The organism is Aeromonas sp. ASNIH2 (assembly GCF_002934795.1).
Classification (GTDB): domain Bacteria; phylum Pseudomonadota; class Gammaproteobacteria; order Enterobacterales; family Aeromonadaceae; genus Aeromonas; species Aeromonas caviae.
In genome coordinates, this window is sequence record NZ_CP026406.1 from 2,154,384 (window position 1) to 2,212,054 (window position 57,671).

Here is a 57,671-nt window from a genome sequence, read left to right on the forward strand (position 1 = left end):
AGGGTCAACAAGGTGTTCTACATCGGCGACCACGACAAGCTGCTGAAGATAGAGGCGCACCTCAACCAGCAATATGGTGATCGACTCAACGTCACCTTCTCCCTGCCTGACTGCCTCGAGGTGATGCACGCCGGCGTGCACAAGGGCAATGCCGTGCGCGCCGTGCTGGAGCAGCACGGCCTGGAGATGTCCCAGGCAGTGGCCTTTGGCGATGGCATGAACGACTTCGAGATGCTGAGCATGGTGGGCCGCGGCGTGGTCATGGGCAACGCCCACGATCGCCTCAAACAGGCCCTGCCAGAGCATGAACAGACCCTCACTTCCGATGAAGATGGCGTTGCCGTCTATCTGGAGAAACTGTTCGCCTCCCAGACCCGCTGATAAGGCATCCCCATCGCGGATAGAAAAAGGGTGGCCCATGTGGCCACCCTTTTTGTTTCTCGCCCTCTTGTCACCACGCCAGTGCCGGGTGCATCAGACGGTTCAACAGCGTGCCGGATGGCGTCCACTCAAAGCTCTGGTTGGCGCCGCCATAGCATTCGGCGAGGCGCAGGGGGACGGCCGGCTTATGACGGCGACCCGCCACATCCAGGCACAGCGACATCTGCCGATTGAACAGACGATCCCCCTGCCACAGCCATTGATGGCTCTCCTCCCGGCACACCTCCATCCCCAGACCATCTTCCCCTCTGGCGACCAGGCAATCCCCGGCCAGTTGCAGGGCGCCGACATCCCAGCTGAATGACTGGTTCGGTTGCTGATCGCAGGGCTGAGTCAGCAGACGGCCCTGCTCGCTCAGGGTCACGCAGAAGCCACCACTGGTCACCAAGGTGGCCTCGAGTTTGGCCTTTGGCTTGGGGGCGGCGCCCATCAGAAGATCATCCGGTTTCGGCTGCAGGGCGCAACCACCCAGCAGCAGTGCGGCCATGGCCAGCGCGGAGAGTTGAAGAGAAGTGATATGGTGATGCATAGGCCTCGTATCTGGTCCGTGCCCGAGCGTCCCCTGTCTCGCGGCTCCGGGCCCCAGCATAGCGAACTCGTGGCGAACGGGCGCCTGAAGAAGTGTAAAAAGACGTGACAGGAAAAAGCGGAACAGAAACGCCAAAAAGCAAAAACCCCGCCTGAGCGGGGTTTTCAAATGTGGTCGGTGATAAAGGATTCGAACCTTTGACCCTCTGGTCCCAAACCAGATGCGCTACCGGGCTGCGCTAATCACCGAGGGGGTATTCCAAAAACACAAAGATGACCATCTGGTCATCCTCGTCATACAGCAAGTATGGTGCGAAGAGAGGGACTCGAACCCTCACACCCGGGGGGCACTAACACCTGAAGCTAGCGCGTCTACCAATTCCGCCACCTTCGCGTACCTGACAAGCTGTAAAATGGGGTGGCTGATGGGGCTCGAACCCACGACAACCGGAATCACAATCCGGGACTCTACCAACTGAGCTACAGCCACCACAGCTGTTTTCGTTCTTCAACACGCCCGTTTAACCGGCGCACTTTTGATGGTGCGCCCGACAGGATTCGAACCTGTGACCTCTGCCTCCGGAGGGCAGCGCTCTATCCAGCTGAGCTACGGGCGCTACGCTGTCGAACGGGGCGCATTATTGATGATGATGCCGACCTTGTCTACTCTTTTTTTGACACAAAGAATCAAGTGCCTGTTTTTCAATCACTTCCGACCCTTTTCAACTATTTTTGTTTTGTTCAGGCTGGATCCAGCAATTCCCCACTACTTTTTGAATCCCTCACCCCATAGGGTCAGAGATGATGGGCAATGCTTGACTTGCCTTTGCGCCCACCTAGAATGAATGAACGTTCATTCAGTCGTTGACCTCTGATAACTATGGATAAGAAAGAACGCATTTTCGAAGCAGCTCACGAGATCCTCGGCGAGCAGGGCTTCTACGGCCTTTCCATTGCCGTGGTCGCCAAGAAAGCCAAGGTGGCGGCAGGCCTATCGCTATTTCAGCGACAAGGATGACCTGATCCACCAGCTCTATCAGCACACTATCCTCAAGTGTCATCCCCTGGTCATGGAAGGTGTGCAGATAGAAGAGGTGTCCTATAAGCAGTATCGACGCCTCTGGCTCAACATCGATGCCATCTTCACCAGCTACCCCAATGCACTCAAGTGCAAATTGCAGTACGAAAGTTCTCCATTGGGGGCTGAATTGGAGCGGGATCCGGTCATAATGGCGACGTGGGCGCCACTTGAGCGCTTCTTTGAGCAAGGACGCCAACAGGGACTCTTCATCGATCTCCCCATTCTGGTGTTGCAAGCATTGAGTCTGGATTGCGTGGCCAACCTGGCACAGCAGCGCCGGGTTCACGATTTCGAATTGACGCAGGAACAGCTGGAGACGGTCATCCGGGCCAGCTGGAATGCCATTTTAAACCCTAATGTTTCCATCACAGGAGCCTGTTCATGAAAAAGTGGATGGCCATCATGTTGCTGATAGCACTCGCCCTGTTTGGCAGTGTCATCGGCTTCAATATGTTCAAGCAGAAGAAGATTGCAGAGTTCATGGCCAATCGGCCCGAGCCCGAGTTCCCGGTCACCGCCATGGTCACCAAGGCGCAGGACTGGGTCCCCACCATTGAAGCCATCGGCTTCATCGAGCCGAACCAGGGGGTCACCCTCTCCAGCGAGCTGTCAGGCACCATCGACAGCATCCGGTTCGAATCCGGGGCACATGTCAAAGCGGATCAACTGCTGCTGAGCCTGGACTCCAGTGTGGAAAAAGCCAATCTGAACTCCTCCCAGGCCAGACTGCCGGCAGCCAGGGCCAAGTTCGAGCGCTACAAGAACCTCTATCAGAAGAACTCCATCTCCCGGGATCAGCTGGATGATGCCGAGGCAAGCTACCGCTCCCTGGAGGCGGACATCGACAGTCTGAAGGCCACCATCGCCCGTCGTGAGGTGCGAGCCCCCTTCAGCGGCGCCGTGGGCCTGCGCAACGTCTTCCTCGGCCAGTATCTGGAACCGGGTACCCAGATTGTGCGCCTCGAAGACACCAGCGTGATGCGCCTGCGCTTCACCGTGCCCCAGACCGACATCTCCAAAATCACCCTGGGACAGACCATCAAGATCAACGTGGATGCCTATCCCCAGACCCAGTTTGACGGCCAGATCACAGCCATCGAGCCCGCGGTCAACTATCAGAGCGGCCTGATCCAGGTGCAGGCAGACATTCCGAACAACGACGGCCAGCTCCGTTCCGGCATGTTCGCCCGCGCCAGCATCATACTGCCCACGGTGAAAGACCAGATCGTGATCCCGCAGTCTGCCATCTCCTTCACCCTCTATGGCGAGAACGTCTACGTCATTCACGAGGCTGACGGCGTGAAACGCGCCAAGCAGGTGGTGGTCAAGGCAGGTGAGCGTCGCGGCAACGATGTCCATGTGCTGTCCGGCATCAAGGCTGGCGATCAAATCGTGCTGTCGGGTCAGGTTCGCCTGAGCAACGATACCAAGGTGCACGTGGTCGAGAACGATGCCCTTGCCGTTCCGGCACAAACCCCGATGCTGTAAGCGCGGAGAGCTGCGATGCGATTTACTGACATATTCATAAAACGGCCTGTGCTGGCGATCTCGCTCAGCTTCCTGATAGCCCTGCTGGGCTTCCAGGCCATCTTCAAGATGCAGGTGCGTGAATACCCCGAGGTGATCAATACCGTCATCACGGTCAACACCAGCTACTATGGCGCCAGTGCGGATCTGATCCAGGGTTTCATCACCCAGCCCCTGGAGCAGGCGGTCGCCCAAGCCGACAACATCGACTTCATGACCTCCTCGAGCCAGCTGGGCAGTTCCACGGTGACGGCGTACATGAAGCTCAACACCGATCCGAACGCCGCGCTGTCCGACATCCTGGCCAAGGTCAACTCGGTGCGTTCCCAGTTGCCCAAAGAGGCGGAAGACCCTTCGGTCACCTCCTCCACCGGCTCCACCACGGCGGTGCTCTACATGGGCTTTACCAGCCCGGAGCTCAACTCCAGCCAGATCACCGACTACCTGGAGCGGGTCATCAAGCCCCAGCTGTTTACCGTGGGCGGGGTCTCCAAGGTGGATCTGTATGGCGGGGTCGAATTCGCCCTGCGGGTGTGGCTGGATCCGGCCAAGATGGCCGCCTTTGACCTGACCTCAAGCGACGTGATGACGGTGCTCAACAGCAACAACTATCAGTCCGCGACCGGCCAGGCCACCGGCTATTTCACCCTGTTCAACGGCAACGCCGAGACCCAGGTCGGCAACATCGAAGAGCTCAAGCGTCTGGTGGTCGCCACCCGCGACAGCAAGGTGATCCGTCTCTCCGACATCGCCAAGGTCTCCCTGGAGAAGAGCCACGACATCTATCGCGCCAGCGCCAACGGCCGCGAGGCCGTGGTACTGGCCATCAACGCGGCGCCGACCGCCAACCCCATCAACATCGCCCACGATGTGCTAGAGCTGCTGCCGAGCCTGAAGAGCAACATGCCGAGCACCATGCAGGTGAACGTCCTGTATGACTCCACCATCGCCATCAATGAGTCCATCCACGAGGTCATCAAGACCATACTGGAGGCGGCCGCCATCGTGCTGGTGGTGATCACCCTGTTCCTGGGTTCGTTCCGGGCGGTCATCATCCCCATCATCACCATACCGCTGAGCCTCATCGGGGTGGTGATGATGATGGACATGTTCGGCTTCTCGATAAACCTGATGACCCTGCTGGCCATGGTGCTGGCGATCGGCCTGGTGGTGGATGACGCCATCGTGGTGCTGGAGAACGTCGACCGTCACATCAAGGAAGGGGAAGAGCCGTTCCGTGCCGCCATCATAGGCACCCGGGAGATCGCCGTGCCCGTCATCGCCATGACGGTCACCCTGGCGGCGGTGTATGCGCCCATCGCCCTGATGGGGGGCATCACCGGCTCCCTGTTCAAGGAGTTCGCGCTGACCCTGGCGGGCGCCGTGTTCGTCTCGGGCATCATCGCCCTGACCCTGTCGCCCATGATGTGCGCCAAGATGCTCAGGGCCAACGAGGAGCCCGGCAAGTTCGAGCGTACCGTGCACGATCTGCTGGACCGGATGACGGCCCGCTACGACGCCATGCTCCATGCCGTGATGCAAAAGCGCATCGTGGTCATCCTGTTTGCCGTCATCGTGTTCGCCAGCCTGCCGCTGCTGTTCAAGTTCATTCCGAGCGAGCTGGCCCCGTCCGAGGACAAAGGCGTCATGGCGGTGCTGGGGACGGCGCCTTCCAACGCCAACCTGGACTACATCGAAAACACCATGGCGGACGTGAACAAAGTCCTGGACGACCAGCCGGAGATCGCTTACTCCCAGGTCTTCTCGGGGGTGTTCAACTCCAACCAGGCCTTCGGCATCGCCTCCATGGTGCCCTGGAGCCAGCGTGAGGCGAGCCAGAAAGAGGTGCTGGATCGGGTCGCCGGTCTGGTACAGGGCATCCCCGGGATGGCCATCACCACCTTCCAGTTCCCCGAGCTGCCGGGTGCGTCGAGCGGTCTGCCCATCCAGTTCGTCATCACCACCCCGAACAGCTTCGAGAGCCTGTTCCTGATCGCGGGTGAGATGCTGGCGGCCACCCAGGCCAACGGCCAGTTCGTCTATTCGGATCTCGATCTGAACTACGACTCGGCCACCATGAAGATCAGCATCGACAAGGACAAGGCGGGTGCCTACGGCATCACCATGCAGGACATCGGCATCACCATGGGCACCATGATGGCGGACGGTTACGTCAACCGCATCGATCTGGATGGCCGCTCCTACGAGGTGATCCCGCAGGTGGAACGCAAGTACCGCCTGAACCCCGAGTCCCTCAAGGGCTACTACGTGCGCGCCGCCGACGGCAAGTCGATCCCGCTGGGCAGCCTGATCAAGATTGAGGTGGTGGGCGAGCCCCGTGCCCTGCCCCACTTCAACCAGCTGAACTCCGCCACCATAGGCGCCGTTCCGGCACCGGGCGTGGCCATGGGGGATGCGATCAACTGGTTCAAGGCGACCGCGGAAGAGAAGCTGCCCCAAGGCTATCGTTATGACTTCATGGGGGAAGCCCGCCAGTTCGTGACCGAAGGCAATGCGCTCTACGCCACCTTCGCCCTGGCCCTGGCCATCATCTTCCTGGTGCTGGCGATCCAGTTCGAATCGGTGCGCGATCCCCTGGTGATCATGGTGTCGGTGCCGCTCGCCATCAGCGGCGCGCTGATCGCCCTGGCATGGGGCATGGCCACCATGAACATCTACTCCCAGGTCGGTCTCATCACCCTGGTCGGTCTGATTACCAAGCACGGTATTCTGATCTGCGAGGTGGCGAAGGAGGAGCAGCTGCTGCACGGCCTGAACCGGATGCAGGCCGTGATGCAGGCCGCCAAGGTGCGTCTGCGTCCCATCCTGATGACCACGGCAGCCATGATCGCCGGTCTGATCCCCCTGCTCTATGCCTCGGGGGCGGGCGCGGCCCAGCGCTTCAGCATCGGCATCGTCATCGTGGCGGGGCTGGCCATCGGCACCCTGTTCACCCTGTTCGTGCTGCCGGTGATCTACACCTTCCTGGCATCTGAGCACAAGCCGCTGCCGGAATTCGACGAGTCCATTCCGGCCAAGGCCAAGGGCGGTCACTGATCCCTGCCCACACAAATAAGGCTCCGAAAGGGGCCTTATTTTTATCCATTTGATCACACACGACACAAGTCCATGAAGCAGTTACACTAAACCGTTCTCAATCCAGACCGCAAGGACGCCATGTCAGGACTCTTCTCCAAGGCCGTCGGCCTTAACGGACTCTCATATCGTCTGCTTTCCTACATTCTGATCTGCAGCACGTTGCTGGCGCTGGCCATCACTGTGCTGCAGCTCGCCTGGGACTACAACAAGGACGTGACCGTCATCGAGGCCAACATCGACCAGATCGAGGCCTCCTTCCTGCAGCCCATCTCCGCCAGCCTGTGGAACCTGGATGAAGAGCAGGTCAAGGTGCAGATCGAGGGCATCATGAACCTGCCCAACATGCAGTTCGTCATGGTCAAGGAGATGCTGGGCAACTCCGAGGTGCCACTGCTGACCCAGGGAGTGGAGCAGGCCCAGTACGACATCTCCCGCGAATTCACCCTCAGCTACCAGGGGGAAGTGGTCGGCAAGCTGTTCGTCGCCGCCTCCCAGGATCAGGTCTATCAGCGCCTCATCGAGAAGTCCGTGCTGATCCTGGTCAGCCAGACCATCAAGACCCTGGTGGTCTCCTTCTGCATCCTGGTCATCATCTACTATCTGGTGATCCGTCATATCAACCGCATCGTCAGCTACGCCCAGAAACTGAGCCTGGATCGCCTGGCGGTCGAGCTGACCCTGGAGGGGCGCCCCCTGCCCCGCAAGCATCCGGACGAGTTCGATGCGCTGGCCGCCACCCTCAACCAGATGCGCACCCGGCTGAACGACGAATTCACGGCCCGCCACCAGGCCGCCGATCAGCTGCAACAGGAGCGGGACTTCTCCGCCACCCTGATCAACTCCGCCAACATGGTCATCTGCTGCATGGAGCCGGATCTCAACATCGCCAGCATCAACCCGGCGGCCATACTGCTGACCGGCTATCACCATGAGGAGCTGCTGCAGCACAACTGGCTGGATCTGTTCGTCAGCCAGGAGCAGCGCGACGAGCTGGCCGCCATCCTGACCGAACAGGGGGCGCTGGAGGACAGGGAGATCACCATGCACGACCAGCAGGGCAACGAGCTGGTCCTGCAGTGGACCTTCGCCCCCTTCTACGAGGGACCCAATCTCAAGTACCTGATCGGCTTTGGCTACGACATCACCCCCCTCAAGAAGGTGGAGCGGGAGATCACCCTGTTCAACGAGCAGCTGGAAGGCAAGGTGGCGGAGCGTACCCGCAGCCTGAGCGATGCCAACGAGCAGCTCGGCAAGGCCTACGACGATCTCAAGCAGGCCCAGCAGACCCTGGTGGAATCGGAGAAAATGGCCTCCCTCGGATCCCTTGTCGCCGGCGTGGCCCACGAGATCAACACCCCCATCGGCATCAGCGTGACCGCCTCCTCCTATCTGCAGGAGCGAGTCGCCGACTTCAAGCAGCACCTCGAGGCCAAGCAGCTCTCCCGCTCCTACCTCAACGAGTTCACCCAGAATCTCGACGAGTCGATGCAGCTGCTGCAAGGCAACCTGAGGCGGGCCTCCGAGCTTATCGCCAGCTTCAAGCAGGTGGCGGTCGATCAGTCGTCCGAGGCGCGCTACAACTTCAGCCTCGCCGACAACCTGCACCAGGTGGTGGTCTCCCTCGGCTACAAGCTGAAGAAGGCCCAGTGCGAGGTCGACATTCAATGCGATCCCAAGCTGACCCTCTACTCCTTCCCTGGCAGCTTCACCCAGATCTATTCCAACCTGATCCTCAACTCCATCCATCACGGTTTCGATGACTGGGACAGACCCAGAAAGATCACCATCAAGGTGGCGCAGCAGGGAGACGAGCTGGTCATCGACTACAGCGACAACGGTCGCGGCATCCCGCCGGAGATACTGCCGCGCATCTTCGATCCCTTCGTCACCTCCAAGCGGGGCCATGGCGGCAGCGGGCTCGGCACCCACATCATCTACAACCTGGTGGTGCAACTGCTGCGCGGCCGCATCCACTGCGCCAGCGAACCGGGGCAGGGTACCCAGTTCCACATTCGCCTGCCCATCCAGCAGAACTGAGCACCGGCTCTTGTGAGCCGGCCGCTTTGTCCCCATCATGCTGTGATTGCATCCTCAACGAGCGGAGAACCTCGCAATGGCACAGCATTTTGACTACATCGCCATCGGTGGCGGCAGCGGCGGCATCGCCTCGGCCAACCGGGCAGCCATGTACGGCAAGAAAGTCGCCCTGATCGAAGCCAAAGAGCTGGGTGGCACCTGCGTCAACGTCGGCTGCGTACCGAAGAAGGCCATGTGGTATGCAGGCCAGATCGCCGATGCCCTGAAATATGGCGCCGACTACGGCTTCGACACCACGCTCAACCACTTCAGCTGGGCCAAGCTGGTCGAATCCCGTCAGGCCTATATCGGGCGTATTCACCAGTCCTACCAGAACTTGCTGGGCAAGAACCAGATCACCGTCATCAAGGGCTTCGCCCGCTTCGTCGACAGCCATACCGTCGAGGTGAACGGCGAGCACTACAGCGCCGATCACATCCTGATCGCCACCGGCGGCCGCCCCGAGGTCCCGACCATTCCGGGCGCCGAACTGGGTATCGACTCCGACGGTTTCTTCGACCTGCAAAGCCAGCCCAAACGGGTTGCCGTGGTAGGTGCCGGCTATATCGCCGTGGAGATCGCTGGCGTGATGCAGGCACTTGGCTCCGAGACCCATCTGGTGGTGCGCAAACATGCGCCGCTGCGCAACTTCGACCCCATGATCCACGAGACCCTGGTGGAGATCATGGCGCAGGAAGGGCCCAAGCTGCACACCCACGCCATTCCCAAGGCCGTCATCAAGAACGCAGACGACAGCCTGACCCTGCAACTGGAAGATGGTCGCCACCTCACCGTGGACTGCCTCATCTGGGCCATCGGTCGCGTGCCCGCCACCGACAACCTCAATCTGGCTGCCACCGGCATCACCCTGGACGAGAAGGGCTTCATCCCCACCGACAAGTTCCAGAACACCGCCGTCGCCAACCTCTATGCCGTTGGTGACAACACCGGCCGCATCCAGCTCACCCCGGTGGCTGTCGCGGCAGGCCGCCGCCTCTCGGAGCGGCTGTTCAACAACAAGCCGGGCGAGCACCTCAACTACGATCTGGTGCCGACCGTGGTGTTCAGCCACCCGCCCATCGGCACCATCGGCCTGACCGAGCCGGAAGCCGTCGCCGAATACGGTGAAGATCAGGTGAAGGTCTACCGTAGCCAGTTCACCGCCATGTATTCGGCACTGACCCAGCATCGCCAGCCCACCCGGATGAAACTGGTCTGCGTCGGGCCGGAAGAGAAGGTAGTCGGCCTGCACGGCATCGGCTTCGCCATGGACGAGATCCTGCAAGGCTTCGGCGTCGCCATGAAGATGGGAGCCACCAAGGCGGACTTCGACAACTGCGTTGCCATCCATCCCACCAGTGCGGAAGAGTTTGTGACCATGCGATAAGCGGAGTTGAAGCTGGCCTGTCATTATCAGACCAGCTTCTACAACTGTGTTTCCACTCTCCATCCGACCAGCGCGGAAGAGTTTGTGACCATGCGATAAGCGGGGTTGAAGCTGACCTCATCACCATCGGGTCAGCTTCCACCACTTGCTACCAAAACCCGGCTCAGGCCGGGTTTTTTGTGCCTTGCCTGTCCACCAGCCAACAAAACCTGCCTTCTTTACGCCGATTTTACGCCAGCCAAATTGGGCTTTATGGCGCCTTTACGCCCGTTTTACATACCCTTTGAGCGTCAATGAGACCCATGGGATCGACACGGATATGCATCGATCCCTGACGCTAATTACCTCAACGGAGTCGTTATGAATTGGCTATATCTGCTGCTGGTCCTCGCCCTCGCGGGCTATCTGCTGCGCGCCCTCGCGCGCACTCATGAGTGAGGAACCGGATATGTGGCAAGAGATCATCTATCCCGTCGCGTTCGTGCTGCTGGTGCTGCTGCCGGCGCCTCTGCTTGGCAACTACCTCTATCGGGTATTTGAAGGCAAGAGTCGCTGGCTGGCCCCGCTTGAGCGCGCCACCCTGGCCTGCTGCGGCACGGACGGGCGCGAGCAGGACTGGAAGTCCTACACCCTCAGCCTGCTGGCTTTCAACGGCGCCGGTTTCGGCCTGCTGTTCCTGATCCTGATGGCGCAGGGGCTGCTGCCCCTCAACCCGCAGCAACTGCCAGGGCTGAACTGGCAACTCGCCTTCAACACCGCGGTCAGCTTCATGACCAACACCAACTGGCAGGCCTACTCCGGCGAAGCCAGCCTCTCCTACTTCAGCCAGATGGTGGGGCTCACCACCCAGAACTTCGTCTCCGCCGCCACCGGCGCCGCCGTCGCCATCGCCCTGTTTCGCGGCATCGCCCGCCAGCAGACCACCCACCTTGGCAACTTCTGGCAGGATCTGGTGCGTTTCTGTCTCTACGTGCTGCTGCCGATGGCGCTGATCCTGGCGCTGCTGCTGGTATGGCAGGGGGTGCCCCAAAGCCTGTCGGCCTACCTGCCGTTCCACGCTCTGGAAGGCCAGGAGCAGCTGCTGCCGCTCGGCCCGGCCGCCTCCCAGATCGCCATCAAGCAGCTCGGCTCCAACGGCGGCGGCTTCTTCGGCATCAACTCGGCCCATCCGTTCGAGAACCCCACAGCCCTCTCCAACTGGCTGGAGATGGTCGCCCTGCTGACGCTGGCCGCCGCCATGGTCTGCACCCTGGGGCGCTACGTGAAGGATCTGGCCCACAGCCGCGCCATCCTCATCGCCATGACCATCATGCTGCTGCTGGGGCTCTGCCTCGCCATCGGCCAGGAGCTGAAGCCGGATCCCGCCCTCGCCCACCTCACCAGCGAAGCCGACAACTGGGAAGGCAAGGAGAGCCGCTTCGGCCCCGTGCTCTCCAGCATCTGGGAAGTGGCCACCACCGCCGCCTCCAACGGCTCGGTCAACGCCATGCACGACAGCTTCACCCCCCTCGGCGGCATGGTCGGCATGATCAACATGCTGCTGGGTGAAGTGGTGTTCGGCGGCGTCGGTGCAGGCATCTACGGCATGATGCTGTTCGTGCTGCTGACCGTGTTCCTGTGCGGCCTGATGGTGGGGCGCACCCCCACCTATCTGGGCAAACGGCTCGGCATCACCGAGATGAAGTGGGTGGTCGCCAGCATGCTGGTGATGCCGGTCGGGGTATTGGTGATCGGCGGCATTACCCTGCTGATGCCGAACTCCGCCACCGTCATCGGTCACGATGGCCCCCATGGCCTGTCACGACTGATCTATGCCTACGCCTCGGCCGCCGGCAACAACGGCTCCGCCTTCGCCGGCTTTGCCGCCGCCGACAGCTGGCAGTGCATCGCCATCGGGCTGGCCATGCTGCTCGGCCGCTTCGGCTACATCATTCCGGTGCTGGCCATCGCCGGCCAGCTGGCCCGCGCCCCTCGTCAGGAGACGAGCGAAGGGGACTTCCCCGTCAGCGGCCCGCTCTTCATCACCCTGCTGATCGTCACCGTGCTGCTGATGGGGGGTCTCTCCTTCCTGCCGGTGCTGGCGCTGGGCCCGGTGGCGGAACACCTGAGCCTGCTGGGAGGAGCCTTCTGATGCTGCACCTCCGACTGATCTGCGTGACCAACTATTCGATGCAGGGAGCTTTCCAATGAGCAAGTCCGCTTCAATGAGCACCGACACCATTCAGGTGAAGGGCAAGAAACAGAAATCACAGATCCTGCAGGCCATGGTGGAAGCCCTCTATCGCTTCAATCCCAGGGCGCTGTTTGGCAGCCCCATCCTGTTCACCCTCTGGCTGGCGGCCGTGATGGCGACCCTGGAGTCGCTGCTGGGGCAGCCGCTCTCCGGCGTCGCCCCTTCGCTGGCCTGGCAGCTGACCTCCTGGCTCTGGCTCACCCTCTGGTTTGCCAACTTCGCCGAAACCCTGGCCGAGGGGCGCGGCAAGGCGCGGGCCGACAGCCTGAAGGCCGGCATGAGCCAGCTCAAGGCACGTCGAGTCACCAGCCCGCAGGATGACAAGGGCGAGTGGGTACCGGCCACCAGCCTGCTCAAGGGCGATCTGGTGCTGGTGCGCAGCGGCGAGATGATCCCGGCCGACGGCGAAGTGGTCGCCGGCATCGCCTCGGTCAACGAGGCGGCCATCACCGGCGAATCCGCCCCCGTCATCCGCGAGTCGGGCACCGATCGCAGCGGCGTGACCGGCAACACCACCGTCGTTTCCGACCAGATCTGGGTGCACATCAGCAACAACCCGGGCGAAAGCACGCTGGATCGCATGATTGCGCTGGTGGAAGGGGCCAAGCGGCAGAAGACCCCCAACGAGATGGCGCTGGACGCCCTGCTGGTGGGGCTGACCCTGATCTTCCTGCTGGTGGTGGCCACCCTGCCCTGGTTCCTCGACTACAACGGCACCCAGGTGCCCCGGCTCTATCTGCTGGCGCTGTTCATCACCCTGATCCCGACCACCATCGGCGGCCTGCTCTCCGCCATCGGCATCGCCGGTATGGACCGGCTGGTGAAGCTCAACGTGATCGCCAAGTCGGGCCGGGCGGTGGAAGCCGCCGGCGACGTGCGTACCCTGCTGCTGGACAAGACCGGCACCATCACCTTCGGCAACCGGATGGCGGACGAGCTGATCCCGGCCCCCGGCGTGGATCCCTCCCTGCTGGCTCAGGCCGCCATGCTGGCCTCGCTCGGTGACAACACGCCGGAAGGCAAATCCATCCTGACCCTGGCGGGCAAGAGCCACACCAGACCGAGCCAACTGGAGAGCGACATCATCATCCCCTTCAGCGCCGAGACCCGGCTGAGCGGGCTGGATCGCAACGGCCATCACTATCGCAAGGGGGCGGTGGACGCTGTGCTGCGCTACCTCTCCCTCGATCGCAAGGCGGTGCCCGAGCTCATTCTCAAATCGGTGGACAACATTGCCCGCCAGGGCGGTACCCCGCTGCTGGTCTGCACCCACGAGAAGCTGCTGGGGGTAGTGTTCCTCAAGGACATCATCAAGCCGGGCATCAAGGCCCGCTTCCAGATCCTGCGCCACATGGGGATCCGCACCGTGATGATCACCGGTGACAACCCGCTGACCGCCGCCGCCATCGCCGCCGAGGCCGGGGTGGATGACTTCATCGCCGAGGCGACGCCGGAGAAGAAGCTTGCCTACATCCGTCAGGAGCAGGCCGACGGCCGGCTGGTGGCCATGTGCGGGGACGGCGCCAACGACGCACCAGCCCTGGCCCAGGCCGACGTGGGCCTGGCCATGAACGAGGGGACCCAGGCCGCCAAGGAGGCGGGCAACCTGGTGGATCTCGACTCCAACCCCACCAAGCTGCTGGACGTGGTGCTGGTGGGCAAGCAGCTGCTGGTGACCCGCGGCGCCCTGACCACCTTCTCCATCGCCAACGACGTGGCCAAGTACTTCGCCATCCTGCCAGCCCTGTTCATCGCCGCCTATCCGCAGCTGGGGGCGCTGAACCTGATGCTGCTGGGCAGCCCGGAGAGCGCCATCCTGTCGGCCATCATCTTCAACGCCCTGATCATCGTCGCGCTGGTGCCGCTGGCCCTGCGCGGGGTCAGCCTGAAGGGAACGGCGGCCAGCCTGCTGCGCCGCAACCTGCTGATCTACGGCGTCGGCGGCCTGATAGTGCCTTTCATAGGTATCAAGCTGATCGACCTGGTCATCACCGGCCTGGGACTGGTGTGATGAAAACGCCGCGCGATGGTATCCACGGCCAGATCGTGCACCCATACATCAGCATCAAGCTGATCGACCTGGTCATCACCGGCCTGGGGCTGGTGTGATGAAAACGCCGCGCGATGGTATCCACGGCCAGATCGTGCACCCATACATCAGCATCAAGCTGATCGACCTGGTCATCACCGGCCTGGGCCTAGTGTGACTACATAGCGGGGTGCAGGCCTGGCTTGTACCCCATCAATCTTTGGAGCAAAAAATCATGATAGCAATCAGAACCCTGCTGACCCTGACCCTGCTGCTGGGGGTGGCATATCCGCTGGCCGTCACCGGGCTGGCCCAGCTGCTCTTCCCCTGGCAGGCCAACGGCAGCCTGCTCACCAACGCCAAGCAGCAGGTGGTCGGTAGCGCCCTGCTGGCCCAGAAATTCGAGCGGGCCGACTACTTTCACTCCCGCCCCTCCGCCAGCGATTTCGCCACCATAGGTGGCGGCGGAAGCAACCTGGGGATGAGCTCGCCGCTACGGGCCGAGTTTGCCGCAGCGGCGGCCAGGGCGCAGCCGGAAGCCAGGGTCCCCGCCCTGCTGACCCGCTCCGCCTCCGGCCTCGATCCCCATCTGCCCCTCGATGCAGCGCTGGCCCAGGTGGATAGGGTCGCCGGGCAACGGGGGCTGGATCCCGTTCAATTGACGGAGCAGGTCAAGTCGGCGGCACAAGCTGGTATCCTTGGCCCGCAGGTGGTCAACATTCTCCAGTTGAACCTGCAACTCGATCATCAAAAGGGCGCCTGAGGGCGCTCCTTGCCGTTCGGGAAGGCTCCCTTTCGACAACGGGGACAAGCATGAGCAATGAGGTCACGGCCGCAGTTCGGCCGATGCAACGGGAGCACGGGGATGCGTGATGAAGTGAGGGCCGACGCCCTGCTGGCGAGCCTGGAGCAGGAGCACAGGGGCAAGCTGAAGGTGTTTCTCGGCGCGGCCCCCGGCGTCGGCAAGACCTACGCCATGCTGCAGGCGGTGCGGGAGCAGGCCAGGGAGGGAGTCGACATCCTGATCGGGGTGGTGGAGACCCACGGCCGCCAGGAGACCCTGGCCCTGCTCGACAAGCTCGCCATCCTGCCGCGCACACTGCACCTGCATCGCCAACAGCGGCTGGAGGAGATGGACTTGGACGGCCTGCTGGCCCGCAGGCCCGCCATTGCCGTGGTGGACGAGCTGGCCCACAGCAACGCCCCCGGCAGTCGCCACGAGAAGCGCTGGCAGGATGTGGAGGAGCTGCTCGGTGCCGGCATCGACGTCTACACCACCCTCAACGTGCAGCACCTGGAGAGCCTCAACGATCTGGTGTGGCAACTGACCGGGGTCAGGGTCAAGGAGACCCTGCCGGACCAGGTGCTGCTGGAGGCCGACAGCCTGGTGCTGATCGACCTGCCCCCCAAGGAGCTGCTCGGCCGCCTCAAGGAGGGCAAGGTCTATGTGCCCCACCAGGCCAAGGCCGCCCTGCAATCCTTCTTCTCCCTCAACAACCTGACCGCCCTGCGGGAGCTGGCGATGCAGACCGCCGCCAGCCACGTGGAGGGGGATCTGCAGTTGCAGTGGCAGGCGGCTGGCAAGACCACCTTGCCGCTGCGGGGCAAGCTGATGGTCTGCATCGGGGATGAGCACGGTGCAGCCCTGGTGCGTTACGGCCACCGCTTCGCCCAGCGCAGGCAACTGCCCTGGCTGGTGGTGCACATCGACAGCAGGGGGCAGAGCTCCCCCGAGCTGGAGCAGGCGCTGGCCCTCGCCTCCCAGCTGGGGGCCAGGGTGCTGACCCTCTCCAGCCCGGCCGTGGCCGATGCCCTGCTGGAGACCGCCGAACAGCAGCAGGTCTCCCAATTGCTGCTCGGCAAATCCCGCAATCCGCCCTGGCGCCGATCCCTGGTACAGCACCTGCTCAAACAGGCGCAGGGATTCGAGATCACGCTGGTGGATACCGAGAAGCGCAAACCCGGCCTGACCCTGCCAACGGCAGGCCCGGGTGAGCTTCGCCAGAGCCTGCTGGCGGTGGCCATCATGGGGGGAACCTCGGCCGCGGTCTGGGCCCTCTCCCACTGGCTGCCCCCCGCCTCCCTGCCCATGCTGTTCGTGCTGGGGGTACTGGCCACCGCGCTCACCACCAGCCTGGTCCCCGCCATCCTGGCTGCGGTGCTGGGCTTCGTCGGCCACAACCTGCTGTTCACCGTCCCCTACTTCTCCCTGAGCGTGGCCAGCCACAGCGACCTGCTCACCCTGTTCGTGCTGCTCATCGTCGGCATCGCGGCCGGGCGCCTCGCCTCCCGCCAGCGTCAGCAACTGGTCAGCCTGCGCGAGACCCAGCAACTGGGCAACGCCCTGCTCTCCCTGAGCCAGGGGCTGGCCACCGCCAGCAGCCCGGTGGACGTGCTGAGACAGGGAACCCAGGCCATCGCCCTCGCCCTTGGGCAGCCCGTGTTCGCGCTCGATGGGGATTACCAGTACCGGGCCGGTGACACCCAGACCGGGCCGGGCCAGACCGACAAGGCCGCCATTGACTGGTGCCTGGCCCAGAAGCAGAGCGCCGGTGCCCATACCGCCACCCTCAACGCCGCCGAGGCCCAGTATCATCACCTCAGCGATGACCTGGTGCTGGGCATCCGGCTGGCCAGCCCGCTCACCTCCGCCGCCGAGCACCAGCTGCAGGCCCTGCTCACCGATATCCGCGCCGCCCTGGCTCGAATCGATCTCAATGAGCGGCTGGCGGACAGCCAGTTGCAGGCAGAGACCGACCGGATGCGCGCCGCCCTGCTCTCCTCGGTCTCCCACGACCTGAAGACGCCGCTCGCCACCATCATGGGGGCCGGCAGCACCCTGCTGGAATACGGGGACCGGATAAGTGCGGAGGACCGCATCGAACTGCTGCACTCGGTGCAGGACGAGGCGCGCCGCCTGCACGGCTATGTCCAGAACCTGCTGGACATGACTCGCATCGGCTCACCGGACTTCCAGTTGAAACGGGACTGGGTTGACCTGGCTGACCTGGTGGAGAGCGCCCGCCGCAGACTCGACTCCTCCTGGCGCCAGCACAAGCTGCTGGTGCACTTCGATCAGCAGATCCCCCGGCTCTATGTGCACGGTGCCCTGATCGAGCAGGTGCTGGTCAACATCCTCGACAACGCCTCCCGCTACTCGCCGGCCGGCACCCCCATCGAGTTCAAGGTGATGCTGGCGGACCCCGACCTCATCATCGACATCATCGATATCGGGGTCGGCATCGCCGAGTCGGATCGGGACAAGATCTTCAATCTGTTCTACACCCAGCCGGTCGGCGACTGCGGCAGCCGCGGCACCGGGCTTGGCCTCGCCATTTCCCGCGCTATGATAGAGGTCCACGGCGGCCGCATCTGGGCATTCGCCGGCCCCAACGGCAACGGCACCTGCATGCGCATCTCCCTGCCGCTGGCCCTCAACGCACCGGCGGCCTGATGGTCGCCGCCCTTTTCAATCAGCAAACGGGAGGCTGAATGGCTCACATACTGGTCATCGACGACGAGGCGGCCATCCGCCGTTTTTTGCGGATCAGCCTGATCGCCGAAGGACATCAGGTGAGTGAGGCGGTCGGTGTCACCGAGGGGATGGCGCAGTATCGCCACCTCAACCCCGACCTGGTGATCCTGGATCTGGGCCTGCCGGACGGTGATGGCATGCAGATCCTGCACGCCATCCGCGAACATCACGCCAATCCCGTGCTGGTGCTCTCGGCGCGGGACTCGGAGCAGGAGAAGGTGCGGTTGCTGGATGCGGGGGCCAACGACTACATGAGCAAGCCGTTCGGCGTCGGGGAGATGATGGCCCGTATCCGGGTGCTGCTGCGCCAGCGGGTCGGCGCCACCAGCGGCGAATGCCGCCACTTCCCCCACTGTGGCCTGACCCTGGACAGCAGCAGCCACAAAGTCACCCTGCAGGGCGAGGAGATCCCCCTCTCCCGCAAGGAGTTCGCCCTGTTGCAGGCGCTGGTGTGCCACCCCGGCAAGCTGGTGCAACAGACCCAGCTGCTCATCGACATCTGGGGGCCAAGCCACAAGGAAGATACCCACTACCTGCGCATCGTCATCGCCAGTCTGCGCAAGAAGCTGGGAGATAACCCCCAGCAACCCACGCTGATCGAGACCGAATCCGGCATCGGCTACCGCTTTATCGGCAGCTGATGTTTCACGTGGAACGACGCCAACCGCAGCACAAGGCCAGCAGACCGCAACCACCGAGCAGCAGACCGAGATCCTGCAAGCTGGCTGCAACCGCCAGCCCCAGGCTGAGCAACAGGTAGTAGCCAAGCCCGAACAGGGCACCGGCACTACCCGCCACCTCCCGATAGGCCAGCAGCGCCTGGCTCAGCACATTGGGGATCGCCAGTCCGAACGCCACCACCACCACCATCATGGGCAACAGGAACCAGAGCGATGCCTGACTGGCCCACACCAGCCAACTCGAACCCGACGCCAGCACGGCGGCGAGCCGTATTAACGAGGCAGGCGTCCAGCCACGGCCCAGCAGGCACTTGTTGAGCAGGCTGCCCACCAGGGTCGCCAGCGCCAGCACGATGCCGGAGTAACCAAACTCCCCCGCGCTCAGCCCCAGACCGGCAAACAGAAACGGCGCCAGGCTGTAGTAGCCGAACAGCATGGTGTTGAACAGCGCCACCAGGGCGGCGCTGCGCCACAAGCCGGTATCACGCACCATCCGGCAGGCCAGCGGCCAGAGTGCGACCCTTTGGGTGGTGGCCGGGCGGGTTTCCGGCAGTTGCCAGCAAGCCATCAGCAACAAGCCGATTGCCAGCGCAAGCAGGGCGCCGAATACCCCGAGATAACCCAAGCCATCAGCCAGCAGGCCACCGCTCACCAGCCCCAGCACAGGACTCAGGGAGAGCGCGATGCCCATCACCGAAAAGACCCGCGCCAGATCGCTGCCCTGATAGCTGTCGCGCAGCATGGTCTGGGTCACCACGGAACCCACGGCGGCGCCGAAGGCCGCGATGACCCGGGCCAGCAGCAGGGTTTCAAATTGAGTGGCCAGCAACGCCAGCAGGGTGCCGGCGCCATAGGTCAGCAGCCCCGCCAGCATGGCGGGACGCCGCCCGATGAGATCGCACAACCTGCCCCAGCAGACCACGCCCGCCGCAAACGCCAGAAAATAGACCGACAGGGTCTGGGACGCCTGCCCCTCGCTCACCCGAAACTCAGTGGCGATATGGGTCAGCACCGGGCTGTAGATGGTCTCCACTATCTGGGGAAACATCATCAATCCGACCACCAGCCAGCGCGGTGGCAACCTGTTGTTCATGACACACCTCCTTCACAAGAGGTCGCCATTCTAGAGAGGGATAACATGTCCGATTACAATAAGGCGGACTATAAACAGCAAGAATAGGACACATGGCCTTTATTCTTCCCGATCACCCCTTTGATCCGGACCAGCACGACGGTAGCGCCATCGGTATTGCCGCCGCCCTCGGCTGGCACGACTCCGGCCGCCATCAGCACCAGCGCCACCAGCTGCTGTTCGCCCAGGCAGGCTGCATGACCATAGAGCTGGACGATCAGGTCTGCCTGCTGCCGCCGACGCGAGCGGCCTGGTTGCCAGCAGGTCTGCCCCACCGGGTGTTGATGCGCGGGGTAGTGGCCTATCGCTCCCTCTACTTCCAGCCGGAGCCCGCGTTGCCAAACGAGATGGCGGTGCTGGCCGTCAACCCGCTGCTGCGGGAGATCATCGAGCGGATGGCGCTCTGGCCCTGGGACAAGCCGGAAGCAGAGCAAACCTGCACACTGGCATTATTGAAAGAAGAGCTGGCGCAAGCGCCGCGGGAATCCTGGCAGTTGCCGCTGCCGTCAGACGGGCGTCTGATCGGCTGGCTGCAGGAGATAAAGCGGGGTGACACCCTGCCCGATCGGCTCAACCGGCTGGCCGAGCGGGTGGGTGCCAGTGACAAGACCATAGGCCGCATCTTCATGCGAGAGACCGGCATGAGCTACCAGGCCTGGCGCCAGCAGTGGCGACTGCTGCGGGCCATGGAACTGCTGGCCGAAGCCGAGCCCATCAGCCGGGTGGCCGCTGCCCTGGAGTTCGCCAGCGACAGCGCCTTCATCGCCTTCTTCAGGCAGCACACGGGGCAGACCCCCTTGCGCTACCTCAACTCTCGGGATGAGTCGCATCGGCAGAACTCGCCTCCACCACCAGGGTCTCCAGGGCCAGCGGCTTGAGGTTGTGGATGGCCTCTGCCACCACATCATGGGAGGCCTGCTGCTGCAAGGCCAGCATCTCCTGTTGCAGGGCGGCGCTGTCCAGCTCGGGTCTGGGGTTCTCGGCGGCCATGGCATTCAGGCTCAGGCTGCTGGCAATCAGGGTAGCGATCAGGATCTTCATCTGGCGTGCTCCGGTGTGGTTGAGATGACCAGATAGCTATTCCAATAGTTGTGCCAGATTTGTAACAGCATGATTTTATTGATATAAATAATTTTTTGATGCTGTCACACCCCTTCCTGAATCGAATGTTGGTTATTTTAAAACCTATAAATGGTTTTTTTTACCACCTCCATCATGGCAACCCTGTTCCACGTGAAACGCCCCGTTTTTTTGATCGACACCCGCTTTTGAAGTGAGCTATGGTGCTAGCTCCCCCCTTAACTGACTCTGGATTTGCCACCGAATGGAATTCTCCTTGTTCGGCGAGAAGTTCACTCGCCACGCCGGTATTACCCAACTCATGGACGACCTCAATCAAGGGCTGCTGAATCCCGACGCCATCATGCTGGGAGGCGGCAATCCGGCCCCCATCCCCGCCATGCTGGAACGCTTTCAGGCCGAGGCCAATACCCTGCTCGACAACGGCGAACTGATCAAGGCCATGGCCAACTACGATGGCCCCCAGGGCAAGGACAGGTTTACCAAGGCGCTGGCCGCCCTGCTCAGCAAGGAGCTGGGCTGGGAGATCTCCGCCCGCAACATCGCCCTGACCAACGGCAGCCAGAACGCCTTCTTCTATCTGTTCAACCTGCTGGCCGGCGAGTTCGCCGACGGTCGCAAGAAGAAGGTGCTGTTCCCCCTGGCCCCCGAATACATCGGCTATGCCGACTCGGCACTCTCGGACGATCATTTCGTCGCCTACAAGCCCACCATCGAGAAGCTGCCCGACGGCCAGTTCAAATACCACGTGGATTTCGAGAGCCTGCAGGTGGGCGACGACATCGGGGTGATCTGTGTCTCCCGGCCGACCAACCCCACCGGCAACGTGCTCACCGACGAGGAGATCGAGCACCTCGATCAGATCGCCCGTGACAAGGGGATCCCGCTGCTCATCGACAATGCCTACGGCGTGCCCTTCCCCGGCATCATCTTCAGCGACGCCAAGCCGTTCTGGAACGCCAACACCATCCTCTGCATGAGCCTCTCCAAGCTCGGCCTGCCGGGCACCCGTTGCGGCATCGTCATCGCCGACGAGAAGATCATCCGGGCCATCACCAACCTGAGCGGCATCATCAATCTGGCGCCGGGCAGCCTGGGTCCGGCCATCACCATTCCGATGATCGAGAGCGGTGACATCATCACCCTGAGCGAACAGGTGGTGAAACCCTTCTACCAGCAGAAAGCCACCTTCGCGGTCCAGCTGCTGCGCGAGGCCATTCCGGATCCGCGCTTCCACATCCACAAGCCGGAGGGTGCCCTCTTCCTCTGGCTCTGGTTCGAAGACCTGCCGATCCACTGCCAGGAGCTGTATGAGCGACTGAAGGCGAAGAACCTGCTGATCGTGCCCGGCCACTACTTCTTCCCCGGCATCGACGACCCCGAGTGGCGCCACAGCCAGGAGTGCATCCGCCTCAACTATGCCCAGAGCGAAGATCTGGTGCGTCGTGGCATCGCCATCCTGGCCGACGAGATCAACGCCCTCTACGCCGGTTGATTCCCCCTTCGGCATGAAAAAAGAGGCCTGCAGATGCAGGCCTCTTTTCTATCAGGTGGTCAGCGATGTTGTTTAACCGGGCAGTGCCAGCTGATCGGGTTTGCCGATGGGGATGGCGCGGGGCTTGAGCGCTTCCGGCAGCTCCCGGGCCAGCTCTATGGTCAGCAGACCGTGCTCCAGCCTGGCCCCCTGCACTTCCACGTGCTGGCTCAGCTTGAAAGCGAGCTCGAAGTCCCGCTCGGCGATCCCCTGATGGAGGAATTGGCGCTCGCCCATGGTGGCGACCTTGCGCCCCTTCACCTTGAGGGTGCCATTTTCGATCTCCAGCTCCAGCTCATTGCGATCGAAACCGGCCACGGCAACCGTGATGAGGTAGCTGTCGTGATCCCGCTTTTCGATGTTGTACGGGGGGTAGGCCGAGGTCTTCTGATCGAACAGGCCTTCCAGCTCGCGGGCCATCCGCTCGAAGCCGACGGCATTGGAATAGAGATGAGAAAAATCGAGGTTACGCATGATCCTATCCTTCTATAAAGCAACAGGGTTTACTCTCCGCGGGCCCGCCATCGGCACCCGGGAAACATCAGCAATGCAACGAGGTCAGGCTGTCAGCCGTTGATCTCGATCTTGCGGGGCTTCATCGCCTCGGGCACTTCGCGCACCAAGTCGATGTGCAGCAGACCGTTCTTCAGGTCGGCCCCCTTCACCCGCACATAGTCGGCCAACTGGAAGCGACGCTCGAAGCCGCGTTCGGCAATGCCTTGGTAGAGGTAGTTGCGCTCGGTATCGGCCTGCTTGCTGCCCTTCACCGTCAGCAGATTTTCCTGGAAGCTCAGCTCCAGCTCTTCCTGGGTAAAGCCCGCCACCGCCATGCTGATGCGGTAGTCGCTGTCACCCAGCTGCTCGATGTTGTAGGGGGGATAGCCGGCATTGCCATTGCTGGCCGCAGATTCGATGAGAGTGGCCAGACGATCGAAGCCGATGGCAGAACGATAGAGCGGAGAAAAGTCGATAGAACGCATAGTATTACCCTCTTGTGAGCGATAACGGATTGTTTACCCTCCTGATGGACGGGCGCCTGGTCGAAACCTCTGTCGAGCGTTCCGGCCTTGTTATCTATATAGGGGCCCGCTTTCGGCTTTCAAGGGCTCTGCTCGAAAAATCTTCTCGCCGCCCGTGGCAGGCCTTTTCCACATTCAGCTTTCTCCCCCAGTCACAACATGGCACCCTGAGCGGAGATCTTGAGGAGCCATATCATGTCCCGTTCCGAACGCCTGCTGGCCCTGCTGCAACTGCTGCGCGGCCACCGCTACGCCATCACCGGCAGCGAGCTGGCCAGCCAGCTTGGCATCAGCCTGCGCACCCTCTATCGGGATATCGCTACCCTGCAGGCACAGGGCGCCCACATCGAGGGGGAAGCGGGCATCGGCTATGTGCTGCGCCCCGGCTTCATGTTGCCGCCGCTGATGTTCAGTGAAGAGGAGCTGGATGCGCTGGTGCTGGGCTCACGCTGGGTGGCGGCCCATGCCGATCATGCACTCAGCACCGCCGCCAGCAGCGCGCTGGCCAAGATAGAGGCCGTACTGCCCGCCGACTACCGCCAACAGCTGCATGCCAATGCCCTGCTGATCGGCACCTCTCGCGGTGACTGCCCTGTCGACGAGGCTCCGCTGCGCAGCGCCATCCGCCAGCAGCGCAAGGTGAGCCTGAGCTATCGGGATCTCAAGGAGGAGAGTTCGGAGCGCACCGTCTGGCCCTGTGCCCTCGGTTACTTCGATCAGGTGCGGGTACTGGTTGCCTGGTGCGAGCTGCGCCAGGCCTTTCGTCACTTTCGGGTAGACAGGATCAGCGCGATGCGGCTGGAAGCGGAACCTTATCCGGGCAGTCGGGAGCGGCTGCTCAAGGAGTGGCGCGACAGCCAGCAGATCCCGCAGCCCAGATTCATTGCTGACAGAAACTGACAGCAGGCAGCGCCATGCTGACGGAGTCGGCGCCGATGCGCCATCTCATCAGCAAGGAGCATCACCATGTTAATCCCCCAGTTCACCATCCTCTACGTTGCCAACCCGGCTCACAGCACGCTCTTCTATCGCGAGCTGTTCGGACGCCCACCGGTGGAGGAGTCCCCCACCTTTGCCATGTTCGTGTTCGAATCGGGCGCCAGACTGGCCCTCTGGTCCAGCGCCACGGTCGAGCCCGCCGTGACCCAAACGGCCGGGGCCATGGAGCTGGCCTTCGCCCTCCCCGATGATGCCGCGGTCGATAGACAGTCTGCCGAGTGGCAGGCGCGCGGGCTCACCCTGATCCAGGCACCGACCCGGATGGAGTTTGGCTACACCTGCATGGCCCTCGATCCGGATGGCCATCGTCTGCGCCTCTACTGCCCGGCCCCCGAACTGGGCTGAGCCGGCACCATCAAGACGGAGTCATGTTTCACGTGGAACGCGCCCTCTTCCTTGCCCCAGAAAACAAAAAGCCGCTCACGAGGAGCGGCTTTTGATGGTTGTCGGGCCGTCTATTAGACGTCGAGGTTGGCAACCCGCAGGGCGTTGGTCTCGATGAAGTCGCGACGGGGCTCTACGGCGTCACCCATCAGGGTGGAGAAGAGCTGGTCGGCGCCGACCGCATCGTCGATGGTGACACGCAGCATGCGACGGGCTTCCGGATCCATGGTGGTTTCCCACAGCTGCTCCGGGTTCATCTCCCCCAGCCCTTTATAGCGCTGGATGTAGATGCCACGCTTGCCTTCGCCCATCAGCCACTCGACCGCTTCAACGAAGCTGGCGACCGGCTTCACCTTCTCGCCACGCTTGATGTAACCGCCTTCCTCGATCAGGTTGGCGATCTCCTTGCCCAGGGAGACCAGCTGACGGTACTCGGAGGATTGCAGGAAGTCGTAGCTGAGCGGGTATTCGCGGTCGACCCCGTGCTGGCGTACCACTGCGTGCGGCACGAACAGACGGCGCTCTTCATCGTGGCGTACCTGCATCTGGTACTGGATGCCGTGGTTGCTCTCGTTGAGCACGGCTTCCATGCTCTGGCACCAGGCCTGCAGATCGCTCTCGCTGGCCAGCAGGGTTTCGTTCAACTCAGGCTGATAGATCAGCTGGGTCAGCACGGCTTCCGGGGCGCGACGGGACATGCGGGTGATGAGGTGAGTCACGGCGCGATGCTGGTTGACCAGACGCTCCAGCGCCTCGCCACCGATGGCCGGGGCAGATTCGTTGACGTGCAGGGTCGCACCATCCAGCGCCATGGCGGTCTGGTACTGCAACAATGCGTCTTCGTCTTTCAGGTACTGCTCCTGCTTGCCCTTCTTCACCTTGTAGAGCGGCGGCTGGGCGATAAAGACATAGCCACGCTCGATGATTTCCGGCATCTGACGATAGAAGAAAGTCAGCAGCAGGGTACGGATGTGCGCACCATCGACGTCCGCATCCGTCATGATGATGATGTTGTGATAGCGCAGCTTGTCCGGGTTGTACTCGTCACGACCGATGCCACAGCCCAGAGCGGTGATCAGGGTACCCACCTCCTGGGAGGAGATCATCTTGTCGAAACGGGCCTTCTCCACGTTCAGGATTTTACCCTTGAGGGGCAGGATGGCCTGGTTCTTCCGGTTGCGACCCTGCTTGGCGGAGCCGCCAGCAGAGTCCCCTTCCACGATGTAGAGTTCGGAGAGCGCCGGGTCTTTTTCCTGACAGTCCGCCAGCTTGCCGGGCAGACCGGCGATATCCAGCGCGCCCTTGCGGCGGGTCAGTTCGCGGGCCTTGCGGGCCGCTTCGCGGGCACGGGCCGCATCGATGATCTTGTTGACCACGATCTTGGCGTCGCCCGGGTTCTCCAGCAGGAAGTCTGCCAGCTTTTCGCCCATCGCCTGTTCCACGGCGGTCTTCACCTCGGACGAGACCAGCTTGTCCTTGGTCTGGGAGGAGAACTTAGGGTCAGGCACCTTGACGGAGATAACGGCAATCAGACCTTCACGGACATCGTCACCACTGGCGGCGGACTTGGCCTTCTTGCTGTAGTCCTCCTTGTCCATGTAGTTGTTCAGCGTCCGGGTCAACGCGGTACGGAAGCCCACCAGGTGGGTGCCACCATCCCGCTGCGGAATGTTGTTGGTGAAGCAGTAGACCCCTTCCTGATAGGCGTCGTTCCACTGCATGGCGACTTCGACACCGATGCCGTCCTGCTCAGTGGTGAAGTGGAACACCTTGGGATGGATCGGGGTCTTGTTCTGGTTCAGGTACTCGACGAAGGCCTTGATGCCCCCTTCGTAGCAGAAGTGCGCCTCGCGGCCGTCACGCTCGTCCATCAGACGGATGGAGACGCCGGAGTTGAGGAAGGAGAGCTCGCGCAGACGCTTGGCCAGGATCTCGTAGTGGAACAGGGTGTCGCTGAAGATGGTCGGGCTCGGCCAGAAGCGAACTTCGGTCCCGGTGCCGGAGCTGTCACCAATCTGCTTGAGGGGGGCCTGCGGCTCGCCCAGGTGATAGGTCTGCTCGTAGACATGACCGTTGCGGCGGATGGTCAGCAGCAGCTTGTCGGAAAGCGCGTTCACCACGGAGACGCCCACACCGTGCAGACCGCCGGACACCTTGTAGGAGTTGTCATCGAATTTGCCGCCGGCGTGCAGCACGGTCATGATGACTTCGGCGGCGGAGCGACCCTCTTCAGGGTGGATGTCCACCGGAATGCCGCGACCGTTGTCGCGCACGGAGACGGAGCCGTCGGAATGGATCTTGACCTGGATATCGGAGCAGTAGCCAGCCAGAGCCTCGTCGATGGAGTTGTCGACGACCTCGAACACCATGTGGTGCAGGCCCGATCCATCGTCCGTATCGCCGATATACATCCCCGGGCGCTTGCGGACCGCATCCAGGCCCTTGAGCACCTTGATATTCGAGGAGTCGTAAGTATTTTCACTCATAGCTTACTCTCTGCCTTCTCTAACGTTTCGGAGATCTTGCCTTGTTCCACGTGGAACAGCTTGCAGTCACTCGCATCCATCATGTCTGCGAGCTGACCGGTATCGATGGCGGTGATGAACACCTGGGACGCGCACTGCTTCAGCCTTGCGGCCAGCAGACGACGTTTGTCGACATCCAGTTCAGAGGCAAAATCATCAATTAAAAAAATACAGCCGCGGCTGCTATGTTGATTCAAATAGAGCCCTTGGGCCAGCCGCATGGCACAGACCAGCAACTTCAGCTGACCCCTGGACAAAATATCCTGCGCGGGCACGCCGTTCGCCTTGAGCCGCACGTCCGCCTTCTGCGGACCGACCCCAGTGTACCCCAGCGAACGATCCCGTTCGAACCCCGCCTCCAGCAATGCATCGAGGGGAGTGTCTTTTTCCCAGCCTCGATAGAATCCAAGACTGATATCGAACTCCGGCAGAAAATCTGCCGTCATCTCCTTGATCAGGGGCGTAATGGCCTGACAATAACTGGCGCGAAAACCCGCCAGCTCGCCACCCAGTCGCACCAGCTCCTGATCCCAGAACGCCAGTTGACGATACTGGGTGCTCTGGCGCAGCAAGGCATTGCGCTGCTTCAACAGCCGACGCACCCGCCCCCAGAGGGAGAAGAAGGTCGGCTCCTGATGGAAAACACCCCAGTCGAGCCAGGCCCGGCGAGCCTGGGGCCCACCGGTCAGCAGGCTGAAACCATCGGGGTGGATCAACTGTACCGGCAACAGCTCCGCCAGATCGGCCAGGCGCTGGGCCTGGGCACCGGCGATCTTGAGCTGGGTTTCGCCCCCCTTGTCCTTGGCAAGCCCGATGGGCACCTGACGCCCCTCCAGCTCACACTGGGCAAACAGGGTAAAGGCCCGCTCGCCCTGGCGGATGACCCGCCCGGTCAAATGGGTACGAAACGAGCGGCCGAGACCAAGGTAATGAATGGCTTCCAGCACGCTGGTCTTGCCGCTGCCGTTGCTCCCGACCAGGATATTGAGGCCGGGAGACAGCGCGAGACTGGCGTGCTGAATGTTGCGAAAGTCGCTGAGCTGGAGTTTGACCAGGGACACGACTAGATCCGCATCGGCATCACCACGTACTGGGCATCTTGGTTCTCAAAATCCTCAATAATGGCGCTGCTGATGGAATCGCTCAGGCTGATCCGGATTTGGTCACATTTTAACGTATTCAACACGTCCAGCACATAGGAGACGTTGAAGCCGATCTCCATCTCGCCAGCGGCGTATTGTACGTCAAGCAGCTCTTCGGCTTCTTCCTGTTCCGGGTTGTTGGCGGTGATGCGCAGCAGGTTTTCCTGCAGATTGAGACGCACCCCACGGAATTTCTCGTTGGAGAGGATGGCGGCACGGGCAAAGGCCTGGCGCAGATCCTCGCGACCGGCGATCAGGGCCTTGTCGCTCCCCCTCGGGATGACGCGGCGCCAGTCCGGGAAACGGCCATCCACCAGCTTGGAGGTGAAAATGAAGCCATCCAGGGCAGCGCGCAGATTGCTGCGGCCCACTTGCAGCCTTACCGGCTTGTCTTCCGCTTCCAGCAGGCGCACCAGCTCCAGCACCCCTTTGCGGGGCAGGATGACCTGATGATCGGGCAGCGATTCCCCCACCACCTCGCGGCGGCAGGTGGCCAGCCGGTGACCGTCCGTCGCCACGGTACGCAGGCCGTGGCCTTCGCTCTCGAACAGCATGCCGTTCAGGTAGTAGCGCACGTCCTGGCTCGCCATGGAGAACTGGGTCGCGTCGATGAGTTTTTTCAGCTCCAGCTGGCTGATGTCGAACTCGAGCACGGATTCCCAATCCTCGATGTTCGGGTATTCGGTCGCCGGCAGGGTCGACAGGTTGAAGCGGGAGCGGCCGGAACGGATGATGAGGCGCTCTCCCTCGGTGCTGAGACGGATCTCCGCCCCCTCCGGCAGACCGCGACAGATGTCCAGCAGCTTGCGCGCCGGCACTGTGGTGCGGCCATCCTGGCTGTCGCTGTTGAGATAGACCTGTCCGATCATCTCCACCTCGAGATCGGTCCCGGTCAGCGACAGCAGGCCATTGCTGACATCGAGCAGGACGTTGCCGAGGATGGGCAGGGTCGGCCGGCCACCCAGGGCACCGGACACCAGTTGCAGGGGACGTAACAGGGCCTCACGGCTAATTTCGAGCTGCATCTGTGCTCTCCGTTGTTATTGGGAGGAAAGGATTCGGATCAGGCTGGAACATGCAATCTGCATCTGTGCACTCCGTTCCGTTATCAGGAAGAAAGGGTACGGATCAGGTTGGAATAATCTTCCTTGATGTCGTGACTCTCTTCCTTCAGCTGCTCGATCTTGCGGCAGGCATGAAGAACCGTGGTGTGGTCACGGCCACCAAAGGCATCCCCTATCTCAGGCAAGCTGTGGTTGGTCAGCTCCTTGGCCAGCGCCATCGCCAGCTGGCGCGGGCGGGCAACGGAACGGGAGCGACGCTTGGAGAGCAGATCCGCCAGCTTGATCTTGTAGTACTCCGCCACCGTCTTCTGGATGTTGTCGATGGTGACCAGCTTCTCCTGCAAGGCCAGGAGATCGCGCAGCGCCTCGCGCACGAAGTCGATGTTGATGGCGCGGCCGGTGAAGTTGGCATTGGCGATCACCCGGTTGAGGGCACCTTCCAGTTCACGGACGTTGGAGCGAAGTCGTTTGGCGATGAAGAAGGCCACTTCGTCCGGCAGGTGGATCTGGTTCTCGTCCGCCTTGCGCATCAGGATCGCCACCCGGGTTTCTAGCTCCGGCGGTTCGATCGCCACCGTGAGTCCCCAGCCGAAGCGGGACTTGAGACGATCTTCCACCCCGTTGATCTCTTTCGGATAGCGGTCCGAGGTCAGAATGATCTGTTGGTTACCTTCAAGCAGGGCATTGAAGGTGTGGAAGAACTCCTCCTGGGAGCGCTCCTTGTTGGCGAAAAACTGGATGTCATCGATGAGCAGGGCATCGACGCTACGGTAATAACGCTTGAACTCTTCAATGGCGTTATTCTGCAGCGCCTTCACCATGTCCTGCACGAACCGTTCGGAGTGCATGTAGATGACTTTGGCGTCTTTCTTGCGATCCTTGATGGCATTGCCAACGGCGTGCAGCAGGTGGGTCTTGCCAAGGCCAGTGCCGCCATAGAGGAACAGCGGGTTGTAGGCACCACCCGGATTGTCGGCCACCTGACGGGCGGCCGCACGGGCCAGCTGGTTGGACTTACCCTCGACGAAATTCTCGAAGGTATAGTTCACGTTGGTGTTGCTCTTGTGGTTTGGCTCGGGCTTGTTTTCAGCCTTGTTTTCCCAGCTCTTGGGAGAGTTATTCACAGGATCGACACCACGGGCCGGCGCCCTGGCGACCGCGACGGGATGAGGGCGATTGCCGATATCAAAACGCAGGGTGGGAGCGTCGGCTCCGCACAGCTCGTTGATGATGCCGTTGACCCGGAGCAGGTACTTGTCGCGTACCCAGTCCAGAACAAAGCGGTTCGGTGCATACAGGGTCAGAGTATTGTCACTCAACTCCGCTTGAAGCGGCCGGATCCACATGCTGAATTCTGCCGAGGGCAACTCATCTTGCAGCCGGTTAAGGCACTGCTGCCATAGCGAAGCAGTCACTCTAGACTCCCGTCAATTGATTAAGTAAAGACCGGCTATTCTACGTTTTTAGTGGCCGGATCTCCAGTTGCTGCCGCACGGATCCAGCAAATAAGATCCTTGACTTTCAAGGATCCAACGCCCCAGGATCCCATTTCATCCCCAAAGTTACCCACAGCCGGATATAGGCAATGTGGACAGAATGGCGCGCTGCGACCATAGTTATTTTATATAACCAAATATCATTTATTTTTTATATTTTATTCCAATAACATCAGCGCCAACCCGTGATTACAACTAAAAATACAGCACTACAGAGAGAGGAATCCCCATGAAAACCACCATCAAGCTGATTTCCGGCGCCGCCATTCTGCTGGCCAGCCTGTCCGGCCAGGCCATCGCCCAGGAAACCATCAAGGTCGGCATGTCCGGCAAATATTTCCCGTTCACCTTCGTCAAGCAGGACAAGCTGCAGGGCTTCGAAGTGGACATGTGGAACCAGATCGGTGAGCGCACCGGCTACAAGGTCGAGTTCGTGACCGCCAGCTTCTCCGGCCTGTTCGGCATGCTGGAAACCGGCCGCGTCGACACCATCTCCAACCAGATCACCATCACCGACGAGCGCAAGGCCAAGTACGCCTTCTCCCAGCCCTATGTCTATGACGGTGCCCAGATCGTGGTCCGCAAGGGCAACAACACCATCCACGGCATCAAGGATCTGGAAGGCAAGAAAGTCGCCGTCAACCTGGGCTCCAACTTCGAAGAGCTGCTGCGCAAGAACGACCCCAACAAGAAGATCGACATCCGCACCTATGACTCCGCCTTCGAGCAGGATGTCGCCCTGGGCCGCATCGACGCCTTCGTGATGGACCGCGTCTCCACCGCCCAGCTGATCAAGGAATCCAAGCTGCCGCTGCAACAGGCCGGTGCACCGTTCGAAACCATCGAGAACGCCCTGCCCTTCCTGAAGACCCCGGAAAAGCAGGCCGTGCTGAAGAAGGTTGACGATGCCCTCACCGCCATGCGCAAAGACGGCACCCTGACCAAAATCTCCGAAAAATGGTTCGCAGCGGACATCACCAGCAAATAAATGATGGAATTTGACCTCGAGTACACGCTAGGGCTGTTTCCCATCCTGCTCAAATACCTGGGCACCACGATGGAAATGGCCCTGTGGGGATTCGTATTGGCACTCGTACTGTCGCTGATCCTGGCGATAGTACGGGTGTTTCGCGTTCCCGCACTTCACTGGCTGGCGATGCTATATATCTCGTTCTTCCGGGGTACACCGCTGCTCGTCCAGCTGTTCCTGCTCTATTACGGGCTGCCGCAGCTCTTCCCCATCTTCGTGGGGATGGATGCCTTTACCGCCGCCATCATCGGCCTGACCCTGCACTTCGCCGCCTACATGGCCGAGTCGATCCGGGCAGCCATTCTCGGCATCCACAAGAGCCAGATGGAAGCCGCCCTCAGCATCGGCATGAGCCGGCTGCAGGCGATGCAGCGGATCATCCTGCCCCAGGCGGCCCGCATCGCGACACCATCGCTGATGAACTACTTCATCGACATGATCAAGAGCACCTCCCTGGCGTTTACCCTGGGAGTGGCGGAGATCATGGGCAAGGCCCAGATGGAAGCGGCCTCCTCCTTCAAGTTCTTCGAGAGCTTCATGGCGGTGGCGCTGATCTACTGGGTGGTGGTCATCTTCTTCACCCGCTTGCAGCATCTGCTGGAAGTGCGGCTGAACCGTGCTTATTAAAGGAGGCCTGTCATGATCAACCTAACGGGTCTCTCCAAGGCCTATGACGGAAATCAGGTGCTCAACGGCATCGATCTTGAGGTAAAGAAGGGGGAGATTGTCGTCATCATCGGCCCCTCCGGTACCGGCAAGTCGACTCTGCTGCGCTGCCTCAACCTGCTGGAAACCCCGGATGCAGGGCGGCTCGTCATCGATGACCTCGCCGTGGATCTGGCCAAGGCCAGCGACCAGCAGGCCATCGAACTGCGCAAACGCGCCTCTTTCGTGTTCCAGAACTACGCCCTGTTCGCCAACAAGACGGCGCTGGACAACATCGCCGAGGGGCTGATCACCGTCTGGAAACAGCCGAAGGCGGAGGCTCGTGCCACTGCCCTGGGCATCCTCAAGGACATCGGCCTCGCCGAGAAACAGGATGCCTACCCGGCCTCCCTCTCCGGCGGCCAGCAACAGCGCGTCGGCATCGGCCGGGCCATGGCGGCCCACTCCAAGGTGATCCTGTTTGACGAGCCCACCTCCGCCCTCGATCCCGAGTGGGTCGACGAGGTGCTGGGCCTGATGAAGCAGCTCGCCCGCCAGCACCAGACCATGGTGGTGGTAACCCACGAGATCGAGTTTGCCCGTGATGTCGCCGATCGGGTGATCTTCATGGAAGGAGGCCGGATCGTGGAGCAGGGCCCGCCGGATCAGATATTGGTCGATCCGCAGGATCCCCGTACCCGGGAGTTCCTGCGCAAAGTACTTAAATAGCTCTCTCTTTGGCGGCCTGGCCGCCTTTTTTCTTGAGGGATCCTTGTTTAACCCCGGGTTGCCAGTATAATTCGGGGCCCTTGATCCTCCGGATCCTGCCAGATTATCCCGCTCGGTCGACGAACGGGGCGAGATGGAAAGGAACGGCGGATTGACGAGAAGCTGAACTCTGTTTAGAATTCGGCCTCTTTTGCTAGTCGTCACACGCTATAGCTGGCGCGTCGGCTAAGTGTGACAATCAAAACTGTACAGAAATACGGAATCGAATCATGAAACGTACTTTTCAACCGTCCAACCTGAAGCGCAAGCGCTCTCACGGTTTCCGCGCTCGCATGGCTACTGCCAACGGCCGCAAAGTTCTGGCCGCTCGTCGTGCCAAGGGTCGTGCCCGCCTGGTAGTCTAATGCCTACCCAGCACACCTTCTCTCGGGAGTTACGTCTGTTAACTCCCGAACACTTCAAACGCGTTTTCGCCGAGCCTGTCCGGGCCGCTTCTCCGCAAATTACGCTTCTTGCTTGCCCCAACTCCCTCGAACACCCCCGTCTTGGCCTCGCCGTGCCCAAAAAGGCGCTCAAGCGTGCCGTCTGGCGCAACCGTGTAAAACGAGTGGTTCGGGAAAGTTTTCGCCTCAATCAAGCCAATCTGCCCGCTATCGACATCGTCGTGATCGCCAAGGGTGGCGTGAAGGAGATGGACAATGAAGCGCTGTTCAAGTTACTGGAAAAGCTATGGCGCACTCTGTCACGCCGTTGCAATGGGTAGCAATCAAACTGATACGCCTGTATCAGCTAATCATTAGTCCCCTGCTCGGGCCGCGCTGCCGTTTCACCCCGACTTGTTCCCAATTTGCGATAGAAGCAATCCGACTTCACGGTTTCATAAAAGGCGTTTGGTTAGCCAGCAAACGTCTATTAAAATGCCATCCCTTATCCGAGGGTGGTTATGACCCGGTTCCGCAACCAAAGCGAAGAAACTGAAGACTATGGAATCACAACGCAATTTACTCCTGATCGGTTTGCTGTTCGTGAGCTTCTTGCTCTGGCAACAGTGGGAGTCCGACAAGGCTCCAAAGCCGGCCCCGACTACCGTGGCCCAAACCGAACATTTCGTACCTGAAGCCGGTCAGACCGGTGATATTCCTCAGGTTTCCGAGCAAGCAAATGGTAACGCCGCGCGCAAGCTGATCACCGTCTCCTCCGACGTGCTCAAATTGACCCTAGATACCCAGGGCGGTGACATCGTCTCTGCCGAACTGCTGGCCCACAAGCTGGAAGAAGGCAAGGAACAGCCGTTCACCCTGCTGACCAGCCAGCCTGCCCACCTCTATGTGGCCCAGAGCGGTCTGGTCGGTCGCAATGGTCCGGACAGCCAGGCCCAGGGTCGTCCCACCTATGAAGCCGCCCAGACCAGCTATCAGCTGGCCGACGGTCAGGATCAAGTCGTCGTTCCGATGACCTGGACCGACAGCAAGGGTGTGGTCTTCACCAAGGAGTTCGTGCTCAAGCGCGGTGATTACGCCGTGGGCGTCGACTACAAGATCGACAACAAGTCTGCCGAGCCGGTCCAGGTACAGTTCTACGGTCAGCTGAAGCAGACCATGACCACGCCGAAGGATCAGGAAGGTCATGCCATGGTGGCCAGTGCCTACCGTGGTGGTGCCTTCTCCAGCGAAGACTCCCGCTACAAGAAGTACACCTTCGACGAGATGAAGGATGCCGACCTGAACAAGACCACCCAGGGTGGTTGGGTCGCCATGCTGCAGCACTACTTCGTCTCCGCCTGGGCCCCGAATGCCAACGACACCAACAGCTTCTACAGCCGCGTGATCCCGGGCAAGGACCAGGCCATCATCGGCTACAAGGCGCCGCTGGTTGACGTCGCTGCCGGCCAGCAGGCCGAAGTGAGCGGCAAGCTGTGGATCGGTCCCAAGCTGCAGGATCAGATGGCCAAGGTGGCAAACCACCTGGATCTGACCGTCGACTACGGCTGGCTCTGGTTCATCGCCCAACCGCTGCACTGGCTGCTGACCGTGTTCCACGGTTTCGTCCAGAACTGGGGTCTGGCCATCATCATGCTGACCCTGCTGGTGCGCGGCATCATGTTCCCGCTGACCAAGGCCCAGTACACCTCCATGGCCAAGATGCGCATGCTCCAGCCCAAGCTGGCTGCGCTCAAGGAACGCTTCGGTGAAGATCGCCAGAAGATGTCCCAGGGTATGATGGAGCTGTACAAGAAGGAGAAGGTCAACCCGCTGGGCGGCTGCCTGCCCATCCTGGTACAGATGCCCATCTTCATCGCCCTCTACTGGGCACTGATGGAGTCTGTCGAGCTGCGCCACGCGCCGTTCGCCCTGTGGATCACCGACCTGTCGGTGAAGGACCCCTTCTTCGTGCTGCCAATCCTCATGGGTGCCTCCATGTGGTATCTGCAGAAGATGAGCCCGACCACCATCACGGACCCGATGCAGCAGAAGGTGATGCAGTTCATGCCGATCATCTTCACCTTCATGTTCCTCTGGTTCCCGGCAGGTCTGACTCTGTACTGGCTGGTGAGCAACGTCATCTCCATCATCCAGCAGACCATCATCTATCGTCAGCTGGAGAAGAAAGGCCTGCACTCACGCAACTGATGCGCAGCCCATCTTTCCTGATGACAAAAGAGGCGGCCTTCGGGCCGCCTTTTTTATTACAATGTCCCCCACCCTCTTACTCATTCAGCCAACCAGCGAGTCAAGCAAGATGACAACAGATACCATCGTGGCCCAGGCCACCGCCCCCGGCCGTGGCGGCGTCGGCATAGTCCGCGTCTCCGGCCCTGCCGCCGAGCGGGTCGCCGAGATAGTGCTCGGCAAGCTCCCCAGGGTGCGTTATGCCGAATATCTGCCGTTCAGGGACGAGCAGGGCCAGGCGCTGGATCAGGGCATCGCCCTGCTGTTCAAGGCCCCCAACAGCTTCACCGGCGAAGACGTGCTGGAGCTGCAGGGCCATGGCGGCCCCGTCATTCTCGACATGCTGATCCGCCGCATCCTGCAGATCGACGGCATCCGCCCCGCCCGCCCGGGCGAGTTCAGCGAGCGCGCCTTCCTCAACGACAAGCTGGATCTGGCCCAGGCCGAGGCCATCGCCGATCTCATCGAAGCCTCCAGCGAGCAGGCCGCCCGCAGCGCCATGCACTCCCTGCAGGGGCAGTTCTCCGGCAAGGTTCAGCAGTTGGTGGAGAGCCTCACCCGGCTGCGCATCTACGTGGAAGCGGCCATCGACTTCCCGGATGAAGAGATCGACTTTCTCTCCGACGGCAAGGTGGCGGGTGACCTCTACGCCATCATGTCCGAGCTGGACGACGTGCGCGGCGAGGCCAAGCAGGGTGCCCTGCTGCGAGAGGGGATGAAGGTGGTGATCGCTGGTCGCCCCAACGCTGGCAAATCGAGCCTGCTCAACGCCCTCGCAGGCCGCGAGTCCGCCATCGTCACAGAGATCGCCGGTACCACCCGCGACGTGCTGCGCGAGCACATCCATCTGGACGGCATGCCGCTGCACATCATCGACACCGCGGGCCTGCGCGATACCCAGGACAAGGTGGAACAGATCGGCATCGAGCGTGCCTGGGCCGAGATCGAACAGGCCGACCGGGTGCTGTTCATGGTGGACGGCACCACCACGGATGCCGTCGACCCCCACGACATCTGGCCGGAATTCGTTGATCGGTTGCCAAAAAACATCGGCCTCACCGTGGTACGCAACAAGGCGGACCTGACCGGCGAGGATCTGGCACCGAGCCAGGAGCAGGGTCATGCCGTCTATCGCATCTCCGCCAAGACCGAGCTGGGGCTGCCCGCACTGCGCGAGCACCTCAAGGCCTGCATGGGCTTCCAGGGCAATACCGAGGGGGGCTTCATGGCCCGCCGCCGCCACCTGGACGCACTGGAGCGCGCCGCCGAACGGCTGCTGGTAGCCAGGGAGCAGCTTGAGGTCTATGTGGCTGGCGAACTGGTAGCCGAGGAGCTGCGCCTGGCCCAGGAGTCCCTGTCCGAGATCACGGGCGAGTTCAGCTCCGACGATCTGCTGGGCCGCATCTTCTCCAGCTTCTGCATCGGCAAGTAAGTCCGCAGAGCAGGCAATAAAAAGCCCGGGTTCATCCCGGGCTTTTTTTGTGCGCTTTTCATCCATCAACCTAGAGGCGGCGCAGGCACCACATGAAGTAAGCGCCCCCTAACAGGGTGGAGACCAGACCGACGGGCACCTCCTGGGGAAAGAGGATCTGCTGGCCGATCCAGTCCGCCGACACCATCAGCAAAGCGCCACAGCCTGCGGCGCCGAGCAGGTGCCAGCGCGCCCTCACCAGCCCCATCAATCTGGCCAGGTGCGGCGCCAGCAGACCGGCAAAGGAGAGCGGGCCTATCACCATGGTGGCACTGGCGGTGAGCACGGCCACCAGCAGCAGGATGGTGAGCTGGGCACGGCCGAGATGGATCCCCAGAGCCGTCGCTACCGCCGGCCCCATGGGCATGAGATCGAGCCAGCGGCTCACCAGCAGGCAGGCTGCCAGCATCAGCAGCGCCAACACCACCAGGGCAAGGGCCACCGGCTGGGTGACGTAATAGGTGGAGCCGGACATCCAGGAGAGCAGTTGCTGCACCCGCAGGTCGCCGTTGGCCAGGGCGATGGCCTGCAACGGCTCGAACAGCGCCGTGATGGCGATGCCAGACAGCAGTATCCGCTCCGGCTGGAAGCCGTTGCGCCGGTTGACAAGCACCAGCAGCAACAGGCAGGCGAAGGCGCCCACCAGCCCCCCCAGCAGCATCATGGGCAGCGGCAAGGCGGGCAGCAACAGGGCCGCCGCAATCACCCCCATGAAGGTGCCACCGCTTACCCCCAGCAGTTCGGGGCTCGCCATGGGGTTGTTGCTGACTCGCTGCAACAGGGTGCCTGCCAGCGCCAGCAACACGCCTGCGGCACCCGCTGCCAGCGTGCGCGGCAAGCGCCACTCCAGCTGGGCCTGCCACCGCAGCCAGCCCGGCCAGCCCCAGCCGCCCATCCCCTGCCCAAACAACAGGGAGGCGATCACCGCCGCAGCCAGCCCCAACACCATCAGGCCGACAAGGCGAGTCGGCGCCGGATGGCGGGCCAACTGCAGCGAGGAGTTCGCCTTAGGCGCACTCTGCTTGATGCCAAGACGCGGGATCAGCCAGAGCAGCAGCGGCGCCCCCAACAGGGCCGTCATGGCGCCGGTCGGGATCAGCACAGGCCAGAACCGGCTCAGGGTCTGCAGCAGCAGATCGGTGGCCGCCAGCAACAGGGCGCCGAGGATGGGTGCCCACAGCAGCCGCTGGGCCAGTTTTCTGACCCCCAGCAGCCGCACCATGGCGGGCGCCGCCAGCCCGATAAAACCGATCAGCCCCACCACGCTCACCACGCAAGCGGTGATGAAGACCGCGATGCCGAGAGCGGCGAATCTCAGGTGCTTGAGAGAGACCCCCAGGCTGCGAGCGCTGGCATCGTCCAGCTCCAGCACTGCCAGCGGGCGCACCAGCACCACCGCCAGCATCGCGGCCAGCAGCAACCGTGGCAGCAGATAGCCGACGCCGCTCCAGCTGTTCTGGGCCAGAGATCCGCTCCCCCACACCAGCAACCCTTTGAGCTCCTCCTGGAAGAACAGCAGCAATCCCATGCTGATGGCGGCCAGATAGAGGTTGATCACCAGCCCTGCAAAGACGATGACCACGGGATTGAGCTGGCGGCGCCAGGCCAGGGCGAAGACCAGCCCCATGGCCAGGCTTCCCCCGGCCATGGCGATCCACTCCCGCCCGATCAGCAGCCAGGAGGGGGCGAGCAGGGTCACCATCATCAGCGCCAGCTGGGCGCCGGAGGCCACCCCCAGGGTGGTGGGCGAGGCCAGGGGATTGCGCAGCACCTGCTGCATCAGGGTACCGGCGAGCCCGAGGGCGGCACCGGCCAGCAGGCAGATGGCTAGGCGCGGCAGCCAGCTGAAATGAACCACCGCCTGGCGGGCATCGTCCAGCTCGGGGGAGAACAGGGCCTGCCACCAGAGCGCCCCCGGCAGTTGACGTGCCAGCTCGGCGCAAGCCAGCCCCAGTGTCAGCACCAACAGGCAGAGACCCGGGCGTAGCAGGGGCGAAGAAAGAGAAGAGCTCATTGATTTGATCCCCCGGTTGCTCTGTGGACAGCCTGCTCCCGCAAGGCACCGTCCAGCAGGGTGGCGAAGCGGCGGGCCGCCAATATGCCACCAAAACTCCATGTCGCAGGCAGATGGATCACCGGATTGTTCTGTACCAGCGGGAGATGCTGCCACAATCCAGGCTCCTGAAGTTTTTCACCAACTCCTACGGGCACGGGGTCCACCACCACCAGCCTGGCATCCGGCATCCCGAGAAACTGCTCCAGGCTCGCGACCGAGAATCCCCAGGCATTGGTCTCTCCCTGCCAGGCGTTGCGAAGGCCGAGGCGCTGCATCACTGCCTCGAACAGGCTGCCATGGCCAAACACCCGCACATGGCGCTCATCGATGAATTGCACCACCAGCAAGGGGGGCAGATCGGCGGGCTGCGCCGCCTGCATCTGTGCCAGATCCTGATCCAGCGCGGCGAGCTGGCGTTCGGCCTCCGCCTCTTTGTTGACCAGGGCGGCTATGGTCAGTGTCGCTTCCCGCAGTCGCTGCCACAGATCGGTGCCCGGTTCATACAGGGCGATGGAGTGCACCGGCGCGATGCGGGAGAGGGTCGGCGCCAGGGGGGCCGCCAGCGGCGAGATGAGAACAAGATCCGGTTTGAGCTCCGCCAGCAGTTCCCGGTTGGGTTGGGCACGAAGCCCGATATCGATCACCCCGGCAGGAAGCTGGGGTTCACCGACCCAGGCGCGATAGGGGGCCACATCCCCCACCGCCATCGGTGTCACTCCGAGCGCCAGCAGGGTTTCGGCTATGGTCCAGTCCACGGTGGCGATGCGGGGCGTGGCGCTGGTGGCGGTGACAAGCTGCCCGGCCTCCCCTGCCAGGGGCAGCAGCAGACTGAGCAGACAGGGCGCCATCTTCAATAAACGGTTCAAGAGCGGCCCCCGGTCAGACGATGGCGATGGCGTGGTCATGGGCCGGATGGCGAATGACCTCCATGGGGATGCCATAGATGGCGTTCAGGGTCTCCCCTGTCATGATCTGTTCGGGCTCGCCGTGGGTCAGCAGACGGCCGGAGTGCAGCGCCACCAGCCTATCGCAGAAGCGGGAGGCCATGTTGATGTCGTGAATGACGATGATGACCCCGAGGTTGAGCTGGCGGCTGAGCTGCTTGACGAGCGTGAGCACCTCCACCTGATGGGCCACGTCCAGGGCGGCCAGTGGCTCGTCCAGCAGGATGAAACGGCTCTCCTGAGCCAGCAGCATGGCGAGCCAGACTCGTCCCCGCTCACCGCCGGAGAGGGTATCCACCAGCCGATCGGCAAAGCGTTCGGTGTGGGTCAGGGCGATGGCCCGCTCCACCTGACGGTGATCTTCCGCTCCCATCCGGCCCAGCAGGCCGCGCCAGGGGTAGCGCCCCATCTCCACCAGCTCGCGGCCGAGCAGATTTTCGGCACTCGGCAGGTGCTGGGGCAGATAGGCCACCTGACGGGCAAACTCCCGGTTGCCCCAGGCAGACAACGGCTGGTCATCGAACAGGATCTCCCCGCCGCTGTGGGGTTGCTGGCGCGCCAGCAGCTTGATCAGGGTCGATTTTCCCGACCCGTTGTGGCCGATGAGGCCATAGACCCGACCTTGCTCGAAGCGAAGGCTGGTGGGGTGCAGCAGCGTGCGGTCATTGACCGCGAAGCTGGCGGATTTCATCTCGAACATAAGCAATTCCTGTGCTGGCTTGCTGCCAGTCTCATCGGTGCCAGCATCAGGTCGGCACCTTGCCATCCAGATGGGCGACCGCATCCCGGCTCACCTGCTCGCGCTGCTCGCCGGTCAGTTCGGTGAGGCGGCCCTGGCGCATCTCCAGCAGGCGATCGGCCAGAGAGAAGTAGTGATCGTCGTGGCTGATGGCGATCACCGTCTTGCCCATCTCCTTGAGACGCGGCAACAGCACCTGATAGAAGATGCGGCGGAACTGGGGATCCTGATCCGCGGCCCACTCGTCGAACAGCATGATCTCGCGCTGCTCTGCCAGGGCCAGCAGCAGGGCGACCCGCTTGCGCTGGCCCTGGGAGAGGTCGATATCGGCGATGAAGCCATCCTCGATGGCAAGCTTGCTGCCCATCTGCAACCGCTCAAGCCACTCGGCGACCAGCGCCTCTTTCGGCTCGGGCCCCAGCAAATGCTGGAACAGGTGGTAGTCGGTGAAGATGGCGGAGAAGAGCCCCAGATAGCCGTTGCGATCGGTGACCGGCTCCCCATCCAGCAGGATCCGGCCAGAGACCGGTTGATAGAGCCCGGTCAGCAGCATGGCGACGGTCGACTTGCCGGAGCCATTGCCACCGATGAGGAATATCTGCTCCCCCCGCTCGATCACCAGATTGATGGGGCCCACGGAGAAACCGCCCTCCCCCTGGTAGTGAAAGCTCACCTGATCCAGCTCGATGCGCTGCCAGGGGCGAGGCGCAGGCGGCAACGGGAACGCTTCGTCCGGCTCTGCCAGATTGAGGGCAGCTATCTTGTCGAACGCCACCTGGGCGGCGATCAGGGTCGGCAGGGCTCCGATGCCTTGCAGCAAGGGAGTGCGCAGGAACAACAGGGTCAGGGCGAAGGTGGCGGCCACATTGGTGTTGGCCCAGCCCAACCCGTTGGCCAGGAAGAAGACCAGGCCGATGGCACCCAGCATCATGATGTTCGACCAGTTCACCGCGCTCAGGTGGTAGGTATCGGCGCGGATGATCTGCTCCCGGTAGTCCCGGGCATTCTGCTCATAGAGCTGGTGGTAGACGAAGTGGGCACGCTCGCGGTTGAGCGCCAGCTCCTTGCACCCGGCGATGATGGACTGGTAGTTCTGGTAGAGCCTGTCTTCGGCCTGGCGCATGTGCGCCAGGTGGCGATAGACCCGGTTCACCAGCAGCCAGCCCACCACCATGGTCACGGTGACCCAGAGGGCGGTAACACCGAGCAAGGCGGGAGAGAGCAGGCCAAGGTAGATGATGGAGCCCAGGGTGAGCACCAGACCCTGTACCAGTTCCGGCAGGCGCACGAAGGCGATGGTGATCTGACCGATGTCGCTGGAAAGGGAGGCCAGGAGCGGCCCCTGCCCTATTTGACGCAGACGGGCGACGTCGGTATCCAGCAGTTGCTTGAGCAGGCGGCCACGCAACCGGTAGACGAAATGGTGACCCAGGGTGGTCAGGGCCAGTTGGGATCCGAGCGTGATCACCAGCAGCAGCAAGACCAGGCCGACAAGCTGACCCAGGATCGGCAGCGGATCCCCGACTGATTCGATAAGTGATTGATTGATGAAGGCAATGACGCCTATCCCGCTGACAGCACTCAGCAGGCTGAGCAGGCTAATGGCGATGAAGGGCCAACGGTATTGGCGATAAACCAGTGACAAGAGTTCCATGACAGGCCTGTAGATGAATGGAAGGAGGGCGGGAGCCTTCGCCCCCGCCCGGCCTGTCGCTTACCAGCGGTAGTTGACGGTGCCGACTATGCTGCGCGGCTCGCCGTAGTAGCAGTAGTAGTCGCAGCTCGCCACATAGGTGTCGTTCAGCAGGTTGTTGACGTTGATCTGGGCACGCCAGTTCTTGGCAAAGTCATACCCGATCATCGCATCCCATACGGTGTGTGCCGGTACCTGGGCGGAACCATAGATGGGGGTGTAGTCCGCATTCACCGCGCCGATGCCGACGCTGGAACCCACATAGCGCACGCCGGAACCCAGCTCAAGACCGGATACCGGGCCCTGCTGCACCTTGTAGTTGCCCCAGAAGGAGGCCTGGTGGCGCGGGATCAGGCTCGCACGACGATCGCCGTTGCCGGTGTCGTTGGTCTTGGCATCGGTATAGGTATATGCAGCGGTCAGGCGCAACGCCTCGGTGGCCTGCACGCTCCCTTCCAGCTCGACCCCCTGAGAGGTCACTTCACCGGCCTGGGTCTGCTGGCCGGAGCCGGTAGAGACCAGGGAGTTGGTCTGCTCCAGATCGAACAGCGCCAGGTTGATGTAGCCATCGAGGAAGCTGGGTGCGTACTTGACCCCGGTCTCGTAGAGCTTGCCTTCCAGCGGCTTGTAGGAGTTGCCGGTGTTGGGGTCTATCCCCGGCAGCACTTCGAAGGATTCCGCATAGGCGAAGTAAGGGGAGAGACCGTTGTCGGCCAGGTACATCAGGCTGCCGGAGAGAGAGAGGTTGTCGTCGTACTGTTTCTCGTTCTTGCTCTTGGCTTCGCTGATGTTGTGGGTTTCCACGTAATCGAAACGACCGCCCGCGGTCAGCAGCCAGCGATCATCCCAGCGGATCTGGTGCTGGGCATAGAGGCCGCTCTGACCCTTGGTGCTCTTCTGGTGGGTCGCGGTGGATTCATCAAAACCGGGGAAACCGCTGTAATCCGGGTTCATGGTGTTGATGGCGCCCATGCCATAGTTGTCGGCTTCCTGACCTTCATTTACATGGCGCTGCAGATCCACCCCCAGCAGCAGGGTCTGCTCCGTGCTGTCGGTGTTCCAGTAACCCACCATCTGGTTGTCCATGGTGGCGCTCTTGGTATCCCCATCCCGGTAGACCAGGCCGCGGTAGGCGGTGGTGCCTTCATAGGTCGGAAAGATATAGGTCTGGCGCAGCAGCAGATCGTTGTAATTGAAGCGAACGTTCTGCTTGAACTCCCAGGTCTGGTTGAGCTGGTGGGCCAGCTCGTACCCGGCGGAGATCTGGGTATTGCGATTGCGATCGTAATCCGGCTGGCTCAGGTTGGTGGAGGGATCGATCTGGCCGCCGGAGGTATTCAGGGTGCCATAGACCGGGAAGAAGCCGTTGGTCGGCACCCCTTCATCGTGCTTGAAGCTGGAGAGCAGCGTCAGCGTGGTGCGATCCGAAATATCCAGGGTCACGCTCGGCGCCAGATAGGCGCGCTCGTTGTAGGTGCCGTCCAGCACGCCGTCCCGCTCGTTGTAGAGGGCCACCAGACGATACCGGCTGTTGTCGGTAAGGGTGTCGGAGACATCCACCCCGACCTGGCGCAGATCCCGGTTGCCCAGTTGCAGGTTCACCAGTCCCTGCGGGGTCGCGGTCGGACGCTTGCTGATGGCGTTGATGACGCCTCCGGGAGGGGCTTCGCCATACAGAATGGAGGCCGGGCCTTTGAGCACTTCCACGCTCTCAAGGCCGAAGGGCTCCGGGGTCCAGACATAGTAACCGGTGCTGAACAGGCGGTTGCCATCCAGGTAAGAAGCCGCATCGAAGCCGCGCACCTTGAACCAGTCAGCATCCGTGTCCGAACCATAGGACTGGGACAGGACGCCGGAGCGATAGCGCAGGGACTCGTCTAGCTTGAGTACGGCGTGCTGGTCCAGCTCTTCGCGATTGACCACGGAAACGGCACGGGGGGTCTCTGCCATGGGGACCTCGACCTTCATGGCGGTCCCGGTCACGACCATGGTTTCGCCCGCCTTGGGCAACTCTTTATCCGCCTGTTCCGCCGCCAACACGGGCAGGGACGCCAGCAGACAGGAGAGCGGCAGCAGCTGTGCGCCTCTCTTTCGCATCACGGCATTCGGGGTATTTTTTTGCGCAATCATATAAGTGTCTCAAATATCAATAAGTTATGTTTGATTTCTTATTATGGGTGCCCAATTGGACCGGTCAGCCCGGCGCCTCAGGCGAATAAAGCAGCGCCATGCTACTACAGGTGCTGTGATCGAATCGATTCAATAATTGCTAATCATTTGCATCTGCATTGTTAATTGATGTTTTGAAGTGTCGTTTGACAACGAAAGGTGCGATGAGGTCGCAACAGGCGGAAAGAAGGCGCCACGACGGCCACGAGACCGGTTTTGGCTGCAAAAAAGTGGACAGGATCCTTATCCCCAAGCTTTATCCATATTTATCCACATGCTTTGGCGGTAAGATCCCCCCTCTTCACTTTTTCGATGACATCAGGATCCATTCCATGGCCAAACTCAACCTCATCGTCGGCTCCATGCTGGGGGCCTCCGAATATGTCGCAGATCATGTGGTCGGCCTGCTTGAACAGGCGGGCCACCAGGCGGAGATCCACAACCCCGCCAGCCTGGCCAGGATCCTGACCGAGCCAGAAGCCATCGTGCTGGTGGTCACTTCCACCCATGGTGCGGGGGATGTACCCGACAATCTGCAGCCCTTTGCCCGGGATCTTGCCGAGCAGCAGCCGGATCTCGCCGCCTTCAAGTACGGAGTGATCGCCCTGGGGGATCGCAGTTATGACACCTTCTGCCAGGGCGGCAAGACGCTGGATCGGCTGCTGGCCGGGTGCGGTGCCAGCCGACTGGGGGATCTCCTGGAAATAGACGTGACCCAGCACGAGATCCCCGAAGATGCCGCAGAAACCTGGATCCACGACTGGATGACCTTGATCGGCTGATCAGGGCCAGGGAGATCCGGTCACGACCCCCGATCTCCCTGGTTATCCCCAGATCCCTATCCACCAGGTTATTAACAGGGGGATCCGGATAAGTTTTTCCCGAGAGCTCCCCACATGAGCTCGGATAATTGTGTATAACTTAGGTGCTAAGCTCTGCAAAACCTATAGTTATTCATGTATTAGATCTTGACGACCATGTGTCTGTGTATAAAAACCCATGTTATCCCCCCGTTCGCCCCCTCTGGATCCAAGCTTTTCCACAAGCAGCGATCGACCTTAACCGAATGATCTTTATGATCAAAAATGCCTTATCAACAGAAGTCTCGGATCCTAATAAAAGATCCAATAAAAGATCGATCTAAAGATCCTTAAGATCTATTTAACCGATCCCTGATCCATACTGATCCTGAAGTAGACGTTCCCCTCCGGATGCTAAACAGATAGAATGATCCGCCCTTCAGACCAGGCAAACAAAGATCTTCAGGCGTGCAGATCAAGGTGATCCCCAATGCAATACCATGAACAATTTGATGTGATCGTCGTCGGTGGCGGTCATGCAGGAACCGAAGCAGCAACAGCGGCAGCCCGCATGGGTCTCAATACCCTGTTGCTCACCCACAACATAGATACGCTGGGACATATGTCCTGCAATCCGGCGATCGGCGGGATCGGCAAGGGACACCTGGTCAAGGAAGTCGACGCCCTTGGCGGGATCATGGCGCAGGCCATCGATCTCGGCGGGATCCAGTTCCGCACGCTCAACTCCTCCAAGGGCCCTGCGGTGCGGGCTACCCGTGCCCAGGCGGATCGCCTGCTGTACAAGGCTGTGGTGCGTCAGACACTGGAGAACTACCCGAACCTGAAGATCTTCCAGCAGGCCTGCGACGATCTGGTCATGGACGGGGATCGCGTCGCCGGGGTCGTTACCCAGAGCGGGATCCGCATCAGCGGCAAGACGGTCGTACTGACCGTTGGCACCTTCCTCAATGGTCTGATCCACATCGGCATGGAGAACTACAAAGGAGGTCGCGCCGGGGATCCTCCCTCGATTGCCCTCGCCCAGCGCCTGCGTGAAATGCCGCTGCGCATCGATCGCCTCAAAACCGGCACGCCACCACGCATCGATGCACGCACCGTCGATTTTTCCGTGATGCAGCAGCAACATGGTGATGATCCTCGCCCGGTCTTCTCCTTCATCGGCAACGCCAGCCAGCATCCCCGCCAGATGCCTTGCTACGTGACCCATACCAATGAGCAGACCCACGAGGTGATCCGCAACAACCTGGATCGCAGCCCCATGTACGCCGGAGTGATCGAGGGGATAGGCCCGCGCTACTGCCCGTCGATCGAGGACAAGATCACCCGCTTTGCCGACAAGACGGCGCATCAGATCTTTGTCGAACCGGAAGGCCTGACCACCCACGAACTCTACCCAAACGGGATCTCCACCAGCCTGCCGTTCGACGTGCAGGTGCAGATCGTCCGCTCGATCCGTGGTTTCGAGAATGCCCATATCACTCGCCCTGGCTACGCCATCGAGTACGATTTCTTCGATCCGCGGGATCTCAAGGCCAACATGGAGAGCAAGTGCATCGAGAACCTCTTCTTCGCCGGCCAGATCAACGGCACCACCGGCTATGAAGAGGCCGCTGCCCAGGGCCTGATGGCCGGTCTGAACGCGGGCTTGCGCGCCCAGGGCAAGGAAGCCTGGCACCCACGCCGGGATCAGGCCTACATGGGCGTGATGATGGACGATCTCTCCACACTGGGGACCCGCGAACCCTATCGCATGTTCACCAGCCGTGCCGAATATCGCCTGCTGCTGCGGGAAGACAATGCGGATCTGCGCCTGACCGCCATCGGCCGCGAGCTGGGTCTGGTGGACGATCATCGCTGGAGCCTGTTCAATGCCAAGGTGGAACAGGTGGAGCAGGAACGTCAGCGCATGCGCTCGACCTGGATCCACCCGCAGCATCCGTCTCTGGAGGCCGTCAACGCCCTGGTCAATACTCCCCTGACCCGGGAGCAGAGCCTGGAAGAGCTGCTGCGTCGCCCCGAGGTGACCTACGATGCCCTGATGGCCATCGAGGGTGTAGGGCCTGCATTGACCGATGCGGCTGCCGCGGATCAGGTGGAGATCCAGATCAAGTACGCCGGTTATATCGAGCGTCAGCACGACGAGGTGGAGAAACAGCTGCGCAACGAAAACACCCTGCTGCCGCTGGACATGAACTACCGCGACGTGAACGGTCTCTCCAACGAGGTGATCGCCAAGCTCAACGATGCCAAGCCAGAGACCATTGGTCAGGCGTCCCGCATCTCCGGCATCACCCCTGCCGCCATCTCCATCTTGCTGGTGCACCTGAAGAAACACGGCCTGCTGCGTAAAACCGCCTGAGGAATTCCCCGTTGGACAACATGTTGGAAAGATTGAACGGCCTGCTCATGCAGGCCGGAATTGTTATCACCGAAACCCAGAAGACCCAGTTGGTGCAGTTGGTCGAGTTGCTGCACAAGTGGAACAAGGCTTACAATCTCACCTCGGTGCGAGATCCGGACGCCATGCTGGTCAAGCATATCCTCGACAGCCTGGTGGTGAGCCCTCACCTGCACGGTGAACGCTTCATCGATGTGGGAACGGGTCCGGGTCTGCCCGGACTACCGCTGGCCATCATCAATCCGGACAAACAGTTCGTGCTGCTCGACAGCCTGGGCAAGCGGATCAACTTCATCCGCCAGGTGATCCTGGAACTGGGGTTGACCAATGTGACCCCCGTCAAATCCCGGGTGGAGGAGTATCAACCCGAGACCGGATTTGATGGTGTACTGAGCCGGGCTTTCGCCTCCCTGGAGGACATGCTGAGCTGGTGTCATCATCTGCCGTCACCCGAGGGCAGCTTCCTGGCGCTCAAGGGACAATACCCCGAGCAGGAGCTGGCACAGTTGCCTGACAGCATTCGTCTGGTTGCCACCCACAAGCTGGTGGTGCCGGAACTGGAAGGCGAACGCCATCTGCTGGAGTTTAAAGCCATCCAGCCCGAATAGGGCCGCCGCATTCATTTAGGGGACAGTGTGGGAAAAGTCATTGCCATAGCCAACCAGAAGGGTGGAGTGGGTAAAACCACCACCTGTGTGAATCTGGCCGCCTCCATGGCCGCTACCCGGCGCAAGGTGCTGGTGATCGATCTGGATCCGCAGGGCAATGCCACCATGGGCAGTGGCGTCGACAAGTACGATGTCGAGCGCACCGCCTATGAACTGCTGATCGAAGATGCCCCCATCGGCGAGGTGATCATCCCCGAAACCTCGGGAGGCTATCACCTGATTGCCGCCAATGCCGACGTGACCGCGGCAGAAATCCGCCTGATGGAGTTTTTTGCCCGCGAGATCCGCCTGCGCAACGCCCTGGCCTCGGTCAGGGACAAGTACGACTACGTCTTCATCGACTGCCCGCCTTCTCTCAACATGCTGACGGTGAATGCCATGGCCGCCGCCGACTCCGTGCTGGTGCCCATGCAGTGCGAATACTATGCGCTGGAAGGGCTGACCGCCCTGGTGGACACCATCAGCAAGCTGGCAGCCGTGGTCAATCCGGAGCTGAAGATCGAAGGGGTGCTGCGCACCATGTTCGATCATCGCAACCGGCTGGCCAATGATGTGTCCGATCAGCTGAAACAGCATTTCGGGGACAGGGTCTATCGCACCATCATTCCCCGCAACGTAAGACTGGCGGAGGCGCCGAGCTTTGGCGCGCCAGCCATGCACTATGACAAATCATCGGTGGGGGCCAAGGCCTATCTGGCCCTGGCTGGCGAGATCCTGCGCCGCCAGGAGCAGGAGTCCCAGCCGCTCACCGCAGATCGAGAGAGCATATGACGCCGAAGAAACGTGGGCTGGGCAAGGGGCTGGACGCCCTGCTCAGCACCAGCACGGCCGCCCGCCAGAAACAGGTGATGAGCGACCAGCGCACCGAACAGGCCATGGCCCCGACCAATCAGGGGGAATTGCGCAAGCTGCCGGTGGAGTGGCTGCAGTCCGGCAAATACCAACCGCGCAAGGATATGTCCCAGGATGCGCTGGAGGAGTTGGCCAACTCCATCCGTGCACAAGGGGTGATCCAGCCCATAGTGGTTCGCTCCATCGGTGAAAACCGTTTCGAAATCATTGCTGGTGAACGCCGCTGGCGCGCCTCCCAGCTGGCCCGTCTCGAAGTGGTGCCCTGCCTGGTCAAGGATGTCGCCGACGAGGCGGCCGTCGCCATCGCACTTATCGAGAACATCCAGCGTGAAGATCTCAACGCCATCGAGGAGGCCGTCGCCCTACAGCGCCTGCTGACGGAGTTCGAACTGACTCACCAGCAGGTTGCCGAGGCGGTGGGCAAGTCCCGCACCACGGTCACCAACCTGCTGCGTCTCAACCAGCTCAACGAGGACGTGAAGCGCTTCGTGGAGCACGGCGACCTCGACATGGGGCATGCCCGTGCCCTGCTGGCCCTGAGCGGCCAGGCCCAGTCAGAGCTGGCCAAACTGGTGGCCCAGAAGGGGCTGACAGTGCGAGATACCGAGAAGCTGGTGCAAAAAGCACTGGAACCGGCAAAAACCAGGGTTGAACCCGTCCGTGATCCCCAGTTTGGTTATCTCGAGCGCCAGATTTCTGAAAAAATTGGCAATCAGGTGCAACTTCAGCCGGGCAAGAAAGATAGCGGCAAGTTAGTAATAAGTTACGATAACTTGGCAGATTTGGACCGGGTATTGGGCTATTTTGGCCTGTCAGAATCGTGATTTTTACGCTTTTTGTAGTAATAAAACATCCATTACTTTCGATATGAACATAACCTTAATTTCGCGCGGAAAGCCGCAAAAATTAAGGATTTTTGCCATGTTGCAATAGCCGTCTTCACGGGTATAATTTGACCGGCTTTTCGAGCTGTGAACCTGGGGTCTTCGGATCCCGATTTTTTACAGTTCTGTAATGTTCAGGGGTAGGTTGGTGAAGCAGAAAATAGCCTTGGAAGGTTTGACGCTGGCCTTGGCTATGCTCGTTTGTCAGCTGGTCCTGATCCTGGCGATCGCCACCGTCTGGTTTTATCAGGCGGGAGAGTTCGCCGGACAATCCTCTCTCTACGGAGGGGGGATGTACTGGGTTCCTCAAGCCCTGTTCACGCTCTGGGTTCTGCGCCGCAAGGTGACGAAAGAGAGCGTAGGCCTGGTTTTGCGGGACTTTTATGGTGGGGCAGGGATTAAGCTCATTACTACAACAGGACTTTTCGCCCTGCTGTTTGGCGCCGGGATTGAGGTCGACACCGCCTCGTTCTTCGCCACTTATATCCTCGCCCTCGTTGTACAGTGGATAGTTTCATTCACGCTTAACAACCACTATTAGGAAAACTCATGTCTGCAACCGGAGAAGTCCTGACTCCTCAGGGATATATCTCCCACCACCTGACCCACCTGCAGGTAGGGTCCGGGTTCTGGACGGTGAATATCGATTCCATGATATTTTCCGTCGTGCTAGGCGCCCTGTTTATCTGGTTGTTCCGCAAGGTTGCCGTCAAGGCCACCAGCGGTGTGCCCGGTAAGCTGCAGTGCTTTGTGGAGATGCTGGTCGAGTTTGTGAATGGTAACGTCAAGGACATCTTTCATGGTCGCAACAAGGTCATCGCACCTTTGGCCCTGACGGTGTTCGTGTGGATCTTCCTGATGAACTTCATGGACCTGATCCCCGTTGACTTTATCCCTCACGCTGCACAGTTGATGGGTGTTCCCTATCTGCGTGTGGTTCCCTCTGCTGACGTTAACATCACCATGTCCATGGCTTTGGGCGTGTTCTTCTTGATCCTGTACTACAGCATCAAGGTCAAGGGTATCAGCGGGTTCGTGAAGGAGCTGACGCTTCAGCCTTTCAATCACCCTGCTGCCATCCCGGTTAACTTCATCCTTGAAACCGTCACGTTGATTTCCAAGCCTGTTTCATTGGGTCTGCGACTGTTCGGCAACATGTATGCTGGCGAACTGATCTTCATCCTGATTGCGGGTTTGTTACCCTGGTGGTCACAGTGGATCCTGTCCGTGCCTTGGGCAATCTTCCACATCCTGATCATCACTTTGCAGGCGTTTATCTTCATGGTTCTGACCATCGTCTATTTGTCGATGGCGCAGGAAGACCATGGTTGATGCAACTCAAATAATCCTTTTTATACAATCAATTACATCTAAATAAATGGAGATCCTCATGGAAAACTTGAACATGGACCTGCTGTACATCGCTGCTGCAATGATGATGGGTCTGGCGGCTATCGGCGCCTCCATCGGTATCGGTATCCTGGGTGGCAAGTTCCTGGAAGGTGCAGCTCGTCAACCTGACCTGATCCCTGTTCTGCGTACCCAGTTCTTCATCGTGATGGGTCTGGTGGATGCGATCCCGATGATCGCCGTTGGTCTGGGTCTGTATGTGATGTTTGCGGTTGCCTAAGTCATTACGACTCACGCAGAACCCATTAACTAACTAAAGAGGACATCGGCTGTGAATATCAACGCCACCCTCCTCGGCCAAGCAGTTGCTTTTTTCATCTTCGTAGTGTTTTGCATGAAGTACGTATGGCCGCCGCTGATGGCTGCCATCGAAGCCCGTCAGAAAGAAATCGCTGACGGCCTCTCTTCTGCAGAGCGTGCCAAGAAAGATCTGGAGCTGGCCAAGGCCAACGCCACCGATCAGCTGAAAGAAGCCAAGCTTCAGGCTGCTGAAATCATCGATCAGGCCAACAAACGCAAGGCCCAGATCATTGATGAGGCCGCTGTCGGAGCCCAAGCTGAGCGGGAGAAAATCCTGGCTCAGGGCCGTGCAGAGATCGAAGCTGAACGTCATCGTGCCAAAGAAGAACTGCGCAAGCAGGTTGCTGCTCTTGCCATCGCGGGTGCAGAGAAGATCCTGGCACGCCAAATCGACCAGGCTGCCAACAGCGACATCGTCGACAAACTGGTAGCAGAACTGTAACGGGAACGGGGCTATGTCTGAACTGACTACAATCGCTCGCCCCTACGCCAAGGCTGCTTTCGAGTTTGCCGTTGAGCACAAGGCGGTTGACCAATGGCTGGAGATGCTCGATTTCGCCGCTCAGGTGGCAGAAAACGAGACCATGCACAGCCTGGTAAACGGCTCCGTTGCTGCCGAAGAACTGGCAAAGCTGTTTGTCGGTGTCTGCGGTGAGCAGCTCAACGAGCACGGTCAGAACCTGATCCGGGTGATGGCCGAGAATGGTCGCTTGGGTGTGCTGCCGGCGGTCGTTGCCGAATTCGTCGCGCTCAAGGCTGAACTGGACAAAGAAGTTCAGGCTGACGTGATTTCGGCGATCGAACTGACCGACCAGCAGAAAGCCAATATTCAGGCTTCTCTGGAACAACGTCTCGCGCGCAAAGTGAAGCTGAATTGCAGCACAGATGCGTCCTTGATGGCCGGGGTGCTCATCAAGGCCGGTGATCTCGTTATCGACGGCACGGTCCGCGGTAAGCTGGATCGCATGGCCGATGCGCTGCAATCTTGATTGGGGTATTAGAGCATGCAACTGAATTCCACTGAAATCGCCGAGCTGATCAAGCAGCGCATTGCGCAGTTTGATGTCAAAAGCGAAGCGCGTAACGAAGGTACCATCGTTTCTGTAAGCGACGGTATCATTCGTATCCACGGTCTGGCCGATGCCATGCAGGGTGAGATGATCGAGCTGCCGGGCAACCGCTTCGCTCTGGCATTGAACCTGGAGCGTGACTCCGTTGGTGCCGTAGTAATGGGTCCCTATGCCGATCTGGCCGAAGGGATGAAGGTAAAGGGTACCGGCCGCATTCTGGAAGTGCCGGTCGGTCGTGGTCTGTTGGGCCGGGTGGTCAACACCCTGGGTCAGCCGATCGACGGTAAGGGTCCGGTAGACAACGACGGCTTCTCGCCGATCGAAGTGATCGCCCCGGGCGTTATCGAGCGTAAGTCTGTTGACCAGCCAGTCCAGACCGGTCTGAAAGCCATCGATGCCATGATCCCTATCGGTCGTGGCCAGCGTGAGCTGATCATCGGTGACCGCCAGGTTGGTAAGACCGCCATCGCCATCGACACCATCATCAACCAGAAAGATTCCGGCATTAAGTGCGTCTACGTTGCGATCGGCCAGAAGGCCTCCACCATCGCCAACGTGGTGCGCAAGCTGGAAGAGCACGGCGCCCTAGCCAACACCATCGTGGTCGTGGCTTCTGCCTCCGAAGCGGCTGCTCTGCAGTATCTGGCTCCCTACGCCGGTTGCTCCATGGGCGAGTACTTCCGTGACCGCGGCGAAGACGCACTGATCATCTATGATGACCTGTCCAAGCAGGCCGTTGCCTATCGCCAGATCTCCCTGCTGCTGCGCCGTCCGCCTGGACGTGAAGCTTACCCGGGTGACGTCTTCTATCTGCACTCCCGTCTGCTGGAGCGTGCTGCTCGCGTCAACGCCGAGTACGTAGAGAAGTTCACCAACGGTGCCGTGAAAGGCCAGACCGGTTCCCTGACCGCCCTGCCGATCATCGAAACCCAGGCCGGTGACGTCTCCGCGTTCGTTCCGACCAACGTGATCTCCATCACCGACGGCCAGATCTTCCTGACCTCCCAGCTGTTCAACTCCGGTATTCGTCCGGCGGTTGACCCGGGTATCTCCGTATCCCGTGTGGGCGGTGCTGCTCAGACCAAGATCGTCAAGAAGCTGTCCGGTGGTATCCGTACCGCGCTGGCCCAGTACCGCGAACTGGCGGCATTTGCCCAGTTCTCTTCCGACCTGGACGATGCTACTCGCAAGCAGCTGGATCACGGTCAGAAAGTCACCGAGCTGATGAAGCAGAAGCAGTACTCTCCGATGAGCGTGGCCCAGCAGTCCCTGGTGCTGTTCGCCGCCGAGAAGGGTTATCTCGCCGATGTCGAACTGAGCAAGATCGTCGACTTCGAAGCCGCTCTGCTCTCTTACGCCAATACCCAGCATGCCGAGCTGATGGCTGAAATCAATGCCAAGGCCGACTACAACGACGCGATCGTTGGCAAGCTGACTGCGTTGCTGGATGACTTCAAGGCAACCCAGACCTGGTAAGCGTGTGTGGCAGCGCAAGCTGCCACCTGATGGAGAGAAGAGATGGCCGGCGCAAAAGAGATACGTAACAAGATCGGGAGTGTGAAGAACACTCAGAAGATCACCAGCGCTATGGAAATGGTGGCAGCGAGCAAGATGCGCCGTGCGCAGGAACGCATGTCTGCCAGCCGTCCGTACGCTGAAACCATGCGCAAGGTGATCGGCCATATCGCTCAGGGGAACTTGGAATACAAGCACCCCTACCTCATCGAACGTGAGGTGAAGCGAGTGGGTTACATCGTCGTCTCCACCGACCGTGGCCTGTGTGGTGGTCTGAACATCAACCTGTTCAAGGCTGCCCTCAATGATATGAAGCAATGGAGCGCGAAAGGTGCCAAGGTTGACCTGGCATTGATCGGTAACAAGGCCTCCAACTTCTTTGAACGGCACGGCGCCAAGGTGAAAGCCCATGTCTCCGGACTGGGTGACAACCCGAGCGTCAATGACCTGATCGGTTCAGTGAAGGTCATGCTGAAGGCTTACGACAACGGTGAGATTGACAGGCTTTATCTGGTGTACAACAAGTTCGTCAACACCATGGTTCAGCAACCAAAAGTCGATCAACTGCTGCCTTTGCCCGTAACAGAAGACAGCAAGCTCGCCAAGAAGCACCACTGGGACTACCTCTATGAGCCGGATCCCAAGCAACTGCTGGATACCCTGCTGATTCGCTACGTCGAATCCCAGGTCTACCAGGGTGTGGTAGAAAACTTGGCAAGTGAACAGGCAGCCCGAATGGTTGCCATGCAAGCCGCGACTGACAACGCCGGCAACCTGATTAACGATCTGCAACTGGTATACAACAAGGCCCGTCAGGCCAGTATTACCCAGGAGCTCACAGAGATCGTTTCCGGTGCTGCTGCGGTGTAAGGCAAGGGTTATCAAAGGTTTAGAGGATTTGACATGAGTAACGGTTTCATCGTCCAAATCATCGGCGCTGTGGTGGACATCGAGTTCCCGCAGAATGCCGTGCCCCAGGTGTACGATGCACTGAAGGTTGTCAGCGAAGGCCAAGGCCAGGGTCTGGTACTGGAAGTTCAGCAACAGATCGGCGGCGGCGTCGTGCGTTGCATCACCATGGGTTCCTCCGACGGTCTGCGTCGTGGGTTGGAAGTAGTTAACAGCGGCAAGGCCATCCAGGTACCGGTCGGTACCTCGACCCTGGGCCGTATCATGAACGTACTGGGCGACCCCATCGACGAGAAGGGTCCGATCGGCGAAGAAGAGCGTTGGTCCATCCACCGCGAAGCCCCCAGCTACGAAGATCAGTCCAACAGCACCGAGCTGCTGGAGACCGGCATCAAGGTTATCGACCTGGTATGTCCGTTCGCCAAGGGTGGTAAGGTTGGTCTGTTCGGCGGCGCCGGTGTAGGCAAGACCGTCAACATGATGGAGCTGATCCGTAACATCGCGATCGAGCACAGCGGTTACTCCGTGTTCGCCGGTGTAGGTGAGCGTACCCGTGAGGGTAACGACTTCTACCACGAGATGATGGAGTCCAACGTACTGGACAAAGTATCTCTGGTTTACGGTCAGATGAACGAGCCGCCCGGAAACCGTCTGCGCGTGGCGCTGACCGGCCTGACCATGGCCGAGAAGTTCCGTGACGAAGGTCGTGACGTGCTGTTCTTCGTGGACAACATCTACCGTTACACCCTGGCCGGTACCGAAGTATCCGCACTGCTGGGCCGTATGCCCTCCGCAGTAGGTTACCAGCCGACCCTGGCCGAGGAGATGGGTGTTCTGCAAGAGCGCATCACCTCCACCAAGACCGGTTCCATCACCTCCGTACAGGCCGTTTACGTGCCTGCGGATGACTTGACCGACCCGTCTCCGGCGACCACCTTCGCCCACCTGGATGCGACCGTCGTACTGTCCCGTCAGATCGCGGCACTGGGTATCTACCCGGCCGTTGACCCGCTGGACTCCACCTCCCGTCAGCTGGATCCGCTGGTGGTTGGCAAGGAGCACTACGAGACCGCTCGTGGTGTCCAGACCGTACTGCAGCGCTACAAGGAGCTGAAGGACATCATCGCCATCCTGGGTATGGATGAACTGTCAGAAGAAGACAAACTGACCGTAGCCCGTGCCCGTAAGATCGAGCGTTTCCTGTCCCAGCCGTTCTTCGTGGCCGAAGTATTTACCGGTTCTCCGGGCAAATACGTGCCGCTGAAGGAAACCATCCGTGGCTTCCAGGGCATCCTGAAGGGCGAGTATGACGATCTGCCGGAGCAGGCGTTCTACATGGTTGGCGGCATCGACGAAGTCGTCGAGAAGTCCAAGAAACTGTAAGCCTCGATAGGAGGGCCCATGGCTGAGATGATCTCCTTTCACCTGGATGTGGTGAGCGCCGAAGGAAAACTGTTTTCCGGTCGCGTGCAATCTGCCCAGGTATCAGGCTCCGAAGGTGAGCTGGGTCTCCGCCACGGTCATGCTCCGTTGCTGACTGCCATCAAGCCGGGCCTGGTCCGCTTGATCAAGCAAAATGGTAGCGAAGAGGTGCTGTACATCTCCGGCGGCATGCTGGAAGTACAACCCGAAGCTGTGACCGTGCTGGCCGATACCGCCATTCGCGCCGACGATCTGGATGAGGCGAAAGCCCAGGAAGCCAAGCGTC

50 protein-coding genes, 4 tRNA genes and 1 pseudogene (2 of these 55 cut by a window edge) are annotated in these 57,671 nt (G+C 60.9%); 37 read left to right on the forward strand and 18 right to left on the reverse strand.

Annotated elements, in window-relative coordinates:
* On the forward strand, positions 1-381 hold the final stretch of the coding sequence (locus tag C3F36_RS10095) for a Cof-type HAD-IIB family hydrolase (protein ID WP_103858757.1). The gene continues 423 nt to the left of window position 1, outside the view; 381 of the gene's 804 nt are visible here — the last part of the coding sequence; its start codon lies off the left edge, out of view; the stop codon is at positions 379-381.
* Between the two features lie 70 nt (positions 382-451).
* On the opposite strand, the gene C3F36_RS10100 is transcribed toward C3F36_RS10095, so the two are convergent.
* The 5 genes from C3F36_RS10100 to C3F36_RS10120 form a co-directional block, all read right to left on the reverse strand.
* Positions 452-970, reverse strand: coding sequence for a ricin-type beta-trefoil lectin domain protein (locus C3F36_RS10100; RefSeq protein ID WP_104455005.1), 519 nt, complete (start codon positions 968-970; stop codon positions 452-454).
* A gap of 171 nt (positions 971-1,141) precedes the next feature.
* A tRNA-Pro gene (locus C3F36_RS10105) sits at positions 1,142-1,218 on the reverse strand.
* 59 nt (positions 1,219-1,277) lie between these two features.
* Positions 1,278-1,363: transfer RNA gene (locus tag C3F36_RS10110), tRNA-Leu, on the reverse strand.
* Between the two features lie 20 nt (positions 1,364-1,383).
* Positions 1,384-1,459, reverse strand: a tRNA-His gene (locus C3F36_RS10115).
* A 50-nt stretch (positions 1,460-1,509) separates the two neighbouring features.
* Positions 1,510-1,586: transfer RNA gene (locus tag C3F36_RS10120), tRNA-Arg, on the reverse strand.
* Positions 1,587-1,849: 263 nt separating this feature from the next.
* Between C3F36_RS10120 and C3F36_RS10125 the strand changes: the two are divergent.
* From C3F36_RS10125 to C3F36_RS10175, 10 genes and pseudogenes are all read left to right on the forward strand, one after another.
* Positions 1,850-2,435: pseudogene (locus C3F36_RS10125) on the forward strand (TetR family transcriptional regulator).
* The gene (locus C3F36_RS10130) at positions 2,432-3,538 is read left to right on the forward strand and encodes an efflux RND transporter periplasmic adaptor subunit (RefSeq protein ID WP_039040661.1); all 1,107 of its coding nucleotides are present in this window, start codon (positions 2,432-2,434) and stop codon (positions 3,536-3,538) included. The pseudogene C3F36_RS10125 and the gene C3F36_RS10130 overlap by 4 nt, the downstream one beginning before the upstream one ends.
* 15 nt (positions 3,539-3,553) lie before the next feature.
* Positions 3,554-6,634 carry a multidrug efflux RND transporter permease subunit gene (locus C3F36_RS10135; protein WP_104455006.1) on the forward strand — a complete coding sequence of 1,027 codons (3,081 nt, stop codon included), beginning with the start codon at positions 3,554-3,556 and terminating at the stop codon, positions 6,632-6,634.
* 120 nt (positions 6,635-6,754) lie between these two features.
* The gene (locus C3F36_RS10140; protein WP_104455007.1) at positions 6,755-8,713 is read left to right on the forward strand and encodes an ATP-binding protein; all 1,959 of its coding nucleotides are present in this window, start codon (positions 6,755-6,757) and stop codon (positions 8,711-8,713) included.
* Positions 8,714-8,789: 76 nt separating this feature from the next.
* Positions 8,790-10,139 (forward strand): glutathione-disulfide reductase, encoded by a 1,350-nt coding sequence (gorA, locus tag C3F36_RS10145; protein WP_104455008.1) that lies wholly within the window; start codon positions 8,790-8,792, stop codon positions 10,137-10,139.
* Between the two features lie 448 nt (positions 10,140-10,587).
* Entirely contained in the window at positions 10,588-12,270 is a 1,683-nt protein-coding gene (gene kdpA / locus C3F36_RS10155) for a potassium-transporting ATPase subunit KdpA (protein ID WP_104455009.1), read from the forward strand.
* 55 nt (positions 12,271-12,325) lie between these two features.
* The gene (gene kdpB, locus C3F36_RS10160; RefSeq protein WP_104455010.1) at positions 12,326-14,383 is read left to right on the forward strand and encodes a potassium-transporting ATPase subunit KdpB; all 2,058 of its coding nucleotides are present in this window, start codon (positions 12,326-12,328) and stop codon (positions 14,381-14,383) included.
* A 253-nt stretch (positions 14,384-14,636) separates the two neighbouring features.
* A complete protein-coding gene (locus C3F36_RS10165) occupies positions 14,637-15,164 on the forward strand; it encodes a potassium-transporting ATPase subunit C (protein WP_041212076.1) in 528 nt (175 codons plus the stop codon).
* 102 nt (positions 15,165-15,266) lie between these two features.
* Positions 15,267-17,855, forward strand: coding sequence for a sensor histidine kinase (locus tag C3F36_RS10170; RefSeq protein WP_104455011.1), 2,589 nt, complete (start codon positions 15,267-15,269; stop codon positions 17,853-17,855).
* A gap of 38 nt (positions 17,856-17,893) precedes the next feature.
* Positions 17,894-18,577 (forward strand): response regulator, encoded by a 684-nt coding sequence (locus C3F36_RS10175; protein WP_069651584.1) that lies wholly within the window; start codon positions 17,894-17,896, stop codon positions 18,575-18,577.
* A gap of 4 nt (positions 18,578-18,581) precedes the next feature.
* On the opposite strand, the gene C3F36_RS10180 is transcribed toward C3F36_RS10175, so the two are convergent.
* Positions 18,582-19,709: a multidrug effflux MFS transporter gene (locus C3F36_RS10180; RefSeq protein ID WP_103243946.1), complete on the reverse strand. Its 1,128-nt coding sequence runs from the start codon at positions 19,707-19,709 to the stop codon at positions 18,582-18,584.
* Between the two features lie 92 nt (positions 19,710-19,801).
* Between C3F36_RS10180 and C3F36_RS10185 the strand changes: the two genes are divergently transcribed.
* Positions 19,802-20,626 carry an AraC family transcriptional regulator gene (locus tag C3F36_RS10185; RefSeq protein WP_103243947.1) on the forward strand — a complete coding sequence of 275 codons (825 nt, stop codon included), beginning with the start codon at positions 19,802-19,804 and terminating at the stop codon, positions 20,624-20,626.
* Here the strand turns inward: C3F36_RS10185 and C3F36_RS10190 are convergent.
* A complete protein-coding gene (locus C3F36_RS10190; protein WP_041214189.1) occupies positions 20,556-20,789 on the reverse strand; it encodes a hypothetical protein in 234 nt (77 codons plus the stop codon). The two genes, C3F36_RS10185 and C3F36_RS10190, sit on opposite strands and share 71 nt — an antisense overlap.
* Positions 20,790-21,072: 283 nt before the next feature.
* On the opposite strand from C3F36_RS10190, the gene C3F36_RS10195 reads away from it, so the two are divergent.
* Positions 21,073-22,323, forward strand: coding sequence for a valine--pyruvate transaminase (locus C3F36_RS10195; RefSeq protein WP_042864675.1), 1,251 nt, complete (start codon positions 21,073-21,075; stop codon positions 22,321-22,323).
* A gap of 72 nt (positions 22,324-22,395) precedes the next feature.
* Here C3F36_RS10195 and C3F36_RS10200 read toward each other — a convergent pair whose 3' ends face one another.
* Positions 22,396-22,836: an Hsp20 family protein gene (locus C3F36_RS10200; RefSeq protein ID WP_104455012.1), complete on the reverse strand. Its 441-nt coding sequence runs from the start codon at positions 22,834-22,836 to the stop codon at positions 22,396-22,398.
* A 92-nt stretch (positions 22,837-22,928) separates the two neighbouring features.
* Positions 22,929-23,342, reverse strand: coding sequence for an Hsp20 family protein (locus C3F36_RS10205; protein ID WP_010672291.1), 414 nt, complete (start codon positions 23,340-23,342; stop codon positions 22,929-22,931).
* Between the two features lie 234 nt (positions 23,343-23,576).
* On the opposite strand from C3F36_RS10205, the gene C3F36_RS10210 reads away from it, so the two are divergent.
* Entirely contained in the window at positions 23,577-24,281 is a 705-nt protein-coding gene (locus C3F36_RS10210; RefSeq protein ID WP_041212071.1) for a helix-turn-helix transcriptional regulator, read from the forward strand.
* A gap of 66 nt (positions 24,282-24,347) precedes the next feature.
* Positions 24,348-24,725 carry a VOC family protein gene (locus C3F36_RS10215; protein WP_041212070.1) on the forward strand — a complete coding sequence of 126 codons (378 nt, stop codon included), beginning with the start codon at positions 24,348-24,350 and terminating at the stop codon, positions 24,723-24,725.
* Positions 24,726-24,838: 113 nt separating this feature from the next.
* Here C3F36_RS10215 and gyrB read toward each other — a convergent pair whose 3' ends face one another.
* From gyrB to dnaA, 4 genes are all read right to left on the reverse strand, one after another.
* Positions 24,839-27,250, reverse strand: coding sequence for a DNA topoisomerase (ATP-hydrolyzing) subunit B (gyrB, locus tag C3F36_RS10220; protein WP_104455013.1), 2,412 nt, complete (start codon positions 27,248-27,250; stop codon positions 24,839-24,841).
* Positions 27,247-28,350, reverse strand: a complete 1,104-nt coding sequence (recF, locus tag C3F36_RS10225; RefSeq protein WP_010672287.1) for a DNA replication/repair protein RecF — start codon at positions 28,348-28,350, stop codon at positions 27,247-27,249. Before recF ends, gyrB begins: the two co-directional genes overlap by 4 nt.
* Before the next feature lie 2 nt (positions 28,351-28,352).
* On the reverse strand, positions 28,353-29,456 hold the full coding sequence (dnaN, locus tag C3F36_RS10230) for a DNA polymerase III subunit beta (RefSeq protein WP_039040646.1): 1,104 nt from the start codon (positions 29,454-29,456) through the stop codon (positions 28,353-28,355).
* Positions 29,457-29,539: 83 nt separating this feature from the next.
* Positions 29,540-30,910 carry a chromosomal replication initiator protein DnaA gene (gene dnaA / locus C3F36_RS10235; RefSeq protein WP_039040645.1) on the reverse strand — a complete coding sequence of 457 codons (1,371 nt, stop codon included), beginning with the start codon at positions 30,908-30,910 and terminating at the stop codon, positions 29,540-29,542.
* 310 nt (positions 30,911-31,220) lie between these two features.
* Here dnaA and C3F36_RS10240 point away from each other — a divergent pair, with 310 nt between their 5' ends.
* From C3F36_RS10240 to mnmE, 8 genes are all read left to right on the forward strand, one after another.
* Positions 31,221-31,979, forward strand: a complete 759-nt coding sequence (locus C3F36_RS10240; protein WP_010672284.1) for an amino acid ABC transporter substrate-binding protein — start codon at positions 31,221-31,223, stop codon at positions 31,977-31,979.
* A complete protein-coding gene (locus C3F36_RS10245; protein ID WP_010672283.1) occupies positions 31,980-32,648 on the forward strand; it encodes an amino acid ABC transporter permease in 669 nt (222 codons plus the stop codon).
* Positions 32,649-32,660: 12 nt separating this feature from the next.
* A complete protein-coding gene (locus C3F36_RS10250) occupies positions 32,661-33,395 on the forward strand; it encodes an amino acid ABC transporter ATP-binding protein (RefSeq protein WP_010672282.1) in 735 nt (244 codons plus the stop codon).
* A gap of 269 nt (positions 33,396-33,664) precedes the next feature.
* Entirely contained in the window at positions 33,665-33,799 is a 135-nt protein-coding gene (gene rpmH, locus C3F36_RS10255; RefSeq protein WP_005307156.1) for a 50S ribosomal protein L34, read from the forward strand.
* Positions 33,799-34,158, forward strand: a complete 360-nt coding sequence (rnpA, locus tag C3F36_RS10260; protein WP_010672281.1) for a ribonuclease P protein component — start codon at positions 33,799-33,801, stop codon at positions 34,156-34,158. The genes rpmH and rnpA overlap by 1 nt, the downstream gene beginning before the upstream one ends.
* Positions 34,125-34,373 carry a membrane protein insertion efficiency factor YidD gene (yidD, locus tag C3F36_RS10265; protein WP_010672280.1) on the forward strand — a complete coding sequence of 83 codons (249 nt, stop codon included), beginning with the start codon at positions 34,125-34,127 and terminating at the stop codon, positions 34,371-34,373. Before rnpA ends, yidD begins: the two co-directional genes overlap by 34 nt.
* A 5-nt stretch (positions 34,374-34,378) precedes the next feature.
* Positions 34,379-36,025 (forward strand): membrane protein insertase YidC, encoded by a 1,647-nt coding sequence (gene yidC, locus C3F36_RS10270; protein WP_104455014.1) that lies wholly within the window; start codon positions 34,379-34,381, stop codon positions 36,023-36,025.
* A gap of 109 nt (positions 36,026-36,134) precedes the next feature.
* Entirely contained in the window at positions 36,135-37,496 is a 1,362-nt protein-coding gene (gene mnmE, locus C3F36_RS10275; RefSeq protein WP_010672278.1) for a tRNA uridine-5-carboxymethylaminomethyl(34) synthesis GTPase MnmE, read from the forward strand.
* A gap of 70 nt (positions 37,497-37,566) precedes the next feature.
* On the opposite strand, the gene fhuB is transcribed toward mnmE, so the two are convergent.
* The 5 genes from fhuB to C3F36_RS10300 are packed head-to-tail and all read right to left on the reverse strand — an operon-like array spanning position 37,567 to position 45,097.
* On the reverse strand, positions 37,567-39,549 hold the full coding sequence (fhuB, locus tag C3F36_RS10280) for a Fe(3+)-hydroxamate ABC transporter permease FhuB (RefSeq protein ID WP_104455015.1): 1,983 nt from the start codon (positions 39,547-39,549) through the stop codon (positions 37,567-37,569).
* Positions 39,546-40,439, reverse strand: a complete 894-nt coding sequence (locus C3F36_RS10285) for an ABC transporter substrate-binding protein (RefSeq protein ID WP_199769712.1) — start codon at positions 40,437-40,439, stop codon at positions 39,546-39,548. The genes fhuB and C3F36_RS10285 overlap by 4 nt, the downstream gene beginning before the upstream one ends.
* Positions 40,440-40,470: 31 nt before the next feature.
* On the reverse strand, positions 40,471-41,235 hold the full coding sequence (locus C3F36_RS10290; protein ID WP_010672275.1) for an ATP-binding cassette domain-containing protein: 765 nt from the start codon (positions 41,233-41,235) through the stop codon (positions 40,471-40,473).
* A gap of 46 nt (positions 41,236-41,281) precedes the next feature.
* Entirely contained in the window at positions 41,282-42,928 is a 1,647-nt protein-coding gene (locus C3F36_RS10295; RefSeq protein WP_104455017.1) for a multidrug ABC transporter permease/ATP-binding protein, read from the reverse strand.
* A 60-nt stretch (positions 42,929-42,988) separates the two neighbouring features.
* Positions 42,989-45,097: a TonB-dependent siderophore receptor gene (locus C3F36_RS10300; RefSeq protein ID WP_029313364.1), complete on the reverse strand. Its 2,109-nt coding sequence runs from the start codon at positions 45,095-45,097 to the stop codon at positions 42,989-42,991.
* 371 nt (positions 45,098-45,468) lie between these two features.
* On the opposite strand from C3F36_RS10300, the gene mioC reads away from it, so the two are divergent.
* The 14 genes from mioC to C3F36_RS10370 form a co-directional block, all read left to right on the forward strand.
* Positions 45,469-45,918 (forward strand): FMN-binding protein MioC, encoded by a 450-nt coding sequence (gene mioC, locus C3F36_RS10305; protein WP_010672272.1) that lies wholly within the window; start codon positions 45,469-45,471, stop codon positions 45,916-45,918.
* A gap of 508 nt (positions 45,919-46,426) precedes the next feature.
* Entirely contained in the window at positions 46,427-48,316 is a 1,890-nt protein-coding gene (gene mnmG / locus C3F36_RS10310) for a tRNA uridine-5-carboxymethylaminomethyl(34) synthesis enzyme MnmG (protein ID WP_010672271.1), read from the forward strand.
* Between the two features lie 20 nt (positions 48,317-48,336).
* Positions 48,337-48,963 carry a 16S rRNA (guanine(527)-N(7))-methyltransferase RsmG gene (gene rsmG, locus C3F36_RS10315; protein ID WP_041215794.1) on the forward strand — a complete coding sequence of 209 codons (627 nt, stop codon included), beginning with the start codon at positions 48,337-48,339 and terminating at the stop codon, positions 48,961-48,963.
* Positions 48,964-48,990: 27 nt separating this feature from the next.
* Positions 48,991-49,794 (forward strand): ParA family protein, encoded by an 804-nt coding sequence (locus tag C3F36_RS10320; RefSeq protein ID WP_104455019.1) that lies wholly within the window; start codon positions 48,991-48,993, stop codon positions 49,792-49,794.
* Positions 49,791-50,699: a ParB/RepB/Spo0J family partition protein gene (locus tag C3F36_RS10325; protein WP_010672268.1), complete on the forward strand. Its 909-nt coding sequence runs from the start codon at positions 49,791-49,793 to the stop codon at positions 50,697-50,699. The genes C3F36_RS10320 and C3F36_RS10325 overlap by 4 nt, the downstream gene beginning before the upstream one ends.
* A gap of 190 nt (positions 50,700-50,889) precedes the next feature.
* Positions 50,890-51,300, forward strand: a complete 411-nt coding sequence (locus C3F36_RS10330) for an ATP synthase subunit I (RefSeq protein WP_010672267.1) — start codon at positions 50,890-50,892, stop codon at positions 51,298-51,300.
* 8 nt (positions 51,301-51,308) lie between these two features.
* Positions 51,309-52,091 carry a F0F1 ATP synthase subunit A gene (atpB, locus tag C3F36_RS10335; protein ID WP_010672266.1) on the forward strand — a complete coding sequence of 261 codons (783 nt, stop codon included), beginning with the start codon at positions 51,309-51,311 and terminating at the stop codon, positions 52,089-52,091.
* Positions 52,092-52,149: 58 nt separating this feature from the next.
* Positions 52,150-52,389: a F0F1 ATP synthase subunit C gene (gene atpE, locus C3F36_RS10340; protein WP_010672265.1), complete on the forward strand. Its 240-nt coding sequence runs from the start codon at positions 52,150-52,152 to the stop codon at positions 52,387-52,389.
* A gap of 51 nt (positions 52,390-52,440) precedes the next feature.
* Positions 52,441-52,911: a F0F1 ATP synthase subunit B gene (gene atpF / locus C3F36_RS10345; protein WP_010672264.1), complete on the forward strand. Its 471-nt coding sequence runs from the start codon at positions 52,441-52,443 to the stop codon at positions 52,909-52,911.
* Between the two features lie 13 nt (positions 52,912-52,924).
* Positions 52,925-53,458 (forward strand): F0F1 ATP synthase subunit delta, encoded by a 534-nt coding sequence (gene atpH, locus C3F36_RS10350; protein ID WP_010672263.1) that lies wholly within the window; start codon positions 52,925-52,927, stop codon positions 53,456-53,458.
* A 15-nt stretch (positions 53,459-53,473) separates the two neighbouring features.
* The gene (gene atpA, locus C3F36_RS10355) at positions 53,474-55,015 is read left to right on the forward strand and encodes a F0F1 ATP synthase subunit alpha (protein WP_010672262.1); all 1,542 of its coding nucleotides are present in this window, start codon (positions 53,474-53,476) and stop codon (positions 55,013-55,015) included.
* A gap of 42 nt (positions 55,016-55,057) precedes the next feature.
* Positions 55,058-55,924, forward strand: a complete 867-nt coding sequence (atpG, locus tag C3F36_RS10360; RefSeq protein ID WP_010672261.1) for a F0F1 ATP synthase subunit gamma — start codon at positions 55,058-55,060, stop codon at positions 55,922-55,924.
* A gap of 33 nt (positions 55,925-55,957) precedes the next feature.
* The gene (gene atpD / locus C3F36_RS10365) at positions 55,958-57,346 is read left to right on the forward strand and encodes a F0F1 ATP synthase subunit beta (RefSeq protein ID WP_010672260.1); all 1,389 of its coding nucleotides are present in this window, start codon (positions 55,958-55,960) and stop codon (positions 57,344-57,346) included.
* Positions 57,347-57,364: 18 nt separating this feature from the next.
* On the forward strand, positions 57,365-57,671 hold the 5' portion of the coding sequence (locus C3F36_RS10370) for a F0F1 ATP synthase subunit epsilon (protein WP_010672259.1). It continues 122 nt past the right edge of the window; only the first 307 of its 429 coding nucleotides appear in the window; its start codon is at positions 57,365-57,367; its stop codon lies off the right edge, out of view.

Excerpts from the sequence above, each read along its gene's own strand:
- C3F36_RS10100 (WP_104455005.1), bottom strand. The coding sequence starts at position 970 with ATGCATCACCATATCACTTCTCTTCAACTCTCCGCGCTGGCCATGGCC.
- C3F36_RS10130 (WP_039040661.1), top strand. The coding sequence starts at position 2,432 with ATGAAAAAGTGGATGGCCATCATGTTGCTGATAGCACTCGCCCTGTTT.
- C3F36_RS10135 (WP_104455006.1), top strand. The coding sequence starts at position 3,554 with ATGCGATTTACTGACATATTCATAAAACGGCCTGTGCTGGCGATCTCG.
- C3F36_RS10140 (WP_104455007.1), top strand. The coding sequence starts at position 6,755 with ATGTCAGGACTCTTCTCCAAGGCCGTCGGCCTTAACGGACTCTCATAT.
- gorA (WP_104455008.1), top strand. The coding sequence starts at position 8,790 with ATGGCACAGCATTTTGACTACATCGCCATCGGTGGCGGCAGCGGCGGC.
- kdpA (WP_104455009.1), top strand. The coding sequence starts at position 10,588 with ATGTGGCAAGAGATCATCTATCCCGTCGCGTTCGTGCTGCTGGTGCTG.
- kdpB (WP_104455010.1), top strand. The coding sequence starts at position 12,326 with ATGAGCAAGTCCGCTTCAATGAGCACCGACACCATTCAGGTGAAGGGC.
- C3F36_RS10165 (WP_041212076.1), top strand. The coding sequence starts at position 14,637 with ATGATAGCAATCAGAACCCTGCTGACCCTGACCCTGCTGCTGGGGGTG.
- C3F36_RS10170 (WP_104455011.1), top strand. The coding sequence starts at position 15,267 with ATGCGTGATGAAGTGAGGGCCGACGCCCTGCTGGCGAGCCTGGAGCAG.
- C3F36_RS10175 (WP_069651584.1), top strand. The coding sequence starts at position 17,894 with ATGGCTCACATACTGGTCATCGACGACGAGGCGGCCATCCGCCGTTTT.
- C3F36_RS10180 (WP_103243946.1), bottom strand. The coding sequence starts at position 19,709 with ATGAACAACAGGTTGCCACCGCGCTGGCTGGTGGTCGGATTGATGATG.
- C3F36_RS10185 (WP_103243947.1), top strand. The coding sequence starts at position 19,802 with ATGGCCTTTATTCTTCCCGATCACCCCTTTGATCCGGACCAGCACGAC.
- C3F36_RS10190 (WP_041214189.1), bottom strand. The coding sequence starts at position 20,789 with ATGAAGATCCTGATCGCTACCCTGATTGCCAGCAGCCTGAGCCTGAAT.
- C3F36_RS10195 (WP_042864675.1), top strand. The coding sequence starts at position 21,073 with ATGGAATTCTCCTTGTTCGGCGAGAAGTTCACTCGCCACGCCGGTATT.
- C3F36_RS10200 (WP_104455012.1), bottom strand. The coding sequence starts at position 22,836 with ATGCGTAACCTCGATTTTTCTCATCTCTATTCCAATGCCGTCGGCTTC.
- C3F36_RS10205 (WP_010672291.1), bottom strand. The coding sequence starts at position 23,342 with ATGCGTTCTATCGACTTTTCTCCGCTCTATCGTTCTGCCATCGGCTTC.
- C3F36_RS10210 (WP_041212071.1), top strand. The coding sequence starts at position 23,577 with ATGTCCCGTTCCGAACGCCTGCTGGCCCTGCTGCAACTGCTGCGCGGC.
- C3F36_RS10215 (WP_041212070.1), top strand. The coding sequence starts at position 24,348 with ATGTTAATCCCCCAGTTCACCATCCTCTACGTTGCCAACCCGGCTCAC.
- gyrB (WP_104455013.1), bottom strand. The coding sequence starts at position 27,250 with ATGAGTGAAAATACTTACGACTCCTCGAATATCAAGGTGCTCAAGGGC.
- dnaN (WP_039040646.1), bottom strand. The coding sequence starts at position 29,456 with ATGCAGCTCGAAATTAGCCGTGAGGCCCTGTTACGTCCCCTGCAACTG.
- C3F36_RS10240 (WP_010672284.1), top strand. The coding sequence starts at position 31,221 with ATGAAAACCACCATCAAGCTGATTTCCGGCGCCGCCATTCTGCTGGCC.
- C3F36_RS10245 (WP_010672283.1), top strand. The coding sequence starts at position 31,980 with ATGATGGAATTTGACCTCGAGTACACGCTAGGGCTGTTTCCCATCCTG.
- C3F36_RS10250 (WP_010672282.1), top strand. The coding sequence starts at position 32,661 with ATGATCAACCTAACGGGTCTCTCCAAGGCCTATGACGGAAATCAGGTG.
- rpmH (WP_005307156.1), top strand. The coding sequence starts at position 33,665 with ATGAAACGTACTTTTCAACCGTCCAACCTGAAGCGCAAGCGCTCTCAC.
- rnpA (WP_010672281.1), top strand. The coding sequence starts at position 33,799 with ATGCCTACCCAGCACACCTTCTCTCGGGAGTTACGTCTGTTAACTCCC.
- yidD (WP_010672280.1), top strand. The coding sequence starts at position 34,125 with ATGGCGCACTCTGTCACGCCGTTGCAATGGGTAGCAATCAAACTGATA.
- yidC (WP_104455014.1), top strand. The coding sequence starts at position 34,379 with ATGGAATCACAACGCAATTTACTCCTGATCGGTTTGCTGTTCGTGAGC.
- mnmE (WP_010672278.1), top strand. The coding sequence starts at position 36,135 with ATGACAACAGATACCATCGTGGCCCAGGCCACCGCCCCCGGCCGTGGC.
- fhuB (WP_104455015.1), bottom strand. The coding sequence starts at position 39,549 with ATGAGCTCTTCTCTTTCTTCGCCCCTGCTACGCCCGGGTCTCTGCCTG.
- C3F36_RS10285 (WP_199769712.1), bottom strand. The coding sequence starts at position 40,439 with ATGGCGCCCTGTCTGCTCAGTCTGCTGCTGCCCCTGGCAGGGGAGGCC.
- C3F36_RS10290 (WP_010672275.1), bottom strand. The coding sequence starts at position 41,235 with ATGTTCGAGATGAAATCCGCCAGCTTCGCGGTCAATGACCGCACGCTG.
- C3F36_RS10295 (WP_104455017.1), bottom strand. The coding sequence starts at position 42,928 with ATGGAACTCTTGTCACTGGTTTATCGCCAATACCGTTGGCCCTTCATC.
- C3F36_RS10300 (WP_029313364.1), bottom strand. The coding sequence starts at position 45,097 with ATGATTGCGCAAAAAAATACCCCGAATGCCGTGATGCGAAAGAGAGGC.
- mioC (WP_010672272.1), top strand. The coding sequence starts at position 45,469 with ATGGCCAAACTCAACCTCATCGTCGGCTCCATGCTGGGGGCCTCCGAA.
- mnmG (WP_010672271.1), top strand. The coding sequence starts at position 46,427 with ATGCAATACCATGAACAATTTGATGTGATCGTCGTCGGTGGCGGTCAT.
- rsmG (WP_041215794.1), top strand. The coding sequence starts at position 48,337 with ATGTTGGAAAGATTGAACGGCCTGCTCATGCAGGCCGGAATTGTTATC.
- C3F36_RS10325 (WP_010672268.1), top strand. The coding sequence starts at position 49,791 with ATGACGCCGAAGAAACGTGGGCTGGGCAAGGGGCTGGACGCCCTGCTC.
- C3F36_RS10330 (WP_010672267.1), top strand. The coding sequence starts at position 50,890 with ATGTTCAGGGGTAGGTTGGTGAAGCAGAAAATAGCCTTGGAAGGTTTG.
- atpB (WP_010672266.1), top strand. The coding sequence starts at position 51,309 with ATGTCTGCAACCGGAGAAGTCCTGACTCCTCAGGGATATATCTCCCAC.
- atpE (WP_010672265.1), top strand. The coding sequence starts at position 52,150 with ATGGAAAACTTGAACATGGACCTGCTGTACATCGCTGCTGCAATGATG.
- atpH (WP_010672263.1), top strand. The coding sequence starts at position 52,925 with ATGTCTGAACTGACTACAATCGCTCGCCCCTACGCCAAGGCTGCTTTC.
- atpA (WP_010672262.1), top strand. The coding sequence starts at position 53,474 with ATGCAACTGAATTCCACTGAAATCGCCGAGCTGATCAAGCAGCGCATT.
- atpG (WP_010672261.1), top strand. The coding sequence starts at position 55,058 with ATGGCCGGCGCAAAAGAGATACGTAACAAGATCGGGAGTGTGAAGAAC.
- atpD (WP_010672260.1), top strand. The coding sequence starts at position 55,958 with ATGAGTAACGGTTTCATCGTCCAAATCATCGGCGCTGTGGTGGACATC.